Genomic DNA, 57671 nt, shown 5'->3' with positions numbered 1-57671 from the left:
TTTTTTCTTGTTTGAGTTGAAAGACATGACTCCGGCAGCGCTTGGTGCCGATGTGAGCTATAATAGCCTGTACGGTGGTTCAACGGTGTTGGTAGATAAGAAAATCCCTGTTTCCTGGGTTGTTGATGCTGTTGAGGCTTATGAAATTGGAAAAACAAACCAAAAAAGATTTACTGCGGCAGTTGATGCCGGTTATGTTAACTACACTGGCGAATTGGGCTATTCAATTTATCGTAATGTTGACGAGGAAGCAACCAAGGCTATCGCCGGAAATACAGCAAAACTGATTTACAGCTATCAACTTGGCACAACAAACGTAAGTGGTGGTTCTACAGATCCTAGCGGTATCGATGCGGAAGCTTCGATTGCGAACGGTGCACGCATTATCTACAAAGACACCAATAACTCTACCAATGATTTTCACATGCGTAGCAAGGCTTCTTTAAGAACTAACTAAATCTCATGAATGAGTTTTAATAGAATATATCAGGTTATTTTACTTATTGGCGGAGTTTTATGCTCCGCCAATTTGGCTGCACAGCAAATTGATAGCTCATTTTTGGATATCAACTATGTCCGTAAACAAAATGCGTGGATTTCCTCTAAAAATGCGGCTGGTTTAAAATACTTTAAATGGTCAAAGGCATCCAGTGCCGATTTTTTTTTCGACAAGTCAGACGGACAGTTTAAAAACTTTCATCAGTCTGATAACAGCTATGAATACGGTTTAAATGCGTATTCGTTGTATCGATTAAACCCGAAAATGGTATTTGAAGGATCAATATCCTATCATAATTTTAAAGGGAAAAACATGGGCGGCTCGGCTTTTATCGATCCGTATAAAAACCCTTTTGATATTGTGGAACGCGACGACGCAAACAAGGGCACAAAAGTAAAGGAAACCTTTAGCTTAAATGGCGCCCTTAGTGCTCAGCTAAGCTCCAAATTTGCAGTTGGTGGCCGTATCAACTACCAGGCGGCTAACTTTGCAAAAACAAAAGATCTACGGCATATCAATAAACTATTGGATATGGAAGTATCGATGGGGGCTGTGTATCGGGCCAGCAAAGTGGTAGAAATTGGCGCAAATTATAACTATGATAGAAGGATAGAGAGTATTTTATTTAAAACTTATGGTAATGTTGATAAACCCATATCATCACTAATTAGTTTTGGATCATTTTATGGAATGCTGGAAACATTTGGTAGCGATGGTTACACTCGCGATTCGCAAACAAATCCGCTTGTTAACACCAGCCAGGGCTTTTCATTTCAACTAAATCTTTATTTAAGTAAAAAGATGAGCCTACTCAATGAATTTACCTATGGTAGGCCAAAAGGCTATTTTGGTGAAAAGGGAACGATAAGTTTCTTGCTTGCCGAACATGAGGGCGAAAAATATCGCTACAAAGGGGTGATTTCTGTTTTGGGAGATCAAAATGAGCACCAAATTGCCTTTACTGCAAGTTATAACTCCCTATTGAACAATGATAACAGCAGTAAGCGTGAAACCAACCCTGGCGGGGCTTCCTCCGTGTCACGTTTGAGCAAGGAAGTGCTGGATCAACAGAGGCTCCAGGCTGAAATATCTTATATTTTTTTTAAAGATATCAAGAACTTGAACCCGGCATGGGTTTTTGGCGTAGATATGGGTTATTTCCGGCGCCAACAAACTACTAAGTTGTATCCTTTTTATCGTGATCAAACCATCAATAGTTATCAGGTAAAAACCAGCGTAAAACGAAATATTGTTAAAACTGACCAGCTGTATAGCTTGGCCTTAGGCGTAGGTTATGGTGCGGGTAGTGGTTTAGCTAAGGACGATGGTTTTTACATTCCGCCATCTGGCGGCACTGCGCCAATCAACATGGATATGTATTTGAACCAAGAGTTTGAATATTTTACTAAGCCCAGGGCAATGGCTGAGGCAAGTTTGCAGTACACCAAAAAATTAAAACAGCATATTGCTCCTTACGTGAAATTGAACTACAGCTTTACCAAAGCTTTTGATACCCAGGCTTTAGGAAGCAGTTTTGGTGTGGGGGGATTAAGTATAGGCTGTAATTTCTAGGGCCTAAATCAGCAATTTAAACAAAAATATATGACTATTTTAGCAGGGATGAAGAAGATGAAACTTTTTGTGGCAGCTGGGCTATTGGTAGCCTTTAGTTTGCTGCATTTTTCGTTTAGAGAGATAGGCTATACCTCAAGTGGGATTAAGATAGACAGCTTGCGCAATTTGTACGAGCGGCCGGTTGCACAGTGGCCTAAGCCCAATGTGGATAGCGGTGTGAAATGGCAAGAGTTTAAGGCCTTGCCCGATGTAGATAAGAACTATTTTGCGAAGATGGAACAACCAGAAGTGGTGTTGGGCAAAAACCTTTTCTTTGATCCGATTTTATCAGGTTCCAATCAGATTTCATGCAGCAGCTGCCATAATCCACAAACCTCTTGGGCCGATAAATTATCTGTTTCCATTGGGCATGACCACGCATCGGGCAATAGAAATACCCCATCTTTGTTGAACGTAAAAGAACGTAAATCTTTCTTTTGGGATGGTAGGGCAACTACGTTGGAAGACCAAGTGAAAAGCCCTATTGAGGCCCATAACGAAATGGCGATGAACTTGAAGGAATTGCCCAAAAAGTTGAATAGCATTAAAGCCTATAAGGAATTGGTGAAGAAAGCTTACGGAACAGATAACATAACTTTTGATCATGTAGCTAAAGCCTTGGCCAGTTTCCAACGTACCCTAACCAGTAGAAGAAGTCGTTTCGACAGATTTTTGGATGGCGAGTACAAGCAGCTGAATGATCAAGAATTGGAAGGCTTGCATTTGTTCCGTACCAAAGCCAGATGTATCAATTGCCACAACGGGCAGTATTTTACCGACGAAAGTTTTCATAATATTGGCTTAACGTACTATAAGCGCAAATATGAAGATTTGGGTCGCTACAATGTTACCAAGGACCCTAACGATGTAGGGAAGTTCCGTACGCCATCTTTAAGAGACGTGATGAACACCAATCCTTGGATGCACAACGGATTGTTTGACAATATTACAGGCTTGTTGAACCTTTACAACAGTGGGATGCAAATGAATACCGCAACAGCGGCCCAAAAAGCCGCCGACCCCATGCATCCGGTCACAGATCCTTTGATGAAAAAGCTGAACCTTACCAAAGACGAAATACAAGCGGTAATTGCTTTTCTCGAATCAATTACGGCCACGCAATATAAAATGCACAGACCCGAGCAATTGCCTAGGGATCAATAAAAAAGGTCGGGAATTTTCCCGACCTTTTTTATTGATATTTCTCGTCATTTCGACTGAAGCGAGGCAACCCCACAACTAACTATAGAGAGGTATAAAACTCTTTAAGATTGCTTCGTACCTCGCAATGACGTGTGAATTATATCGCTTTCGTCATTTCCTTTAAAAATGCCTTCTCGTCATCATTCAATAAAGGACTTACCTTTTCGTAAACTTCCTGATGGTAGCTGTTCAACCAATTGATATGCGAAGTTTCTAATAACTCTTTCTTTACCAAAGTAGTATCAATAGGAGCAAGGGTTAAGCTTTCAAAAGCATAAAACTCGTTGAACTCATTGGCCGTATCTTTAACGGTTAATACCAAATTCTCAATACGGATACCGTGCTTTCCAATGCGATAGATACCGGGTTCGATAGAAGTAATATTACCTAATTCAATGGCAATTTGCGTTGCTGATGCATTAAAAATATGTGGGCCTTCGTGTACATTTAAATAGTAGCCTACGCCATGGCCCGTTCCGTGTCCGTAGTTTAAGGCATAATCCCACATAGGGCTACGGGTAATGGCATCAATCTGATAACCACAGGTGCCTTTCGGAAAACGGGTTTTGCAACCTTCAATCATTGCTTTAAGTACCAAAGTATAGTCTGTGCTTTCCTCGTCGGTGTTGTTGCCCATTGGAATAACGCGTGTAATGTCGGTAGTTCCATATTGATATTGACCGCCAGAATCCACCAAAAATAAACCGTCTGCTTTAACTTGAACATCGCTTTCTGGAGTAGCAGCATAATGCGGCAAGGCCCCATGGGCTTTGTAACCCGCAATGGTATTGAAACTTTCGCCTACAAAACCCTCTTGTTCTGCTCTAAAACCTCTCAGTTTTTCGGCAGCAGATATTTCAGTGATTTCTACTTTATCCACGTTTTCCTTTACCCATTTAAAGAACTTGGTCATTGCTGCACCGTCTTTAATCATCGTTTTACGGGTGTTTGCAATCTCCACTTCGTTTTTGATGGCTTTTAAGTAGGTAGAAGGATTGGTTTCCAGAACTTTTTGTACTCCTGTAGGAACCTGTTTGTACATGAAAAGACAGTTTCGTTTAGGGTCAATCAAAATAGAACTGTCCGATGGGATTTGTTGTAGGTCGGAAGCTAAAGCGTCATAACTAACTACTTCAACATTTTGTGAAGCTAGCGTATTTAAATCACTTGCCGTTAGTTTATCTTTATCAAGATAGATTTTGACTTGACCCTCACTAATTAAAGCAAAGCTTAATACCACGGGATTAAAGCCAACATCTTGTCCCCGCAAATTAAAAATCCAAGCCATATCATCCAAAGAAGAAACCAAGTGGTAGCTTACACGGTGCTTTTTTAGGGATGCTCTAACGGCTTCGAGTTTGCTCGGTACCGATTGTCCAACCACTTCATCCGCAAGTAAAAAGGCAGGTTCGGCAGGTAGAGCAGGCCTGTCTTTCCATATCTGGCCTACATAATCTTGGTGTTCGAAGTTAATATTATTAAAGGCCAGTTGTTTTTCGAGTTGTAGGCCAAGAAGTACAGAGACAGTTTTTTCATCGAAAGCAATTTTACTTCCCGCAGGCAATTGCTCGCCCAGCCAATCAATGTATTCGGCAGCGCCCTGTGCTTTTAATTTTACCAGTTCAAATCCACTGTTTTTTAATTGTTCCTCTGCCTGAACAAAATACCTGGAATCTGCCCATAAACCGGCAAAGTCTTGAGTAATTACTACCGTACTTACTGAGCCTGTAAAGCCGGTAACGAAAGGAATACTTTTATAAAAATCAGGGAGGTATTCGCTAATATGTGGGTCGGCAGATGGGATGATATAGGCTGCAACACCATCTTTTTTCATCAACTCACGGATAGCGGTTAGTTTTTCTGGATGTGTCATTTTTGCAAATAATATTTAGTTTTCAAAGTAATGGATTATTTAGCAATTAATAGAAGAAACCATCTAAAAAGTAGTACAACCAATGTCAAATGGCAATAAATGAATAAAAAACTGTACATCTTTGGTTCGCTATCCCTAACTTTATTAAAATTAACTATGCCAACATGTATACCGACCATTCGACCACTGAAATAGATACCCTATTAGCAAAATCAGCAGCAGCATTTTTTCAATATAAAAACTTCTCTTTAAAGGAAAGGGCCCATTTCATGCGTGTTATCGCTTCTGAAATAGAAGCGCTCGGAGAAGAGTTGATTGCCACTGCCCATAAGGAAACGCATTTATCGGAAAAACGCTTGTACGCCGAGCGTAAGCGGACTATTTTTCAATGGAATAGCTATGCCGATGCTGCCGAGCAGGGAAATTGGTTGGAGGCCAGAATTGACCTTGGTGACGAGGATAAAACACCAGCTAAACCTGATTTACGTAAAATGCTTGTTCCCCTAGGGCCTGTAGTGGTTTTTGGGGCCAGTAATTTCCCTTTTGCCTATTCAACCGCTGGTGGAGATACCGCTTGTGCATTTGCCGCAGGTTGCCCAGTAATTGTAAAAGCACATCCCGCTCATGTAGAGACTTCAACATTGGTAGCGCAAGCCATTTCAAAAGCTGCCGAAAAATGCAACATGCCTGAGGGGATTTTTACGCACATCTACGGGGCAGATTTTAAAGTGGGAGAATATTTGGTGAAACATGATGAGGTAAAAGCAGTAGGCTTCACTGGGTCGTATGGTGGTGGACGTGCCCTGTTTGATTTGGCAGCCCAGCGTAAAGCACCTATCCCAGTTTTTGCCGAAATGGGAAGTGTTAATCCCGTGTTTTTATTGCCTGATAAGTTACAGCAAAACTATCAATGGGCTGCGGAAAAATTGGCTTATTCTATTACCCAAGATATGGGACAGTTTTGTACCAATCCTGGATTGATGATTGCCATTAAAGGCGATGCGTTGGATAAATATGTTAAGCAACTTTTGATTAACCTGCATGAAGTAATGCCCAGCAAGATGCTTCATAAAGGAATTGCCAGAAATTACATCAACAACATGCAAACGGCCATTACGCAAAGGCATGTAGATGTACTTTATCAAAGCAATAATAAATTGGGGGAGGAAGATGGTATGGTTACCATTGCCAAAGTTCCAGGAAAATATTTTTTAAACAACATTCAATTACATCAAGAAGTATTTGGCCCCTATTCATTATTGGTGGAATGTAGCGATGAGGCTGAAATGTTAAAAATTGCGCAACGTTTGGAAGGACAACTGACCGCAACGTTGATGGCTACAGCTGCGGATATCAACCATAATCCAGCGCTGGTGAACGTGTTGAGGGAAAAATGCGGCCGATTTATCATGAATAGTGTACCTACAGGGGTAGAGGTGGCTTTGGCCATGCAACATGGCGGACCATTTCCTGCCTGTACAGATAGTAGGTTTACGGCCGTAGGAGCAGATGGTATTAAGCGTTTCGCCAGGCCAGTAAGTTATCAAAACTGGACTAACGAGCTTTTGCCTGATGAACTGAAAAACGAAAATCCTTTGGGTATTTGGCGTACTGTAAATAATGAACTTAATCAAGCCGCTATAGATAAAGCTTAACCTTACGCGTCATTGTGAAGCACAGCATTGTTTTGTCTATGCGCCTATGTGATTGAAAATAAATGAGCAAGTAGTGTCAATTATTGCATTCTTACCTCATTTTAACACGTTCATATTGAGTTAATAAATATTTAATCTATAGGAATAGTAGTCTTTTTGAAAAATATTGCTAATTTTGAAGCATTGACGGTTTTTAACCGAAAGCTTTAACATATGCAATTACAAATCAATCAAGCTTTAGCCACTAATCCAACGCATTATCCAACACCGGTTGTGAAAGATGTAGTGCTTTTGCACGGCCTGTTTGGCAATCTTAGCAATTGGCGATTGTTGCATAAGGAACTATCTGCTCAGTACAACGTTTGGACACCAGAACTTCCTCTTTTCAATCATTTTTTAGGAGGTGGGCTTAACAAACTAGTCGACTTTTTGGAAGATTATCTCAATGCTCATCAAATCAATAACCCAATTTTAATTGGTAATTCCCTAGGAGGTCATATAGCCTTGCTATACGTATTAAGGTACCCGCAAAAGGTAACAAGCCTGGTGCTTACGGGCAGCTCAGGTTTATATGAAAACGCTTTTGGGGGTTCTTTTCCCAGGGTGAAGGATTACCAGTACATTAAACAAAAAGTAGAGGATGTATTTGATAGAAAAGAAGTGGTAGATGAAGCAATGGTCAACTATGTATTTGACATTGTACAGCAGAAAACCAAGGCGCTTTCTGTAATTATGCTGGCCAGAGATGCACAAAAACAGAACCTAAAAGAAATGCTCCACTTTATTCAAGTACCCGTACTGTTAATTTGGGGTTTGCAGGATATGGTAACGCCCCCTGCCGTGGCCGAAGAGTTTTATGAGCATTTGCCCAATGCCACATTGCGCTTTATCGACGAATGCGGACATGCCCCGATGATGGAGCAACCTGAATTGTTTAATGAATATGTAAGTCAATTCCTTGCTTCATAACATGGAAAAAATCAATTATTTGGCTTTTGCTATTCCGGCATTTTTCCTTTTTGTGTATTTGGAATATATGTTGGCCGTAAAAAAGAATAAGGCGCATTTGTTTAAATATGAAAGTTCGGTGGCCAATATCAGCATTGGCATTGCGGAGCGCTTGCTGAACTTGTTTATTGCAGCCGGTTTTTATGAGCTTTTTAACTACGTTTACCAACATTATGCCCTATTTGATATTCCAAATACTTGGTGGGTATGGATTTTGTTGATTTTGGCTACCGATTTTGTTTGGTATTGGTACCATAGGCTAGGGCATGAGGTGAATTTTTTATGGGCGGCCCATATTGTGCATCATCAAAGCGAGGAGTTTAATTTAACGGTATCGGCACGTATTACTACACTACAAGCTTTAATAAGAGGTGTTTTTTGGTGTGCCTTACCATTACTGGGCTTTCACCCGCTCATGGTGGTGGTGATTTTAACCGTACATGGAGCGTATTCTTTTTTCACCCATACACAGTTGATTGGCAAATTGGGATGGTTGGAGTATGTGCTGATTACGCCTTCCTTACATGGCGTACATCACGCCAGCGACCAAAAATATCTGGATAAAAACTACGGCGATGTATTTGTGTTTTGGGATAAAATGTTTGGTACTTTTCAAAAGGAAGAGGAACCGCCAACCTACGGGTTAACGCATCCCATTAAGAGCAACAGCTTTTTATGGCAGCATTTTCACTATTATTTGGAAGTGATAGAGGCTTGTAGGAAAACCAACGGGATCTGGAATAAAGTTAAAATCGTTTTTGGTAGTCCTGCATTGCTCGACCAAGAGATTAGGCCACAGCTAGAGCGTCGTTTTTTACAGCATAAATCAACCACTACCGCTAAATTTAAGCTAAAGGGATATATCAATTTGCAATTGGGCTTAAGTGTGGTGATATTAACGTTAACCACTGCTTTTTGGACTTATATCAATGTTGTTGATGCGTTAGCCATTTTGATATTTGTGCTGATTACGCTTATTAATTGTGGTGCCTTGCTGGAGCAGCGCAAGTGGATTTATTACTTGGAGTGCGTAAGATTGATATGGTTGTTTGGCTTTGTGTTTTACCAATTGGATTGGGTGGAGCTGATTTTCCTGCCCACTATTGTGCTCATTATTTTGGAAAGAACTTTTGCTTTGAGTAGTCTTTATAAAAATTACGTATTGCAATACGAAGAAATTTAAAACCTTAACTAACACTAACTAAACTTCTGCCTTGTTTGGTGCCATAGGGTGCTGAACAGGCAGATTTTTCTTTTTGGTGGCAAACCAACCTCACAGGTTTTTAAAACCTGCGAGGTTTAAATATGCACTTTACCCAGTTTGTAAGTATTAAAACGGTATATTGTTAGATTTTTGCAGGCGGTAGAAACGGCGTAGGAAGGGCTACTGCACAGGCTTTGGTAAATTAGCCCCGACAGGAATGGAAAACCCGCAAGCGAGCAAAGCGAGTGCGGATTTGTAATGAATGGCGGGACTATCGGGAGTAACTTGCAGAAATTTGCGCTTCAAAAAATTGGCTTGTTTTAAACTTCGGCTTTATTAGGTACAATCAACACTGGGCAAGCAGATTTTCTGGCCACATGCTCGGCTACACTGCCCATTAAAAAATGGTTGAGCCCTGTACGCCCATGGGTGCCAATCACAATCAAATCGGCATGCCATTCCTCCGATTGTTGTAAGATGCCGTTGGTAGCCGTATCAAGGGCTGAAAGGTAGGTGGTGGCTCGCCCATTGCTGAATTTATCTTCAATCTCCTTCAATAACACATGGCTATTCTCTATGCTGTTATCATAAATATCGATAATGGCAGGAGTAAACCCAAAATCGGGATTGGCAATGGGTGGTGCGGGTTCGACAATGTTCAACAGTGCTACTTCGGCATCGCAAAGAGCCGCCATTTCATAACCAGTTTTTGCAGCTTTTTCAGCACAGGTGCTGTTATCTACCGCAATTAAAATTTTTTTGTAATTCATGGCCTTAAGTTTTTGTTTCTACTAAGTAACAAAAAGTAAAGCATAAAGTTTCCCACAATTGGGCACAAAAATGACTGATATATGTCACTTATTTCCCTTATTTTTAGCGCACTCAGTTTTTATATGATATGGAAATGTACCACGTTTGTCGTGTAGCAGTTGCCCCACTTAGGAAAGAGCCATCAGACCGAAGCGAGATTGTTTCGCAGTTATTATTTGGCGATAGGGTAGTGCTTTTGGAAAAAACCGAAAAATGGTGTTTAGTGAAAACGCATCACGACCAATATGAGGGTTGGATGGACCATAAACAATTACAGCAGCTTACGGCTTTGCAATATCACGATGAGCAGAGCTACCAATATGTAACGGCCGTAAATTTTGATAACCGTTTGGTAGATGATGCTGGAACGGTTTATTACCTAAGTCCGGGAAGCACCTTGCCTTTTTATCAGGATGGTTATTGTTATTTGGGCGAAAATCGGTTTGAGGTAAAAACCGAACCTTTTATTCCAAATGTTGCTGAATTTGCGACCAAGGTTGAGGCTACTGCCAAGTTCTTTTTGAACTCACCTTATTTGTGGGGCGGGCGTAGTTTTTTCGGGATAGACTGCTCGGGATTTGTACAAGCCGTTTATAAATTGCTGGGAATTAGCTTACGCAGAGATGCTTCGCAACAGGTAGAAGAAGGTGAATTGGTAGACTTCCTAGCTTCGGCCAAAATGGGAGATTTAGCTTTTTTTGACAACGAAGAAGGAAAAATTATTCACGTAGGGCTGATGCTGAGCAACGATAAAATTATCCACTCGGCTGGAAAAGTGCGGATTGACCCTATTGATAACCAAGGGATTTATAATTTGGAATTAGATAGGTACAGCCATAAATTAAGAGTGATTAAGAGATTTAGTATTTAGGAATTAGTAGCTAGGAGCTAGGGATTAGTCTTTTTGCTCATTAGTTCACTGGTTCATTAGGAGTTAGTGATTCCGCTACTATTATCTTGTATTGTCCATTCCTACTCCGTCATCTCGACCTTGTGGAGAGATCTTTGGATTGACTAAGGGGATTCATCGCTGCGCTCTGATGACAAATACGGCTTCCTTTTCCGTCATCTCGATCCCGAACTTTCGGGATGGAGACTGCGAAGCAGCTACGAAGTAAATTGAAAATCAACGAAATTAAACCCTTGAACTGGGTTAATAAAGAATAATTGAGATACTTTAAATCATAGCTAATTGCTCCTATTATAGCAATCAAGTTGTTAGATCTCTCCATTCCGTTGCACTCTAGTCGAGATGACGATGTAGGAAAGGAATGAGCTAGCTATCCCCTAATCACTAGGTCACCAATCCCGAAGATTCGGGACTATGCCTAGGCACTAGCCACTAACCACTAATTCCTAACTCCTGGTTCCTAACCCCTAATTCTTACCCCCTAATAAAGCTCCTTCATTAACTTATCAAAGTTTTCCTTAAGCTCAGCGAGTTCTGCTTCTAACTTAGTTACCCTTTCCTCTAATTGTGAATTTGATTTTGTTGCTGGCTCCTCATTACTGTAATCTTCCTCGTTAAACTCAACGTCACCAGCAAAAAGGTGCATATAGCGTTGCTCTTTTTGTCCAGGACGCTTAGGCAATTGTTTCACATAACCTTCGTTGGCAAGCTTTTCTAAGGTTTGTTGAACTTCTTCCAAGGTTTCAAACTCGTATAAACGGCCAGAGTTGGTATTGATTTCTCCAGGTGTTTGTGGTCCACGTAAAAACAACAAACACATTACCGCCACTTCCGAAGGCAATAATGGGTATACGATAGCAAAATTATGTTTGTATTTAATGTTTCGGATAGAACCTCCAGTAGCGGTAGAAATTAAACCCGCGATTTTTAATGAATTTAAAGCTGCGCCAATAGTTTCTTCGTCGTAATTAACCACAGGTTTTCTGGATGTTTTTTGGTTACACGCCGAAACCAAACCATTCATCGTCATCGGGTAATAATCAGGCGTGGTTTTGGCTTTTTCCATCAAGGCGCCCAAAACCCTAATTTGTTCGGCAGTAAGTACAGGTATTTTTATTTCGTTGTCCATATTTTCGTTAATGTTAAAGGTCATAGCCCAAATATAGAAATTGTGCATTAATCGCCTGCAGGTATTTACTAATATAAAAGGCTATCACTTTATGGAATATCAGTATAGAATGTATCTTTAAATAAACCATTTTTATGAAGATACATTTTACGCTTTTCACTTTAGCCTTATTCGCTTGTCTTAATGCAGTTGCACAGCAGAAATTATCTAACAGCAGAACTTCTGGAGATTATACTTACATCTATCAGCTTACCGACAAGGAGATGTTGGATATTGCGCTGGAAGGCAAATACGCCATTAATGACAGTTATCTTCATACCAAAGTAGACAGCTTTAAAATTGCTACTAAATATACACGCAAGCTTCCCTATGGAAATTATCTATATGCAACGCCTATCAAAAACAGATGGGAGCACACCCTAAAAGATCATAAAAATGTAGAAATCGCTTTTGTAAATGATCAAAGGCATTTTCAGTTCTACGTGAAAGATTTAAAGGGAAATTTGATTAAAGATGCCGAAGTATACATAGGAAGAGGCAAAAAGGCAACTTACGATGAGGCAACGGGTTTGTATAAGAGCAGTTATCAAAAGAAAGATGAAGTCATTAAAGTAAAGTATCAAAATATAAGTAACTTTTTCTCTTTCGAAATCAACGAACGATATGACTACAAACAGGATTGGAGCTTGGCCAAACGCATCGTCTACAGTTCTCCCATTCGCTACACTTGGATGCCTTTCAAAAACCTTTACCGAAAAATAAAGTATTCGCATAAGAAACAGAGACAATATAGAGGGTATATGGTTTTTAGCAAACCTAAATACAAACCTCTGGATACCGTTCAGTTTAAAGCCTATGTGGTGGATAAAAGCGGTAAAGAAATTAAGCCTCAAGATTTAGAGGTGGTTTTGTTTAAAGATTACCAAAGTAGAAAGACCTTGACCACGCTTAAACCTTACCGTAATGGCGCTTATGAATACAGTTTTGTATTGGCCGACTCACTTAACATGACTTTAGATCGTAGATACCAGGTTTGGTTGGTGGAAAAAGGTAAGCAGGCGAACGAAGGTGTAGTGCTAAGTGATGGTTTTATCTACGAAGAATATGAACTGAAAAGCATCGACTTTAAGTTGAGGGCCAGCAAATCCACTTTTGCTAAAAACGATTCTGTTACGTTGTTTATGAAAGCCACCGATGAAAACGAATTGGCGGTTCCCGATGGCAGAGTGAAACTATCCGTAATGACTTCCAATGTTAAAAAATATACCAATCAAGTTGTTTTTGTACCTGATACACTTTGGACCAAGGAAATGAAATTGGAGCCTGTTGGAGAAACAAAATTGGTTATTCCAGCACATGTATTTCCCGATGCCGAAATCAATTTTAGGGTGAATGCACATTTTTTAAATTCCAATAACGAAAGTAGAAATGCCAATGTGAGTTTGACCAGAGAAGATGCGGAAGCCGATTTGATTACCGTTAAATTGGAGAAAGATAGCTTGGCTTTTTATAATGGCGAAGGCAAGGCGTTTAACAAAACTTTTCTACTCAAATCATTTTCATTTAGTGATGAACTTTTAGATTCTGTAACCGTCAATAGTCCCAAAATAAAAGCTGATTATAGGGCCGAGTATTATGAGCTACATTATGCAGGTAAACAGCAGGACTATTACCTTACTGACAATAAGCCACAGCTTTCCATTGCTGCCCAACACACCAAAGATTCGGTAAGGATTCAAATCAATAATGAGCACAAAATTCCTTTTTGGTACATTGTGTTTTCGGGGAATGCCATAAAATTTAAGGGATATGCTACAAAATTAGATACCCTGATAAAACATAGTAACACAAAAGCAGTACACATTAGCATCAGTTATTTTTGGGATAACGAAGAAAGGACCCATCAGGCCAGCACCTTTTATAATCCAAATGAACTAAATGTAAAACTCATTGCGCCAGATATGGTCTATCCAGGCCAAAAAGTAAATATGTTGGTAAAGGTGACCGATGTCGATTCGAAACCCGTAGCAGATGTAGACGTTACAGCTTATGCACACACAGCTAAATTTGGCGAAGTTAGACAGCCTAACTTGCCGAGATTTTCGAAAAACTACTACAGTCGTAAACTAAAGGAAACCGTAGAAGCAAATGAATTAACAGCTTCGGGCAATTTTAAGCTGTTGTGGGCTAAATGGGCACAATCGCTCCGATTGGATACCGTAGAATACTACAAATTTACCAACCACAATGACTTGTACATTACTACCGAAAAAGCTAAAAACAACATTACCCAGTTTGCTCCTTTCGTAATTAACGACGGAGAGATAGAACCTGTAAATGTAGTTTATGTTGATGATATACCTGTTTTTTTTGATAAGGCAGACCAACTTACTTCCTATTCATTTGAAATTACGCCAGGTAAACATAAAATAGGACTTAGAACGGCCAGTAAAAAAGTCGTTTTAAAAGAAGTAGAGATGGTTGCGGGTAAAAAGACCATCTTTAGTGTTTCTTCGCAGTCAAATAACGCTAATATTATGGTTGCCGCCGAAAAAAATGTACTTAGTAGTCTGGAAGCACAGCGATTGGACAAGTACATGATTAGGATCACGAACTTTAATCAACCTTATGAAAAGTTGTTGATGGGCTATGATAGCACCACGGTACTTTTAAATGCCCCGCAAAAAAATGTTGGTGCCGAGTTTTTAGTAGGGCCTTTTAAGGATAATTTATTAACCTATAAAACGGAAGATTTTTCGCATCAGTTCATTCGCGAATCGGGCTACACCTATACCTTTTTCCCAGGTTTGATCAAACAGAAATCATTTCGTGGTCCCTTTGCCTTTGATCAAGGACTTTCTTCAACGCCTAGAATGGGCAACGACAGCTATTTACAACATGTAATCAACAAAATAGAAATTGATAGCATTTGGAATGATTATTTGGATTTAAGGAGCTACACCACGGCACTCTTTCAAAATGAACAGCCAAAAGGCGGGCGTATAGGAAAGCTACGTTTTAAATTGGCCGATAGTTTAATCAAAGCTCCTTATTTAAAAAACATCGTGATCTATCAGCCTGAGCGACCAAGTTTCATGCATATTTACCCAGGTAACACGCAATGGGAAATTTCTTTGGAAGAAGGCCCTTATAAAATCATGTTGTTGCTTAAAGACAATTCTTATTACTTGGTTGAAAACGTAAAAGTTAAACCTAACGGCGTAAATTATTACGAATGGACCTCGCTTAAGACCAAAAAAGCAGATCAAAAAAGCTTAGAGCTTGATAAATATATTAAATCGTTAAAACATGGTGGCAATAAAATTGATGCTAAAATGCTAGAAGTCATCAATGATAAAGAAATCGACGATATTCTTTTTAATAATCTCGTTACCGGAAGAGTTTTGGCAAAAAGTGATAAAACGCCATTGCCTGGTGTGGCCATTAAAGTAATAGGAACAAAACAAATCGTAAGCACTAACCAAAACGGGTATTTTAAGATAGATGCACCTAAACGAGGAAAACTAAGTATCATGAGTGTCGGCTATAATACCGTTGAGAAAGACATTGATCAGGGAAATTTGGGAGATATTTATCTGGAAGAAACTACGAACCACCTTCAGGAAGTAGTCGTAACAGGTTATGGCACCATGCTGAAAAGTGCGTTAACAAGTTCCGTTTCTACTGTTAGTTTGGAGAATGCATTGGCGGGAAGAGTCGCTGGGGTGTCGATTAGTGGAGGTGATAAAATTATGATTAGGGGAGCTGCATCCATTAATGCCAACGAACAGCCTTTGGTAATTATCGATAGTGTACCTTTTGCTGGCGATGTGGCAAACCTTAGTAAAGATGATCTGGCAGACATTACCATTCTTAAAGATGCTAGTGCAACAGCCATTTATGGGGCTAGGGCAGCCAATGGGGTGATTATTATTAAAACCAAAAAAGGAAACACTACCATCAATGCATCAGGGCAGCTGGTGGCACAACAACAAACCATGCGTACCAATTTCTCTGATGTAGGTTTTTGGAAACCTAAACTAAATACCAATCAAGATGGTGACGCCACATTTACCGTAAAATTTCCAGATGATATTACCAGTTGGAATGCCAATGTAATTGCCATGAACGGAAAAAAACAATCGGGAACCACTACCTCAAAAATTAAATCTTTTAAATCATTAAGTGCCAATTTAACCGTTCCTCAATTTGCGATTAAAGGCGATAGCATCAACGTTATTGGAAAACTGATGAACTATTCGCCAATGGAGGAAAAAGTACTCAGGAAAATGAGCTACAACCAACAGCTGCGCTTGAACAGCACAGTTACCATCAAAAACTCATTGATCGATACTATTCCGGTAAAAGCTACGGCTGAAAAAGACAGCTTGTATTTTGAGTATACGCTTACGCAGGACAATGGTTATTTTGATGGCGAAATTAGAAAAGTGCCAGTATTCGAAAAAGGGGTGAAAGAAACCAAGGGCTACTTTGATGCCCTGCATAACGATACCACCATCAATTATAACTTCGACAAGCGTTTGGGCAAGGTGACAGTAAGGGCCGAAGCCTCATTGTTCCCTGTGCTGTTAGATGAAATGGAGCAGCTACATCGATACGAGTATTTATGCAATGAACAAATGGCTTCAAAGTTAAAAGGACTTCTCCTTCAAAAACAACTGAAAAGTTATTTAAAGCAAGACTTTAAGTATGAGAAGGAAATTAAAAACCTGATTAGAAAGCTAAGTGCTACCCAGAAAAGCCAGGGAACTTGGGGCTGGTGGCAAGATGGTGATGAAGAAATTTGGATCAGCTTACATGTGGTAGAGGCACTACTATTATCTGAAAAAGAAGGCTATCAGGTAAAGCTTAATAAAGATAAAATTTATAATTACCTGCGTAAACAGGTGGTAAGTCAGCAAGACTACAGCAAGTTGAAAGTAGTGGAGCTGCTGAAATTACTCAATAGTAAAGAGGTCACTAAAGATTGGTTACAAGCCATCGAAAAGAGCAAAACTTTATACTACGTACCCACATTGTATGACAAATTGAGCTTAATGCGCTTGAAACAAGAAGCAGGAGTGAAGGTAAACATCGATAGCTTATTGAAGATCAAAAAGAACACCATGTTTGGCAACAGTTATTGGGGCGAAAACAAGGCAGGCTTTTGGGATAACCACATCCAAAACACACTATTGGCTTACAAAATATTGAAAGCATCAGGTAGCTATCAGCAAGAACAACAAAAAATCATTAACTATTTCTTGGAACAAAGAAGAGATGGTAAATGGCGGAACACTTACGAGTCTTCGTTGATATTGGAAACGATCTTGCCAGAGTTGTTGAAAAGAAATGCAGTTCAAAAACCAGCAGAATTGGTGTTAAACGGTAACGTAGTTAAGCAATTCCCTTATCAGCAGGAGTTGGATAAAAACGATCAGCTATCGCTACAAAAGAAAGGAGAAATGCCTATTTACTTCACCGCCTATCAGCAGTTCCAAAATGTGAATCCAACAAAAGTGGATAAAGAGTTTGTGGTGCGTACTTCTATTGCTCAAAAAGGAAAAACCAGTCAAATATTAAAAGCGGGAGAAGTAGCAACATTGAAAATTGAAGTGGAGGTTAAGGCAGATGCTGATTATGTGATGATAGAAGTGCCTATTCCCGCCGGATGTTCTTATGACAACAAATCTCAGGGATATTGGAGGTTAGAAACCCATCGCGAATATTTTAAGGAAAAGACATCCATCTTCTGTACTAAACTGAAACAAGGTAAATATACTTTCGAAATTACCTTAATGCCTCGCTATAATGGACAATATACTTTAAATCCGGCCAAGGCCGAAATGATGTATTTTCCGGTATTTTTTGGACGTGAAGATTTAAAAAATATCAGCATCAATTAACCTCGACAGCCTATTGCAATAAAAAAATAACATTATACAACGATAAAATCTGGGGAACTAAATGCCTTACGTTCTCGGGAACGATTGCGCAAATATTTGCGTTCAAATAAGGATTTTACTAGCATAAATTATGTAGAATTGTTTCGACCAAATGCTAGTAACGGTACATTATGTCTCTTTGCTAGCTCAAAAAACAAGTTGAAAAGCAGTATATAGAGAGATGATTTTATCCAAAGATAATCTGAAAATGATAGCCGCTGAAAATGTGGTAGTGCCAAGCCCGCAGATCTTTGACTTACCAGAGAAGGTTTTGCAGTTTGGAACCGGCGTATTGTTGCGGGGCTTACCAGATTACTTTATCGATAAAGCAAACCGAGAGGGCATTTTTAACGGTCGTATTGCGGTGGTTAAATCAACCGGTGCAAATACTGCCGAGTTTGATCGTCAGGATGCCTTATATACCCTTTGTGTGCGTGGCATCGAAAACGGAAGCCCTGTTTCAGAAAATATCATTTCATCCGCCATCAGTAGGGTCATTGCGGCCGAAAAAGATTGGCAGTTGATTTTAGAGATTGCCAGATCCAAAGATTTACAAATCGTTATTTCCAATACTACCGAAGTGGGAATCCAATATATAGAGGAAAACATTCAGTTGAATCCACCCGGTTCATTCCCGGCAAAATTATTAGCGGTACTTTACGAGCGCTATCAAACCTTTAATGGCCAGCCTGATAAAGGTTTGGTAATTGTGGCAACGGAGCTTATTCCGGATAATGGAAAAAAACTGGGCGAAATTGTGCTGAAATTGGCTCATTACAACCAATTGGAAGCAAGTTTTATGGCTTGGTTGGTTCAGGCTAACCACTTCTGTAATTCTTTGGTGGATAGGATTGTACCCGGTAAACCAGATGCTGAAACCTATGCGGTTTTGCAAGAAGAACTAGGTTACGAAGATACTTTGCTTTCTATGACGGAACCTTACTGTTTGTGGGCCATTGAAGGTGGCAAGCACGTAGCGGAAATACTTTCTTTTGCTACGGTAGATCAAGGAGTGGTTATTGCCGAAGACATTGAAATATACAGAGAGCTAAAAGTACGCTTACTCAATGGCACGCATACCCTAAGCTCGGGCATTGCCTTTTTGTTGGGGATTGATACCGTTAAAAATGCGATGGGTAACGAGCTGATGACGGCTTATATCGAAACCTTAATGGCCAGTGAAATAGCCCCGGCAATTCCTTATAAAGTGGATAAAAAGCAAACCGATGCCTTTGCCAGCAGTGTTAAAGATCGTTTTGCAAACCCTTCCATTGAGCATTTGTGGACAAGCATTGCATTTCAGTACAGCATGAAGATGAAAATCAGGATACTACCATTGTTACTGAATTACTATAAAATATTTAACCAGGTTCCAACGCATATTGCCCTAGGCTTTGCGGCTTACTTGGCCTTTTCTCGTGCACAGAGAAAAGAGAACGATCTATATTTTGGTTTGGATAATGGTGCGAGTTATCGGTTAAACGATGACTCTGCACCTTATTTATTTGAAAAATACAGCCAAAATCCAAAAAACTTTGTAGAAGAAGTTTTAACAGACCAAGCTTTTTGGGGAGCAAACCTAAGCCAATTATCTGGTTTTATTTCAACCGTGAAAGCACAATACCAAGCGATATTAGAAGAGGGGATAGAAGCCGTGTTGACCAAGCAAATGTCGGCGCAGCTTAAAGCAATATAAATGAAACAACAAGTATTAAAAGTACATCCAAAAGACAACGTTTTGGTAGCCCTTACTAACCTAAAGGCTGGCCAAATTGTTGGTTATAGGGGTGCCAATTACCAATTGGTTGATGATGTGGATGCCAAGCATAAATTCTACATCCAGGATATGCAAGCTGGCGATGAAGTGTACATGTACGGTACTTTGGTAGGTAAAATTCAATTTCCAGTAAAACTGGGTACCCGAATGACGACCGATAACCTTAAGCACGCTGCTGCACCCTACGAGTATAGGCCTTATCACTACCAGTGGCAGGCACCAGATGTTTCAAAATTTGAGGGCAGAACCTTTAATGGTTATCACCGTTCAGATGGCAAAGTGGGAACGGCCAACTATTGGTTGTTTATTCCAACCGTTTTTTGCGAAAACAGAAACTTGGATGTTATCAAAGAAGCTTTGCACAACGAGTTAGGCTATGCCATCACGGCAAAGTATAAAAACTACACCCGTCATTTAGTGGAAGCCTATCAAAATGGCACCGCTATTTCATCGCTAGATGCGCCACTTTCTTTTGGAGAAGCCCAACATAACCGGCTTTTCAAAAATATTGATGGCATTAAGTTCCTGAACCATCAAGGTGGATGTGGAGGTATCAGACAGGACGCCGAGGTGCTAAGTAAGCTTTTGGCGGCTTACGCCGATCATCCGAACGTGGCAGGGATAACCGTATTGAGCCTGGGATGCCAAAATTTGCAGCTTAGTGATTTTACCGCCGATTTAAAAGAGCGCAATCCAAATTTTGATAAGCCACTTTTTATTTTCGAACAACAGCAATCGCAAAGCGAAGAAAACATGATTGCCCTGGCCATCAAAAAAACGTTTGAAGGCTTAGTGGAAGCCAATAAAATAGAAAGAAAGCCAGCTCCTTTAAACAAAATGAATTTAGGGGTAAAATGTGGCGGTAGCGATGGCTTCAGTGGTATTTCCGCCAATCCAGCGGTAGGCTACTGTGCCGATTTGCTAGTGGCCTTGGGCGGTACGGTACTGCTGGCTGAATTTCCAGAACTGTGCGGTGCCGAGCAAAATATAATTGACAGGACCATGGAAGAAGCCTCGGCCAGAAAGTTCATGAAGCTGATGAGCGCTTATAGCCAAGCCGCTGAAAATGCAGGCTCTGGTTTTCACATGAATCCGTCTCCAGGCAACATTAAAGACGGTTTAATTACTGATGCCATTAAAAGCAATGGTGCAGCCAAAAAAGGCGGAACATCGCCCATTGTGGATGTACTTGATTATACAGAACCCGTTACCAAACCAGGTTTAAACTTGGTTTGTACCCCAGGTAACGATGTAGAAGCTACTACGGGAAAGGCCGCAAGCGGTGCTACCCTAATTTTGTTTACCACAGGCTTGGGAACACCTACAGGTAACCCCATTTGTCCAGTAATCAAAGTAGCCTCCAACAATGCCTTAACCCAACGCATGGGCGATATTATTGACATCAATACAGGGCCGGTGATTGAAGGCGAAAAAACCATTGAAGAAATGGGCGAAGACATTTTGGAATATTGTATTAAAGCTGCCAGTGGCGAAGTAATTCCCAAAGCAGTATTGCTTAACCAAGATGATTTTATTCCATGGAAAAGAGGGGTATCTTTATAAGCGAAAGGCGTATGCCGTTTAGCGGTGATAGGAGAGGCGCTTATCGCCATACGCCAAACTAAAAAAAGCCAAAAACCATCTGTCATTAAAATGAGGACCAAACCAAAACCTCTAATGATGGAACAAAATATAGAAAATGAAACAAATACAAGCAGTACACTCAGAAGATTTCAAGAGTTACGACACCGAAAAAATCAGAGAAAGATTTTTGTTGGACGACTTGAAAGCGACAGACAAAGCGAATTTTGTCTATTCACACTACGACCGAATGATTACTGGACTAATTACACCAGTAAACAGCGTGGTCGATTTAGGTAACTATGATATTTTACGTGCCGAGTATTTTTTGGAAAGAAGAGAATTGGGCGTAATTAACGTAGGTGGCGAAGGAACTATTATTGCCGATGGAACAAGCTATGATTTAGGGAAGAAAGATTGTTTATATCTAGGTAAAGGCGTTAAAGAAGTGAAGTTTAGCAGTAAAGATGGCAGCAATCCTGCTGTTTTTTATGCCCTTTCGGCGCCTGCCCATACGAGCTATCCTACCACTTTTGCAAGCCATGCAGATGTTTTCTCGGCTGATTTAGGTGCTGTAGAAACCGCTAACGAGCGTCGCATTTCTCGTTATATCCATAAAGATGGAATCCAAAGCTGTCAATTGGTCATGGGCTTAACTTCGTTATCAACAGGCTCTATCTGGAATACCATCCCTCCGCATACACACGACAGAAGAATGGAAGTTTACTTTTATTTCGATGTAGAGCCAGATCAGAGGGTCATCCATTTTATGGGCCAGCCGCAACAAACCCGTCACATTGTAATGGCTAACCACGAAGCAGTATTATCACCGTCATGGAGCATCCACTCTGGTGCGGGAACCAAAAACTACAGCTTCATTTGGGGCATGGCAGGTGAAAATTTGGACTATGCGGATATGGACACCTTTGCAGTAGGAGAACTAAGATAGAAGGAACTTGCCTAATTCGTCATTGCGAGCTTTGCAAAGCAATCTTAAAGCGAATAGGATAATTAAATAATTAACCATCAAGGTACAAAGTGCACTAAGAGACTTACGAAGTTTAGAAAACTTCGTAAGTCTGTAACATGAAATATAAAATGGAACAATCATTTTCATTAAAAGATAAAGTTATCGTTGTAACAGGCGGTACAGGAATATTAGGACTTTCTTTCATCAACGCCACTGTTGAGGCAGGAGGTACCGTAGGTATTTTAGGCAGGAACGAAAAAGTAGCCAACGAACGTGCCGACGAAATCAATAAGAACGGCGGTAAAGCCATTGCTTTAATTGCTGATGCCATGAACGAAGAACAGCTGATTGCTGCTCGCGAAAAGGTATTGGCCGCTTACGGTAAAATTGATGGTTTGGTGAATGCCGCAGGTGGTAACATGCCTGATGGCGTATTGCAGCCAGATGAAAACATTTTCGAAATGAAAATGGACGGTATGAAAACCGTGTTGGACCTGAACCTTTGGGGAACGTTAATTCCTACGCAGGTTTTTGGAAAGGCCATTGCCGAAACTGGCAGAGGAAGCATTGTGAACATTTCTTCCATGAACTCAAAAAGAGCCATTACCAAAGTATTAGGTTACAACATGGGCAAAGCAGCGGTAGATTGTTATACCCAGTGGTTTGCGGTTGAATTGGCCAACCGTTATGGCGATAAAATCAGAATGAATGCCCTGGCGCCAGGCTTCTTTTTAACCGAGCAAAATCGCAATTTATTAACCACGCCTGATGGCGGTTATACCCCACGAGGCGGTGCCGTAATCAATCAAACACCGTTTAAACGTTTTGGTAACCCTGATGAATTAAAAGGAGCTTTGGTTTGGTTGCTAAGCGATGCATCACAATTTGTAACCGGCGCCATGATTTGCGTAGACGGAGGCTTCTCTATTTTCGGAGGAGTATAGAAGTTGTAAGTTTTAAGTAATAGGTTGTAGGTTGCACATAGGCTAAATAACAAACCAACCGAACAACAAACCAACTAAAAAGTATAAATGAAACAGTTTTTAGACGAGAATTTTTTATTGCAGACGGAAACCGCAAAAACTTTGTATCATCAGCATGCAAAGCATATGCCCATTATTGATTACCACAATCACTTAATTCCGGAGCAAATTGCGGTAGATAAACAGTTCGAGAATATTACCCAGGTTTGGTTATATGGCGACCACTATAAATGGCGTGCCATGCGTACCTTCGGGATTGACGAGTACTACATCACTGGTGGCGCTTCCGACTGGGAAAAATTCGAAAAGTGGGCTGAAACCGTTCCTTATACTTTAAGAAATCCATTATACCACTGGACACACTTGGAGCTGCAACGTTATTTTGACGTTTACGATTTGCTTTCGCCGGCAACGGCCAAGAAAATTTGGGACGAATGTAATGCCAAGCTGCAAACCAAAGAGTATAGCGTATTAGGTTTGTTGAACAAGATGAACGTAAAAACGTTGTGTACTACTGATGATCCTTTGGATAACCTGCAATTTCATCAGCAAATTAAAGCCAGCGGAATTGATTTAGTGGTATTGCCAGCTTTCAGGCCTGATAAGGCCATGAATGCTGATGATACCGTGGCACTGAACCAGTACATCGATAAGCTGGCAACCATCGTTGAAGAGCCAATAACCAACTATCAGGAATATTTGGCGGCCTTAAAATCTCGTCACGATTTCTTTGTAGAAAACGGTGCTTCAGTGTCTGACCACGGTTTAGAGCAAATTTATGCCGAAGACTACACCGAAGAAGAAGTTGCTCAAATTTTCCTGAAGATAAGAAACGGCGCAAGCATCACTGCAGAAGAAAACCTGAAGTTCAAATCGGCCATGCTGTTCACCTTTGCGCTTTGGGATCACGAAAGGGGATGGGTACAACAATACCACTTGGGCGCTATCCGAAATAACAATGATCGTTTACTGTCTAGTTTAGGCCCAGATACAGGTTTTGATTCCATCGGTGACTTCTCCCAAGGCAAACAATTGGCTAAATTTTTAAATAAGCTCGATGCCAATAACCAATTGGCTAAAACCATTTTGTATAACTTAAACCCGGCAGATAACGAGTTAATGGCCACCATGATTGGTAATTATCAGGATGGTACCGTAGCTGGCAAAGTGCAATGGGGTTCGGGTTGGTGGTTTTTGGACCAAAAAGATGGCATGATCAAACAAATCAATGCTTTATCAAATATGGGACTATTAAGCCAATTTGTAGGCATGCTAACCGATTCAAGGAGTTTCTTGTCCTTTCCACGTCACGAATATTTCCGTCGTATCCTATGTGATCTGTTCGGTACTGATATAGAAAACGGTGAAATTCCGAATGATATGAAATTGGTTAGCCAATTAGTGGAAAATATTTGTTATCACAATGCAAAAGCCTATTTTAGCTTTTAATTGAAGAAATCATGGTCAAAATTCGTCCGAGAACTCACCGCGACCATGACATTTTACACCGTTAAAAAACAAATTACTAGCTAAATGAAAGTTTTAAGTTTTGGGGAATTACTGTTGCGCATTTGTCCTGATGTGGATGGACAATGGTTGGCAGATAATGAACTACCTTTTTATGTTGGTGGCGCAGAATTGAACGTGGCCACCGCATTGGCACTTTGGGAAGTCCCATCTGCCTATTTTTCGGCACTGCCAGACAATTTCATGTCCGAGCAAATCCTCAACTACGTGAACAAGTGCAACATCGATTCGTCGAGAATGCAATTGAGTGGCGACCGCTTGGGACTGTATTATTTGCCAAAAGGGAAGGACCTCAAAAATGCAGGTGTCATTTACGACAGAGCAAATTCTTCTTTCGCTAGTATCAAACCCAATACGCTAAACTGGGACGAAATTTTTAAGGACGTGTCTTGGTTCCATTTCAGCACCATTTGCCCAGCCTTAAATCAAGATGCAGCAGATATTTGCTTAGAGGCAGTTAAAGCTGCTGATGAGCGAGGCATCACCATTTCCATCGACTTGAACTATCGAGCTAAACTTTGGAAATTTGGCAAAGAGCCTATTGATATCGTTCCTGAATTGGCTCAATATGCCGATTTGATCATGGGCAATATTTGGGCGGCCGAAAGAATGCTAGGCATTACTTTGCCAACTGATATTGTAGCCATTGATACCAAAGAGAACTACCTTAAACAGGCAGAAATTACTTCCAGGGAAATCATCAACAAATTTCCAAAATGTAAGCACGTGGCCAACACCTTTAGGTTTGATTATATGCAAGGCATCAGATATTACACCACACTGTTTACCAACGACCAATTGTATGTATCTAAAGAATATCTTTCAGAAAAGATTTTAGACCGCGTGGGTAGTGGCGATTGCTATATGGGTGGTTTAATTTATGGATTTTACAACCAACATGAACCACAGCAGATTTTAGAATTTGCTACTGCCGCCGCTTACAACAAACTGTACATCCCTAGCGACTGTACTACTGCAACCGTTCCAGACATTCACCAAACCATTGCCCAACATGACTAAGAATAAAGAAACCGCTATACAAGCCATTAAACAACAAGGTTTATTGCCATTGTTTTATTATGAAGATGCCCAAATCAGTTTAGAAATCATCAGGGCTCTTTATAAGGGAGGTGTTCGTGTTTTTGAATATACCAACAGGGGAGAAGCTGCTTTAAGCAATTTCAAATTCATTAAAGAAGCTTTAAAAACTGAAATGCAGGATTTGTTTTTGGGCATTGGTACCATTAAAACAGCGGCGCAGGCACAAGATTTTATCCAAGCAGGTGCTGATTTTATCGTTTGTCCAATTGTAAACCCTGAAGTTGCCAAAGTAGCGCATGAAGCAGGTTTGCTTTGGATCCCCGGTTGTATGACCCCAACAGAAATCCATTTGGCACAACAGCACCAAGCAGGAATTATCAAGTTGTTTCCAGCTAATGTATTGGGGCCAGATTTCCTTTCTTCCATCAGGGAACTTTTCCAAGGTCAGTTATTTGTGCCAACAGGCGGAGTTGAGATTGAGGAGAACAATATTGCCAGCTGGTTTAAAGCAGGCGTTTGTGCCGTAGGCATGGGCAGTAAATTGGTGAGCAAAACCATCATCGAAAAACGTGATTACGAAACCTTACAATCATTAACCATCAAAACCTTTGAAATTATTAATAAAGTGAGAGCCTAAATTTTCAGTGAACAGTTTTCACTTTGCAGTTAACCAAATTATACATTAACCAAAAACCAAAATGAACCAAACCAAAATCGGCAATTACAGATGGACCATTTGTGCCTTGCTATTTTTCGCAACAACTGTTAACTATTTAGATCGGCAGGTGTTAAGCTTGCTTAAGCCAACCTTAGAGGAACTCTTTGGATGGTCTAATAGCGATTATGCTGATATTGCAGCAGTATTTCAATTTACCTATGCGATTTCTATGTTGTTTGCAGGACGTTTTGTCGATAAACTGGGAACAAAATGGGGATATGCTATCGCGATTATTGTTTGGTCTATTGGTGCCATTATACATGCCTACGCCATTACCATTGGTGAAAGTATGGCCACTATATTAACTACATTCGGATTAACAGCATTGCCGGTTTCTATTTTGGGCTTCATGTTTTCGAGGGCCGTACTGGCTATTGGAGAATCAGGAAACTTTCCAGCCGCGATTAAAGCCACCGCCGAATATCATCCTAAAAAAGAAAGATCTTTGGCAACGGGAATTTTTAACTCCGGAGCCAACGTAGGGGCTATTTTGGCACCCATTACAGTGCCTTGGATTGCCAAGAACTGGGGCTGGGAAAAAGCTTTTGAGTTGGTAGGTGCTGCTGGATTTTTATGGCTAATTTTTTGGTTGATTTTTTATGAATCGCCAGAAAAGCAAAAGAGAATAAAACAAGCAGAATTAGACTATATCAATAGTGATGAAGAAGAAGTTGTGGTGGCTACAGAAACCAAGGCCGAGAAAGTGTCTTGGTTTAAATTATTAGGTTTCAAACAAACTTGGTCATTTACTGTGGGTAAATTTTTAACCGATGGTGTGTGGTGGTTCTTTTTGTTCTGGTTGCCAGGCTTCCTCAAAGATCAATACGCCATGAGTAGCGATCAAATTATGCTTCCTCTAGCGGTGTTGTACAGTATGACCATGATTGGTAGCATTGGCGGTGGTTGGTTCCCTAAATATTTTATCAATAAAGGTTATGCCATTTATGATGGAAGAATGAAGGCTATGTTTGCCATCGCATTGTTTCCTTTAGTGGTGTTATTAGCACAGCCATTGGGCCATTATTCTTTCTGGATTCCAGTAGTTTTAATTGGAATAGGAGCTTCTGCGCATCAAGCTTGGTCGGCCAATATTTTTACCACGGTGTCAGACATGTTTCCGAAAAAAGCAGTAGGTTCTGTAGTGGGTATCGGCGGAATGGCTGGAGGGATTGGTGGCGTACTCATTACCAAAATTGGCGGCTGGATTTTCGATAGCTATACCCACAAAGGTATCGAACAGTCATTTGCCAAATTTAAGGAGTTGGGCAATACCGATTTCATTAACCAAATCAGTGCTTTAAAGTTATTCAGTAAATACGGCGATAAGGTTGATTTAAATGTAATGGCTTTAAGCAAACTTCCAGCAGAAGCAGCTTCAAAGTTGCAAAATATCGACCCCGCTTTATATCAACAACTTTTAGATATCCAAAAGCCTTTGGTACAAGCTAATTTAACCACGGGCTATACCATCATGTTCGGTTTTTGTGCAGTAGCGTATCTTTTGGCTTGGGCTATCATGAAATCCCTAGTGCCTAAAATGAAAGTTGTTAAGCTTTAAAAAAGATATATCCTCTCCCTAACCACGAGGGGATATATTATTGAAACTAAAATCTAGTAAATCTATAAACTAAGTAATAAATAAAAACAACCATGTCCCTAAACTTAGAAAATCTGTTTCCCACCGAAGCAGATGTTCCTGCCGAGTATGCACTCGAAGGACCTTTAGACCAGCGTAGCTATCTCTCCAACGGAGATATGTTAACCTGGTCGGGAGATGTGCACACCGTACTATCTCCAATTTGTATCAAAACCGCAAAAGGCTTGGAACGAAAGCTTATCGGTACTTATCCACTTTGTGGCGAAAAAGAGGCGCAGATTGCCTTAGATGCTGCCGTTCATGCTTATAATAACGGAAGAGGCGAGTGGCCTACCATGAGCGTAGCCCAGCGTATTGAATGCGTAGAAAAGTTCACCCGCGACATTATGGAGAAAAAGCAGGAGGTTGTGAAGCTGATCATGTGGGAAATAGGCAAAACCTATGGCGACTCGGTTAAGGAGTTCGACAGAACCATCGAGTATATTAATGCTACCATAGATGCGCTGAAGGACATTGACCGTAAATCTGCTGGTTTTACCATTGAGCAGGGCATTGTGGCGCAAATCCGTCGTTCTCCATTAGGCGTGGTGCTTTGCATGGGGCCGTTTAACTATCCGTTGAATGAAACTTTTACTACGTTGATCCCTGCTTTGATTATGGGGAATACTATCTTATTTAAACCGCCTAAACACGGTACCTTATTGTTTTACCCTTTGTTGAAAGCGTTTAGGGATAATTTCCCGAAAGGCGTGGTGAACACCATTTACGGGCGTGGCAATAAAATTATTCCAGGTTTAATGGAGTCGGGTAAAATTAATGTGCTTACCCTCATTGGCTCCAGCAAGGTCGCTAACGAACTCAAAAAAATGCACCCGAAAGTAAACCGTTTGCGTGCTATTTTAGGCTTGGATGCGAAGAATGCGGCCATTATTACGGCCAATGCCGATCTGAAACTAGCTGTACAAGAAACCGTACTGGGTTCATTGTCGTTTAACGGCCAGCGTTGTACCGCATTAAAAATCATTTTTGTACATAAAAAACATGTCGATCAGTTTGTGAAGGAACTTTCTGCCGAAATTGCCAAACTCAAATTTGGCATGCCTTGGCAAGCGGGCGTGTCGCTAACACCATTGCCTGAGCCTCAAAAGCCAGCCTATTTGCAGGAACTGATTGACGATGCCATAGCCAAAGGCGCACAGGTGGTGAACGAAAATGGGGGACAGGCCAAAGAGTCCTTTGTTTACCCAGCGGTGGTTTATCCGGTAACCAAAGAAATGAAACTGTACACCGAGGAACAGTTTGGTCCCGTAATTCCAGTGGTTACTTTTGATGATATCGAAGAGCCCATCAATTACCTGATCGAATCTACCCATGGACAGCAGGTGAGTATCTTCAGTAATGCCAACGAAGAGGTCGCGGCGTTAATTGATCCGATTGTGAACCAAGTGAGCAGGGTGAACATCAATTGCCAATGTCAGCGAGGACCCGATGTGTTTCCGTTTACGGGCAGAAAGGATAGTGCCGAGGGAACACTTTCGGTAGTAGATGCCTTGAGAGCTTTCTCGATCCGGTCGCTGGTAGCTACCAAATTAAATGATAATAATAAGCAGTTGTTGAACGAAATCATCGACGGTCATAGCTCCAACTTCCTCAGCACAAAGTATCTGTTTTAGAATCAAACAGGCGATAAACACGGTTTTTGTAACAAACATGTGTCAATTGAAATATTATTTAATTTTTTTTGAGAAATATTATAGAATTCAAAAAAATGTTTTTACATTTGGGCTTACCCTTTCGGGGGTATGTTTTTCATAGGTAGATGTAGGGTCAGGAACTAGTTTCTTGGCCCTTTTTTTATTTCCTTATTTTTTGCGGTTTTTAGATGGAAAAATGGCTGTTTTAAACTGTATACCCGTTTTGGTTTTTCGACCGTTTTTGGTTCGTAAAAATATTTTATACTTTTTTAATAAATAGTTTGAAGCATTGATTAATATTTCTATATTTGCACCTCCTTAGAACAAAGGAAGATTCCGTAGCTCAGCTGGTAGAGCATTACACTTTTAATGTAGTGGTCCTGGGTTCGAATCCCAGCGGAATCACAGAAATGACTAACAAAACGTATAAAACCCTGCAATCGCACGATTAGCAGGGTTTTTGCTTTTAGGGCTTTACCAAAACTTACACGAATTCCCATAAAAAAAGTTCGTCATTCGGTGAGTCATCCTGAAAGTCTGTACGACTCACCGAATAAGCTGTATCCATTTAGTGTACAGGTTGTTACAGACTGAACATCTTGTGTCCTTTAGTTGCCAATGCTAAATTTGTTAACCTTTAATCGTTAGATTATGAAAACTAATTTTAGCCTACTTTTCTTCATGAAAAGGCAAAAGAACTATTCAGGGGGCGAAGTCCCAATTTACCTTCGCATTACGGTAAACGGCAAACGGGCGGAAATCGCCACGGGAAGATCATGTGAGCCAGATCGTTGGCATTCCAAATCAGGGAGAGCAATCGGCACAAAAGAAAAATATAGGTTGTTCAACACCTGCCTAGACCAGTTGCACAATAAAGTCTATGATGCGTACCTAAAGGTGGTACAGTCAGGCAATGAGATAACTGCGCAATCCATAAGGGATATGATGATGGGCAGGGAAACGATTTCTGCAACGCTCCTACAGGCTGTAGCCGAGCATAATGAAAGAATGGAAGTCTTGGTCGGAAAGGATTACGTAAGGGGAACGCTCAACAGATACAAAGTGCTCAAAAAACACTTGGAAACCTTTATTCTCCTACAGTATAACACTAGCGATATAGAAGTTGGAAAGGTCGATGTCGCTTTTTTCAATAATTTCGATTATTACCTAAGGTCTAGATCATGCGCAAACAACTATACCGTAAAAATGATCAAGAACCTTGGCAAGATCATCAATATCTGCTGCGAAAACGGAACTGCGGAAAGCAATCCGATAACTTTCTACAAGGGGCGCACAAAAACTGTAGACAGAAATTTTCTTTCGCAGGAGGAAATCCAGATCATACTACAGAAGCGGTTCATCTCTGCGAGGTTGGAGGTTATCAGGGATGTTTTCCTTTTCTGCTGCTTCACTGGGCTAGCCTATGCCGATGTGCAGAAGCTAAAGATAACCGACATACAAAAGGGTATCGATGGAGAGCTTTGGATCATCAAGAACCGTCAGAAGACCAACGTGAGGGCATCCATCCCCTTACTTCAAAACGCAGTGGATCTGATCAATAAATACGAAGGTCATCCCATATGTGGCAATATTGGAACTGTGTTTCCCGTACCAAGCAACCAAAAGATGAACGAATATTTAAAAGAAATAGCCGAGCTGTGCGGTATCGAAAAGAAACTGACCTCACATATCGCCCGCCATACCTTTGCAACTACTGTAACACTATTGAATGGTGTTCCGATTGAAAGTGTATCAAAAATGCTCGGGCATACCAATATCAGGACTACACAGCACTATGCAAAGATATTGGATATGAAACTCAGCGAGGATATGGCAAACCTCAAGGTCAGGTTAGCCGACCAATTTGCATAAATCTTTCAAACTTTTGGAATTCGATAACTTATATCGTACCTTTAACTTGAGAGCGTTAATTTAGATGGGCGGCAGTAATCTTCGGATTGTTGCCGCTTTCTTATTATTAACGCTTCCTGAAGCTTAAAAGATCTATCCAAGTCACATCTCATTTGAATGCTTTGATATTAGATGTTATTTAGGATGATATAATGCCGATACACCCTGTTTGTCAATCTTTAAACTGAAAATTTCTCCACCGATAGTGTCGTCAATGCGGTTTACTTCCTCCATTGACATCCTAAAAATTTCGTATAGCTGCTGATCAGTTGGCTCTCCCGTGTTTACATTCTGTAGTTCACGATAGTTTCTATCCACTATTTCCCTTGCCTTATCTACATAACAGACAGTATGAAGTGACAGTTCAGACAACATCGATACCTGATCTACTCTAAAACTGTGGTCTTCTTGTTTGTGTATCGAAAAAATACCACAATCTCCTTCTTTATTAACACCTGCAACGATAATAAATATTGCCGCTTCTTTTAAGTTGGCAGCTCCATGTACCATAACTTTAAAATTCCATAGTTCTACAACTGCCTGTCTAGCATCTAAGATTACATCTTCTATGTACCAATGATTATGTTGTCTGGCGAGCTGTTGAATTCTCTTTTCTAAATCATGTAGTTTGAAACCTGAGCATGCAATAGCTACCATTGAAGTAATCTCATACAGTTTGGTAACATTATCAAATTTTATTGCGTGTGTTTCAAAATCTGTTATACGGCCATCACAAAACAATAATATTCTTTCTCTCTGGAAAGCAACGGTAATCATTGTCCCTCTATCTAACGTTAATTCCTTATTCATTTTGAAAGCTTTTATTGGTAAATATAAATAATTGGAGATTAATCAAAAACCTCCTAGAAAACTTCCTTCATGTTCAGTAGCTGTAAATTTTTAAGTTGTTATCGAAACAATGTTACTCCCAAAATTGCAAAAGCCCCAAGTCCCCAAGCGAATTTCCCACCGTAGATGCAAAAAGCGGGAACTGGTGCGGGCAAGAGCGTTGGCGTTCCGCAGGCCGAAAATGAGCGTAGGGAAATTCCATTAACCATCGCCACCTAGTCCATCCAGTAGATATTTTGCACGATTGGCTATAACAACTTTATGCCATTCAGCAACTACCTTTCTAGCACTTTCTTCCGCCAATTGCTTGTCATCGGCATTCCTGTTTAGAATAGCTGCAATAGTACTGCTCAGTTTTTCCATATAAGGTTCATGTAGGATCATTTCAGTATCGGCAATATCTAAGGTGTCAAGGTAGTCGAGAAATAGTAGGGTTGCCCAGCGTCCCTTTTCGTTGAGGTGGCTGTAATAATATGGTAATGAGATGTCACTCAACCATATGATTAAATAAATAACAAATAATTATTTGAAAATTAAATAGCTATTCGTTTGAGTTTAGATAACTCCATAAAACCTTCCAATCATCGGCTTGATTAGTTAACAGAGAAAGGGATGCTTATTCCTAAATATATCTAAAATGAACCTGGTAAATTAAATAGGTATCGAAAGTAGCGGTACCTGAAGCCCTGCAGCCATCAGTCGTGTCTTACTCCTATGAACAATAGACTCCCAGAACCCGTATTTTTTTGGGGACATAATTAAAATATCTGCACCAAAGACGGCTACTTCCTTCGCAATTTCAGAGATGACATTATTCGACAGCACACCTTTATATAGGTAAACAATACCGGGATGCTCGCCTTTACGCGTAATTTCTGAAAAAGATTTCTCGTCCATCTCCTTCATCTTTTCAAGATGCTTTTCGACATGAAAAACTTCCACTTGGGCCCCCATGCCCTGGGCGACTTCATTGATTCTGTCAAAAACAGTCTTTGGAACCAATGACAGGTCGTCACATGCGAACAAAACCTTCTTTATCCCAAAATAGCTTAACCCTGCAGGAACCGCCATGATCGGAAAATCAAGGTTCTTTATTGCAGCGGTAGTCGTATTTCCCATATATGATTGTTCTACCGATTTTTCTGACATCCCAAATACCAAAAGAGCTGTATTATATTTTGCGATAAGTCTGGGCAGCTCGTCTTGCATACCGTAAAATATTTGTTCGGCAAAAACAGTTATCCCATGTTTTTCGGAAAGATCGTGAGCCCTCTTCTGTAACCTTTTCAGATTTTGGTCAATAATCTCCTCGATGGACGAAGCTGGGAGAAGCGAATTGGAAGCATGCAACGGAAGGGTAAAGGAGTTGAAAAGCACAAGCTCCAATTGACGTTCTTCTGCAATGGCAGCTGCATAATTAACAGCATTTTCTGCCAACGGCGAAAAATTCGTGGCAACGATAATTGATCTCATTTAAATATTGTTTAAGTGAACGATGGGGAAAGGCACAGCATGCCCCGGTTTTTTTAGGTAATTGTTGAACTGCAGCGTTAGCGTTTATGACCTGCTCTTCAGAGTTAAAGAGCAGTATAAGGCATCAGTTTAAATTTAAAAAACTTATTATCTGTATTTATTTTACGTGCTTTACAAGCTATATTTTTCATTTATTGGATATTCATCCCGCCATCAATCAACTGTTCGGTACCTGTCATATAAGATGATTCGTCTGAAGCAAGAAATATGACCAAATTGTTTACTTCGAATGTTTCTGCTAATCCACCTAAAGGAATATTCTGAGTTGCGCTTCCGCAACCTTCATTTTTTGCGGCTGCCGTCATAGGCGTTTTGATGAATCCCGGATGCACGAAATTAGCACGGATATTTTTCTGGACTAGTCCTCTTTTTTTGAAAGCGATTTTATTTTGTCCTTGGCTTTTGCTAACCAATTTTTGTAGGCGTTTTTTTGCAATTCCACACGTGCTTTCAGCTCAGCTTCCTTGCTTTGTCTTTTTGTTTTCAACTCGGTAAGTTTTGCTTGTAAGGTTTCCCTTTGCTCCTTAATTGTATTTTTAATATCACTTTCAATTTTATCAATGTCTGCTTTAAAGCTATCAATTTCCGTTTCAATAGCTTTGTTTACTTCTTCAGAAACATCGATCCGGGTAATTTCGGCGATTTCAGTTAAAGAAGAATCAATTGGTGTTGTCCAATCTTCAAAAACGTGTGCCACTACCAAAGATTTACCAGCAGGAATTTTTTCAGCAACTTTATCTAAATATTCATTTTGTCTTTCGGCCATACCCAAATCTGCCAGGGAACCGAACAAGGCACCAAATGAACTGCCTAAAAGAAAACCAACCGGACCGCCAAAAAATCCAATTAACCCACCGGCAAAAAGACCAAACAATGTATTGTCTGCAATATCCCCATTGCTGTCTTTTAAGCTTACCTTTCCATTTTCATCTTTTACCAATACAAATATTTTATCTGTAGAAATATCTGATTTAGTGTCTAAATCCTTTAATTTTTCAACTACTTTATAAGCGTTTACTTGATCACTTACCAAAAATTGGATTACTTTTTCCATTGTTTATTTTATCTTTAAATTTTAATTCTTATTGTTAAAAACCTTGCGTGTGTTTGGAAAGTAAATTATACTTAAAAAAAATTTTTCTATTGAATACTCATCCCGCCGTCAATGCCAATTGTTTGACCATCAATATTAAAACGTGCCGAATATTTGTGATTCGCCCCCATCGATGGCAATCGTTTGCCCATTGATATATGAGTTTTCTTCAGCTATTAAAAACGCAACAAATTTTGCTACCTCCTCCGGCAACCCTAATCTTTTTGTTGGATTGTTTGCGGACTGTGCTTTCTCCGCCGCCTTAGGGTCAACGGGATTTATTTTCTTGAGCACATCCGCAAGCATAGGTGTTAATATCGCTCCCGGGGCAATTGCATTGGTAAGTATATTAAATTGCCCGTATTCAATTCCGGCACTTTTCGTTATCCCGGAAACAGCGTGCTTGCTTGAAACGTAAGGTGCCATATTGAAGACCCCACGAATACCTGCAGTAGATGCAACATTTACAATACGGCCAAAGTTTCTTTTCTTCATTTCGGGGATAGTGTACCGCATCCCATAGTAAACGCCCATCAAATTTATTTCTATTACCTTCTTGAATAAATCCATATCATATTCTGTCATTTCGGATGGTCCGCCCGCAATACCGGCATTGTTGTAAAGACCATCTATTTTTCCAAAGGTTTTTACGGTTTGGTCTACATAATTCTTCACCTCTAATTCCTTGGAAACATCTGCCTTTACGCTTATGAATGTTGAAGATGGATAAAGTGCTGATAGTTCTTTTTTAACAGTATCCAATAATACGTCACTGTTGAAATCTACCAAAGTTAAATTTGCTCCTCTTGATGCTAATTCTTTGGCTGTTGCATATCCTAATCCCATTGCAGCTCCTGTAATAATGATTGCTTTGTCTTTCATAATTTCTAACATTTTTTATTTGTTAAATTTGTTAATGAATATTTATAGATTGAAATGTATTAACTTATACAGGTCTTAGTGAATTGATTTTCCACCATCGACAACGTAATCGGCACCTGTCACAAAAGAAGAGTCATCCGAAGCTAAAAACAAGACGACCTGCGAAATTTCCCGCGGTTTACCAAGACGATTTTGCAGTGGTTGTCCTGATGCCAGTTCGTCAAGCTCTGCCTTACTAAAATGACCTAACAACAATGGTGTAGTTACACCTCCCGGATGAACTGCGTTTACCCGAATGTTTTTGTCCCCATATTGATAAGCTGCTGCTTGCGTAAGGCCTCTTATCGCAAATTTCGCTGTACTATATGCAGCATTAGGTGTGCCATCCTCAAACCTCAAACCGGCAACCGAGCCGATGTTAATGATTGAACCACCGCCATTTCTCATCATTTCCGGGATAACCGCTTTCATACCATAAAATGTACCGTGCTGGTCAACAGATACAACGCCAAGATAATCCTCATCCTTCATATCTGCCAAAAGGACTATTGGACCGGCATAACCAGCGTTATTAACTAAAATATTTATGGTTCCAAATTCATTAATCACACTTTTTACAACTTCTGCCCAACTTTTAGGGTCAGCTACATCGTGTTTCAAAAAAATAGCGTTTTCGCCAACTTCCTTGGCCAATTCATTCCTGCTTCCTCCACAATATCTGTGATAACAACCTTCGCACCCTCTTCAATAAAAAGGCGTACGTGTGCTTCTCCCATTCCACTTGCACCACCGGTAATGATGGCGACTTTTCCCTCTAATCTGTTCATAATTTATATTTAATGATTTTAAAAAATAATTCTGATGTGTTTGTATAGTCAAAGTACTTGAAACTATTTAATCATACATTTCCAAACTTCAACACATTGATTTTAAGGTTAATTGATAAAAGTTAATTGCTAACAGCTACTACTTATTAAAAAGAAGTGATGACCGTACGCCCAACAATTTTGCCGGAAGCCAGCTCCTGATAGGCTTCTTCAACCTGATCTATATTAATGGTTTTATAGACTAAATCGTCCAGGTTCATTCTTCCTTCAAGGTATAGTTTGGCATACATCGGGATATCTCTTTTTAAGTTGCTGGAACCCATCATCACCCCAATCAATTTCTTTCCATCAGCAACCATTTCCTCAAAAGACTTAACAGAAATTAAAGTATTTGGCTTAGACATCCCAATCAAGTAAGCTCCACCGCCACGTTTTATCATTTGCACAGCTTGTTCTGATGTAGATTGTAATCCGATCACTTCAAAAGCAGAATTAACTCCTCCTTCGCTTATTTGTTTTACACGGGCAACAACATCTTCGTTCTTTGAATTAATGATATGCGTGGCTCCGAACTTTTTAGAAAATTCTAATTTTTCATCATCAATATCGATGGCAATAATAATAGTCGCTCCCGCAATTTTAGCTCCGGATATGGCGTTTAATCCAACGCCGCCAACTCCTATTATTGCAACACTATCGCCAGCTTTAGTTTTAGCGGTATTAATGATGGCTCCTGCACCAGTAACGGTTCCACAACCTAGAAGACAAGCCTTGTCAAAAGGCATTTCCTTTGGTACTTTTGCCAACTGGTTTTGATGAGTAAGTATTTTTTCAGCAAACCCACCCAATCCAAACCCTTGATTTAGAAGATTATTCTCTTTGTTTTTTAGTCGAGACGATTCTCCTGCTTTCCTTAGTGTAAATTCAGGATGTTTACAAAAATAAGTCTGACCAGACAAGCATTCTTCACAGGCCCCACAATATTGTATCAGGCAGCCAACCACGTGGTCGCCCACTTCAAATTCGGATACAAGTTCGCCCACGGCTTCTACAATTCCAGCCGGCTCGTGTCCCAATACTGCAGGAAACGGAAATCCGTAATTGGCATCACGGATATGCAGATCTGAATGACATAGTCCCGATGCTTTAATATTAACCAATACTTCATAACCTTTCGGTTGGTCTATCTGAACATCTTCTGTTTGGAAGACACCGCCTACGCTTTTTACTACTGATGCTTTCATTTTTATCCTGATTATAGTAATTATTGTTTACAGGGTAATTACTTATTAATGACGGTATATTTGTTTGTGTTGCTTAATTTATCGAAATTATCAAAACGATTCCTGTACTTTCAAGGTAACGTAACCCTGTTGTCTATCATTCGATGATGCTACTTCAAAAGTACCAAATCCAGCGTGTTCTAAATGTTCCAAACAGCTCCATAAACGTTCAATAATTCGCTTTCATTCTGTTGTAGGCGATCATACGGTTATAACTTACTTTTCTCTGTACTGCAACGGCGTGATTCCAACTCTTCTCTTGAAATAGGTCCCAAAGAAAGAAGAATTAGCAAATTCCAGTTCAAATGAAATTTGCGCCACAGTCATATCCGAGCTTTTGAGCAATGCCTTTGCCGCCATAATAACCATTTCGTCTATCCACTCAAGGACGGGCTTGCCGCTTATATCTTTGACAACTTTGGCGAAATATTTCGGTGTCAGGTACAACTTATCAGCATAGAACTTAACACTGCGCTCGATTTTGTAATGTTCAAAAAGCAAGGCCATAAACTTCATGTGAATATCCTCTTTTCTATTCTGGCCTTTAGCGGTGCTACTGGTTATACTGGTAGCGTACAATTGCAATATTTGGTAGATTAACGCATACAGAAAATTTTTGATCACATCTTCCCTGTAAGCAATATGCTTTTGATACTGCTTTACAATAAGTTTGTGCACGGCCAGCAAATCCCCGAAGGTTTCATCGGTCAGGTACAGGCAGGTTTGTTTTTCAACCGCCTTAGCTATATAGCCCAATTGGGTAGACAGCTTGATATTAGAAATAAAATCGAACGTAAAAAACAGGAACTCTATTTTCAGGTCGTCACTCTGTTCCAATATTTGTACAATACTGTTCGGGACAGCAATAAGCATCGTATTTTGATACACATCGTGTTCCGTAAGGTTTATTTTAACCTTTGCCTTTCCTTTTACACAAAACACAAAAGCAATTCCGTCCAGAATATGCGGATGGTCTAAATCAAACGAATGCTCCCGAAAGGTGTTCGGGCTTTTGGAAACGATAAAATCGTTAGTTTCCGCAATAACATTTACGTGTAGCTGTCTGGCAAAGTGTGCTATGGAAATTTTGACAAAATCTTCTTTTTTCATTTTCAATTTCTCTTAATAATCAATACAAATATACAAAAAGCGACCTTTTGAACATTATCGAAGAATAATCGGTTTTACGCGGGGCACTCCTCGTCCATAACTTTGACGCAGTAAACATTAAATAACAAAGAGATATGAACAAAACAGCGTTTCCCCTGGCAAAGCACGTCGGCATTTTATCCTGCATGCTCATCCTTTTTTCCTGCTCTTCCAAAGAAGAAAAAACCGAAGCCAAAACCGTCCTGGTAGGTGTACAACAAATTCAGTCTGACAACAATGCATACCAACAGGAATACATCGGAACCGTTGAAAGTGAAAATGCGGTAGACGTGAGCTTTTTGGGAGTTGGAATGATCGAACAGCTTTATGCAAACGAAGGGCAGAAAGTTTCTAAAGGACAGCTTTTAGGGCGGTTAAACACAGCATCATTGAAAAATGCGCACGAATCGACATTGGCCACACTGAAACAAGCAGAAGATGCCTACAAAAGAATGTCGGCAATGTACGAAAGCAAGAGCTTACCGGAAATCAAGTTTATTGAGATAAAAACACAGGTGGAACAGGCAAAGGCAAACGAAGCCATTGCCCGTAAAAATTTGCAGGACGGTAACCTCTACTCGCCACAATCGGGCGTAGTAGGCAGACGTTATCTGGAACCCGGAGCCAATGTGATGCCCGGAACACCAGTTTATAATATTATGGATGTTAAAAGCGTAAAAGTTAAAGCCGCCATACCCGAAGGCGAGATATCCGCTATCCATACCGGAACCAAATGCCAGGTTAAAATCTCTGCGCTAAATGATGAAAGTTTTGAAGGGCAGGTTATTGAAAAAAGCGTTGCCGCAAATCCAGTTTCACATACCTACGATATTAAGATAAAAATCAACAATACCACAGGGAAAATTCTGCCCGGCATGGTATGCCGTACCTATTTGGGTAATTCAGGCAGTTCCGATAAAGCGAATATCATTGTTCCGATAAAAGCAGTAATGGTAGACTATTCCGGCAAACGCTTCGTATGGCTGAAAGACAGACAGAACAAGGCGGTATACAAAGAAGTAACGCTGGGAAGTCTTGCAGAAAACGGTGTACAAATCACAAGCGGTTTGCAGGAAGGCGACGAACTGATCACCGCTGGGTATCAGAATATCAGCAACGGAACATTGGTAACTGTAAAAAAATAATCCCGACAAATGGAAAACAAGAAAGAACATACCGGACTCATAGCACTTGCTATGAAGTATAATAAAATTGTGCTGTTACTGATTACCACACTGGTAATTTTCGGGGTTTTTGCATTATTTAAGATGCCCAAACAGGAGTTCCCTTTATTTACCATCCGTCAGGGCGTGGTAGTGGGTGTCTATCCGGGAGCTACTTCGGCAGAGGTGGAAGAGCAATTGACCAAACCGCTTGAAAAATTCCTGTTTACTTACAAAGAAGTAAAGAAATCCAAAACCTATTCACAGTCGCGTGACGGTATTGTGTATGTGTTTGTAGAATTGAACGACGAAGTGCAAAACAAGGATGAAGTCTGGTCGAAAATCAAACACGGATTGTCAACCTTTAAGGCGCAATTGCCATCGGGAGTACTGGCTTTGATAGCCAATGACGATTTCGGAGACACTTCGGCACTTTTGATTGCATTGGAATCTGATACCAAAACCTACCGCCAGCTGAAAGACTATGTAGAAGTGTTGGAAAACAAACTCCGCACAGTTGAATCAGTATCAAATCTGCGCCGTTACGGTGTACAAAACGAGCAGTTAAGCATTTATATCGATAAGGAAAAAATAGCAAGCTACGGTATCAACATTTACAGCCTATATCAAACGCTGCTAACTAAAGGAATGATTGGACCATCGGGCAAGATTGATAATAACGAAATGGTCGTGCCCATTCACATTACCCGTCCTTTTGCCTCCGAACGCGATTTGGAAGAACAAATCGTTTATTCTGACCCGCAGGGCAACCATATCCGCCTGAAAGATGTAGCAAAGGTAGCCCGTGAGTATCCGGAAGCTACGAACTATACTGTCAGCAACGGGAAAAAATGTCTTATCCTTTCCACCGAAATGCGGGAGGGCTATAATATTGTACAATACGGAAAGGAGGTGGAAGCGATAATGAAGGATTTTGAAAAGAACTTACCAGACGATGTGAAAATATTCCGCATTGCCGATCAGCCACAGGTAGTAGATGCCTCAATCAACACCTTTTTGGAAGAGTTGGCGATCGCCATTGCCGCGGTAGTTTTGGTGGTAATGCTTTTACTACCCATACGTGTGGCCGGCGTTGCCGCTTCCACCATTCCCATTTCAATTTTTATATCGTTGGGATTGATGTACGCTTTCGGACTAGAACTGAACACAGTTACGTTGGCAGCATTGGTGGTAGTTCTGGGTATGATCGTGGATAATTCTATTGTAATTGTGGACAGTTACCTTGAAAAATTAGACGAGGGAATCCCACGCAAGGATGCCGCCATAGAAAGCGCACAGGAATATTTCAAAGCCATATTTTCGGCCACGCTGGCTATCGGCATTACCTTCTTTCCGTTTCTGGTCACTTTTACGGGCATGTTTTATGACTTCTTACGTTCTTTCCCCTGGACAACACTTATCACGCTGGGTGTTTCGCTGGCCGTTGCCGTTCTGTTTGTACCTTACCTGCAATACATCATTATTACCAAAGGTCTGCATTCGGAAAATGTAAAAAAGAACAAATCTTTCCTTGACTATGTGCAGTCGTCATACGATAAAATTTTGGGAAAGGTGTTTCAGTTTCCCAAAACCACATTTGCCATTGGTATATTATCAGTAGTTATAGGGATTGCTCTATTCCTGCAAACGCCATTAAAATTAATGCCTGTCGCCGAACGTAACCAGTTTGCAGTAGAAATCTTCCTGCCACAGGCAAGCGCTTTGGAACAAACCGAAAGAGTGGCAAATGATATGGGGCAAATCCTTGACAAAGACCCGCGTGTCAAATCCATTACCACTTTTATGGGAACAGGTTCACCCCGTTTTCAGACTACTTATGCTCCGAAAATCGGTGGTTCAAATTTTGCCCAGTTTATTGTCAATACCGAATCGAGCAAAGCAACAGTGGAAATCCTCGATGAATATGCAACGAAATATGCACATCATTATCCCAATGCTTTTGTGAAATTCAAACAGTTGGATTACCAGGCAGGGGTCGATTCGGATATAGAAGTTCGCCTGAGTGGCGATAATATCGCCGATTTGAAGGAATCGGCCGAAAAAATCCAATCGGAAGTGAAAAAACTAGACGAGCCGATACGGGTTTATACCAATTATGAAGAAATCCTGCCCGATATTCAGGTGGCATTAAATCCCGTAGAAGCCAATAGATTGGGCATCAGTGAAGGTGTTTTAGGCATAGGTCTAGCTTCACGTTTTGGAGGCTTACCCATTACTACGATATGGGAAAACGATTACCAGATACCTGTAGTGCTCAAATCGAAATGGGAACATAAGGATGCTGAAGCAGGCGACGTGGAAAACGAATACATTTCGGGCTTGTTTACGCCTGCCGTTCCGCTCAGACAGATTGCCAAAGTAACCACAGGATGGCAGGAAGGGCAAATTGTCCGCCGAAACGGCGTACGTACCTTATCGGTATACATTGATATGAAACGAGGTAATCGCCCTGAATCTGTTCAGACCAAAGTTGAAACTATCGTTGATAAATTCTCAGAGCAAATAAAAGCCAAAAATATTACGGTTTCTTATGGTGGATTAAAAGAAAACACAGCGGAAATGTTGCCAAAAATCGTAGGCGGGCTGATGATTTCCATCGCCATTATCTTTTTCATTTTGGTATTCCATTTCAAAAAAGTGGGTTTGGCCTCGTTGGTATTTGCATCAACTACATTTAGTTTTTTGGGTGCTGCAGTCGGATTGAAGATTATGGATATGGAATTTAGTATGACTTCTGTATTGGGCGTAGTCAGTTTGATTGGCATCATTGTAAGAAATGGTATTATTATGTACGACTATATCGAAGAACTGCGGCACAAGCACAATATGCCGGTTTTGGAAGCCTGTATAGAAGCAGGGAAGCGTAGAATGCGTCCGATATTGCTTACTTCTCTGGCAGCTTCGATGGGCGTTATTCCGATGATTATCAGTAAAAGCCCGCTCTGGGCACCGATGGGAACGGTCATCTGTTTCGGAACGCTCATATCTATGGTTTTTATCCTTACGATGCTTCCATTGATTTATTGGATGGCATATAAAAATGAAGACAATAAAATTGCAGCAGTATGATTTTGAACGATAAGATAGGCGTCACACTTTCAGGTGGCGGTTTCAGGGGCGTGGCCCATCTTGGCATATTACAATATATGCGGGAGCTGGGTATAGAACCTGATGCCGTTTCCGGGGCAAGTGCCGGGGCATTAATCGGGGCGTTTATAGCAGCAGGTTATTCGCCGGAAGAAATTTTTTATTTTGCCAAAAAGGAACAGTTTTTCAACTATTCGGGCATATTAAAAGGAGGAGGATTGAGTACGGACAGTTTTGAAAAAATTATCCGCACCTATATTCCGCACGATAGCTTTCAAGGTTTGAAAATACCACTTTATGTATCAGTTACCGACCTCACGAATGCGCAATCCCTGATTTTTAGTCAGGGTAGTTTGTCTTTTGCGGTTAAAGCTTCCTGCTGCTTCCCCTTGGTATTTCAGCCGGTGCTGTATGGCGAAGATACTTATCTGTGCGACGGTGGTTTGCTCAATAATTTCCCTGTGCAGCAAATAAGGGCTACCTGTAATAAAACCATCGGCATCAATGTTAATCCGCTCAATAAACATCAGGGAAAATTCAGTTACACAGGGATAGTGACCAGGATTATCCGCATTGCCACATCCGGTATTACAGCAGATGGAAGAGCTGATTGCGATGTGTACATACAACCCGATGAAGTAAATGGCTACAGCACGTTTGATGGAAGAAAGATTGATGAATTATATCAATTGGGATACGCCCATGCCCAAAGATTTGAAAAAGAGTTTTTAAAACTTAAAGAAATTAAGTAAGAATGAAAAAGGTAATCATAACAGCATTTATACTGGGTTTTTCGGTTAGCGGATACGCCCAAACATATCTCACACTAAAACAAAGCAAATCGCTGGCTTTGCAGAACAACAGCAAGGTAAAAAACAGCGCACTGGAAGTAAGTGCCGCTCAGGAAATGAAGAAAGAGGCATACACCAATTACTTTCCGAAAGTGAGTGCCACGGCAATGGGAATGCAGGCGCTTGACCCGCTTCTGGAAATGAAAATGCAGGGTGGCAATCTGCCCGTTTACGACGGAAACCCTGCCAACCTTGGCAGCGCTACGCAATTTGCCTATATGCCCGATGTGAACATCGGTTTGTTTAACCAGATGGCATTGGGTTATGTCAATATTTTACAGCCAGTTTATGCGGGCGGCAAAATCAAAACTGCCAATAAACTTACCAACCTGAATATTGAAGTGAGGCAAAAACTCCAAAAATTGTCTGAGAACGATGTCCTGCTCAAAACAGAGCAACAATACTGGCAGGTCATAACCATTCAGGAAAAACAGAAAACACTGGATAACTATATTAAATTTTTAGACACGCTCTACAATCAGGCTAATACGGCCTACAAAAACGGGGTTATCATTAAAAATGATGTGCTCAAAGTAAGTATTAAGCAAAGCGAACTGCGGGTCAACAAAACCCAGTTGGAAAACGGAAAGAAATTATCCCTGATGCAGTTATGCCAAACGATAGGAATGGAGTACAGTCCGGAAATAATCCTTAATGATAACCTCGATGACCTTTCCTTTCCCCAGACCTATTTTGTTTCCAATAGCGAGGTATTGCCCAACCGTGCCGAATACCAGCTTTTGGAAAAAGCGGTAACGGCATCAAAGATGGAAACACAAATGAAAAGAGGTGATTATTTGCCAACCTTCGGCGTAGGTGCGAGTGGTTATTACCTCAACCAGCTTGAAAGTAACCAAAAGGGCATTTTTAATGGAATGGCTTATGCTTCATTGTCCATCCCTATTTCGGACTGGTGGGGCGGCAAGCACAAGCTGAACGAATTGAGGTTTAAGGAAAAAATGGCTCAAAACACACTGAACGACAATAAGGGATTGCTAAACCTACAAATGGAAAAAGCGTGGACAGACCTGACGGAAGCCGATAAAAAAGTACACTTGATTGAAGAAACCTTGACCCAAACCATTGAAAACCTAAAAGTAAACCAGGACAGCTACAAAAACGGTTTAATCCAGCTTTCGGATTTGCTGGAAGCACGGGCTCTGAGAGCAGAAACCGAGGATAAACTCATTGAAGCAAAAAGCCAGTACAAAACAGCGATAACGAATTACTTACTTGTAACAGGAAGATAGCAATGAAATTCATCATACTACTTACACTTTCGGCCATCGTCTACCACATTGGTTATGCTCAGGAAAATTACCCAGTTCCTGAGCGGTCAGACAGTCGCCTTTTTTATATACAGCACAGTGATAACCATAACACTTATGTATATGATGCTCATATAATAAACAAAAACATATCAGATAAGAATCCTGTTGAGGTGTACCGGATTTTGTACGAAGAAAAGGGACAGAAACTACCGCTTACTAAAATTCAGCAAAAACTGGCATACGGAATCGATTTTAAAAGAAAGGATATGAATTCTTTTGAATTGAATTTGGTATCGTTCAAGAAGCTTAAATTTTCTCTTGCATTAGAACAGCAGAAGCCAGTTGTCTATACGACTGTAAACAACCGGGAAATGTATTTGGATAAAATATTCATTCATATTAAAGAAGGGAAAGGATTAAATGTTAAACCAGATTATGTCATTTTAACAGGCAGGGACTACGCTACTAAAAAAGCTGTTGAAGAGAGATATTATCTATCAAATCAATTAGCGCATCGTAATAATCACAAATAAATTTTAAAACAATGGAAAATTCAAAAGAAAACCAGAAACCAGTTTTGGTAAAAATCGCCAATCAGTTACTTAAAGACCAACAGGAACTGGATTCGTTAGCAGTACAATTATCGCTTGGTAAAGCCGAAGCAAAAGATAAATTTAATGAGGCGAAATTAGAGTTTAAGAAAAAATTGCAGAATTTAAAAATCACGCTTTCGGCTGAATATGAAGATAGCAAAGAATGGGTTAAGGACATTAACGCAACAATAGATGAATTCGAAAAAAACTTTGAGGAAAGTGCCGAAGAAGTTTTTGAGAAAAGTAAAGCAAATATCCTGAAGGCAGCAGAAATTGTAAAAAAGAAAATAACGGATAATCCGGCATCTGTAAAAGTGTCACTTCTATTCACAGCCTATTACGAAAAACTGAGATTGCAATTGGATGTTTTGGAACACAAAGCACAGGATAAAAAGATAGAATTGACCGATACTTATAAGGACAGTATTAGCGAAGCGGAAAAAACAACTCAAGCCATCATTAACAAATTGAATAACCAGAAAGAAGAAGCTGAGGTAAGGGTAGAAATATTCAAAGAAGAACTGGATCTGGTTTATCAGCATCTGAAAAAAGCAGTCAGTGCCTTTAAGTAGCAATAGATAGTTTGTATTCAGTGCAAAAGTTATTCTGGAAACAATGAGTGGCTTTTGCACTGCTTTTAAGATACGGGGGTAAAAATATGATTGATGGAAAAGATACGGGCTAAAAATTGGAGCTACAACAAGAAAATTTACAATTTAAAAGAATTGTTGCTGATTATGTTCCTGTGGATCGGAGCGGCTTTATTATATGTCTTCATAAAGATAAACGAGCTGTCTGAAACGCAACTCACAGAGGTATATCAATTGCAACATTGGGTGTCCGGTGTTCGGATTTATGTGATTGCGTTTCTGATGTCCTGGCTGATTAGCATCCCAATAGGCATTATGCACCTGTTTGCTTATCCCGCCATCACAAGGAGAAGTTTCGGTTTTATATTAGCCATCAGATTGTTGAATTTATTACTGCTGATAGGGTTTGCATTATTTTTTTACTATTTTTTTATTTTTGATGGCAATATTCACTCTTTTAATTTCTCCCTGATAATATCTGCAAGTGTATACGCACTATTGACAGAAAGTTTCATCACCATCATTCTGCTGTTAAAAAGGAATCTGGGCGTAGGCTTCTTCTCAGATTTTTTTACAAGCAATTACCTGGATCCAAGTAAAGAAGAACGGGTTTTCCTGTTTCTTGATATGATAGATTCTACGCCGTTAGTACAACATTTAGGCTCCTATGAGTTCAGTAACTTAATGCAGGATTGCTTTGCAGACCTTTCGGATGCAGTACTGGAATACAATGGTACAATATACCAGTTTGTAGGCGATGAAGCGGTAATAATCTGGAAAACAAAAGACGGTTTCAGGTTTAGCAACAGCCTTGATTTTTATTATGCTTATCTACGGATACTGGAATCGAGAAAGGATTATTATATCCAAAAGTATGGCATTTTGCCCAAGTTTCGTGCTGCCGTTAATAGTGGTAAAGTAACCATTGCCTTAGTTGGGGATATTAAAAGAGAAATAGCCTATTACGGAAGCGTGTTGAATATCTGCTCCCGGATTCAGAAATTATCGCATAGCGACCAAAACCAAATTATCGTATCTGAGAGTTTTTTTGAGCAAGTACAATATAGCAAAAGCTATTCATTTTATGCCTTAACCGGTTTGGAACTAAAGGGCATTCCCGATATTAAAACAGCATATGTAGTACAACCTGCTGGTTTCAGCAACCCTTTGGTATTACAATAAAAAATTAAAAAGATGGAAAAACTGATCATTATCATCTTTTACTCTGAGGAGACTGCCATAGAAGCATCAAGGGCGATCGAACAATTAGCCCTAAACAAGGACATTGCCATTGCGGAATTGTACATACTTAGTAAAAATGAGCAGGGCAACGTTACGGTGAGAGACGCCAAGAATCAAGAAATATTCCATTCTGAAATAAATAATAGCCTTGCCGGTAATGTCATCAGTATATTGGGTGATCCTTTGAATGCCCTGGCCGGTCTGACCACAGGCACATCTACCAAAGGGATAAGCAACCTGCTTGGTTACAATAAAACGTCCAAAATGCTAAAAAAAGCATCCAGGATTATTACAGCAGGGAAAATAGCTATCGTTGCCCATATTGATGAATACTGGGAAATCCCCCTGAATATGGCACTAGAACCATTTGATGTAAATATCACAAGATTGAATATCAACGACAAGTAAATTCACTACGAGTCAATGATAATGAAATCCAACAAAAGGAAACAGCCACTATATCTTACTTTAAGGTGAGTTGGAGTAGAGAAGTCAATACTCTGCTCTAGATCCTTGGGCTACCCTGTTAATCAAAAGCAGCTGAGAAGATAAGTCTTTAGAGGTAGTCAGCCTGCTTCGTGCTAACATTATCATTCGAAATCCTTATAGTTTTGTTGACTTGTAGAGGTTGGACCCCGTGTGCGAACAAGGATGGAAAGCAACATTGCTTACGCCTATGATTTTAGCGCACTAGGTTGGATAATATTGAACCTTTGGCGCTGCATTTTGGAATTCCTAATTATTGGTAGGGTCTAATATAGAATTTCAATATTAAGAAATCTAATGCCTGTTTTAGGATGGCTGACTTATATCTACGTGAATTAATATGAAATCAATTTAACATAGTTGTCAATTACTTAAATGTAGATTGTTTTTAATGCAATATTCTCCACTATCATAAGATAGGAAATAAATTCTCTTCCTAACCGTTCTTAAAAAATACTAATGTACTAATCTGTAACAGAAATGAAGAAACTAGACAACCCGTCAAATGATCAAATTTTACAGCAACTACTCAAAATAAACGTGGAAATGATTGAAAGATAAATGCAATGAGCAGAGAATTTAAACGTCAAGGAAATTTTCCGACTCATAAACGAAATTTACAAGCTTCATTTTCCAAAAGATGAATTAGAAAGGGATATCAATTTGAGAGATAGATTTCTGGCCGAAATCATATTTGGTATTCCAAGAGAGAGGAAAAAAATCTTTTCTATAAAATCCTTCATAATAGCCTAAGTGAGCTTTAATTATTAATATTATATTAAAATTTTTTAACAAAGAAATAATCACTATCTTCAATTGCAAATCAAATTGTTCTTTCAAATCTAGTCAAATCATATCAGAATAACCGGTGCCCAATATGGTGCCCATATTGAAATGATGATTATATAAATTTCACAACTTGCTCATTTATTGCCAATTGGATTAATAAGTCATTATCCCAGCGGGATCACAGAAATGACTAACAAAACGTATAAAACCCTGCAATCGCACGATTAGCAGGGTTTTTGCTTTTAGGACTTTACCAAAACTTACACGAATTCTCATAAAAAAAGTTCGTCATTCGGTGAGTCGCAACAAAAGCCTTTACGACTCACCGAATAAGTCATATCCACTTACTGTACAGGCTGTTACAATCTATACATCTTGTGCGTTTTAGTCCGCAATGCTAAATTTGTTAACCTTTAATCGTTAGATTATGAAAACTAATTTTAGCCTACTTTTCTTCGTGAAAAGACAAAAGAACTATTCAGGGGGCGAAGTACCAATCTACCTTCGTATTACGGTAAATGGCAAACGGGCGGAAATTGCCACGGGAAGATCATGCGAGCCAGACCGTTGGCATTCCAAATCAGGAAGGGCAATCGGCACAAAAGAAAAATATAGGTTGTTCAATACCTGTCTAGACCAACTGCAAAATCAGGCCTATGATGCGTACCTCAAGGTGGTACAGTCTGGCAATGAGATAACTGCTCAATCAATAAGGGATATGATGATGGGCAGAGAAACGATTTCTGCCACGCTCGTACAGGCGGTAGCAGAGCATAACGAAAGAATGGAAGTCTTGGTAGGAAAAGATTACGTAAGGGGAACGCTCAACAGATACAAAGTGCTCAAAAAACACTTGGAAACCTTTATTCTTTTACAGTATAAAACTAACGATATAGAAGTTGGAAAGGTAGACGTTGCTTTCTTCAATAATTTCGATTATTACCTGAGGTCTAGATCATGCGCCAACAACTACACCGTAAAGATGATCAAGAACCTTGGCAAGATCATCAATATCTGCTGCGAAAACGGAACTGCGGAAAGTAACCCGATTGCTTTCTACAAAGGGCGCACAAAAACTGTAGACAGAAACTTTCTTTCACAGGAGGAAATCCAGATCATACTACAGAAGCGGTTTGTTTCTGCAAGATTGGATGCTATCAGGGACGTTTTCCTTTTCTGCTGCTTTACTGGTCTTGCCTATGCCGATGTGCAGAAGCTAAAAATAACTGATATACAAAAGGGTATCGATGGCGAGCTTTGGATCATCAAAAATCGTCAGAAGACCAATGTGAGGGCATCCATCCCGTTACTTTCAAACGCAGTTGAGCTAATCAATAAATACGAAGGCCATCCCATATGTGGCAATCTTGGAACCGTGTTTCCCGTTCCGAGCAATCAAAAGATGAACGAATACCTAAAAGAGATAGCTGAGCTGTGCGGTATCGAAAAGAAACTGACCTCACACATCGCCCGCCATACCTTTGCAACTACCGTAACATTATTGAACGGTGTTCCCATTGAAAGCGTATCAAAGATGCTCGGGCATACGAATATCAGGACTACACAGCACTACGCAAAGATATTGGACATGAAACTCAGCGAGGATATGGCAAACCTCAAGGTCAGGTTAGCTGAACAATTTGTATAGGTATTAAGGATACTTGTGAATAAGATTAGGTTTTTCTTATTTCAATTTTAAGAGTCAATTTAGATAGCGGCAGTAAACTTTGGATTGTTGCCGCTATCTTCTTAATTCGTAGTAAACCAACTCTAAATAACGTAAGGGATTCGTAAATAATCTATCTTAAAAATTATATAATTTAGATGAATGTACATCTCAAAGCTCTTTCTTAAAAATTTCAGAAGTTTTAAAGAATCAACAATTGAATTTTCAAAAGGAAAAAACGTCATTGTTGGTAAAAACAATTGTGGTAAGTCCAATATAGTGAAAGCATTAGATATGCTAATTGGTGAGAAATTCCCGACCTATTTGAATATTACGGAAAATGATTTTTATTGTCATGAAGAACCAAATCCCGATACCGGTGAGATACAGGATGTTGTCGAGGACAATTTCTATATCGAAGTAACTATAGAAGAGAGAGATATAAACAAAGACCTAATAGCTACTATCATAAAGAATATTGCTTTTTCAAAAGTCGACAACATATCGTCAATTTATTCTTATGACGGTTACCAAATCAAAGTGAACTATAATTTATTACAGAATTTAGATGTTATAGCTGAGAATCCCGCAATTGTCGCCAATGAACGCAATCACAAAACTACATGGATGAAGGGTGATGCATTGATTTCCTTTATTGAGCAGAGCACAGTCATAAAGATTTTTTTCACTAAATCGTTAAGGACAGAAGATGCATCGGGATATGGTCTAATACTTAAAAACAATAATGAGTATTGGTTGTCTCATTTTGTGCCGAAAAAGCTACGTGATGCCTTAATAACCTCAACGGTTATAAATTCCCTTAGAAGCCCCAAAGAAGATTTGAGGGTTGTTAACTATACATGGTTTGGAAAACTAATATCAAAAATTTGGAATGATAATAAAAATACTGAACTAGTTACTAATAAGGGTAGTTATATTGAATTGATTTTAGGTCATTCAGAAGAAATTAAGATGCAGGTTGACAAACTTTTCTTTGATAACACAGAAGAAATTAGAAAAGTCATAAGCCAAGCAATTGCTCATCAAAAAGTTTCGTTTAAATTATACAATGATAACCCATCAGATATCTACAAAAATGTTCAAATTTTTATAAATGATGGTATTGATAGAGCTATTACAGAAAAAGGCACAGGTATTCAAAGTGCAGTTATAATTGCATTATTTTCACTTTATTGCAATAAGTTCCACGCCACCAGTTCTCTTTTAATCACCGAAGAACCTGAAGTTTTTTTACACCCACAGGCAAGGCGAATAATTTCAGCAGAGTTAAATAACTACTTAAATGACAAAACTCAAAGGCAGCTAATAATTAGTACTCATTCGATAGAGTTTTTGAAAGGTGTTGACCCATCGAATATTATACGGGTTTTTAAATCCTCCGAAAATAATTACTCACAAGTTTCTCAAATAAAGAGAAGTGAGGATTTAGGCATATCACAGGAAATAAAAAGATTTCTTTGGAGCAATAACACAGAGATATTTTTCTCTGACATGGTAATACTAGTTGAAGGAGGAGAAAACTATTTGCTACCATCGGCGATTGATAAATTAAAGAAAACTAAACAATATCTAGATTATAAAAATATATCTGTTGCTCGAGTAAATGGAAAGGGTAATTTTTTAAGCTATATAAAGATGTTGAACGCTTTTAAAATCAAATGGATTTTAATTGGTGATCTGGACTGCTACAAAGATGTTCTTCAAAAAATACTCTCATTTCTAAATCTGCCAGAACTAACTTCAGAACTGGAAAAGATAAAGGGATTGATTAATGTCGATAAAATTGATCCCATAGCTTTAAAAGAAAGATTAAAGGGCGTGCAATCAAATCTTGATGCTCAACAGTTACTGAACATCTTCGAGAAATTCCAGAACGGTACTATCGAGAAAACAGATGATGAGCTCGCATCTTTGATTACGTATATGCAAGAAAGATATATTAAAAGTGATTTAAAACAAGAACTATTAACCAAAGTGGGAGAAAACCGCTTTAACAAATTTCAAAAAGAGCTCAATACACATAATATTTTTATCTGGTCGAACGGAGATTTGGAAAAATACTATACTAAAGCTGCAAAAGCGAAGAAGGGAAGTAAGGACATTATCGCATTAGAATTATCGTATGCAATAGCAGATGATGGTTGTCAATTGACTGATTATATACAACCTTTAGATGAATGGCAAGAGATTAGCGATAAAATTTAATTGCTACTCGCTATTCTAAGTGGACCCCACATCCCTATACAATAAACGGGACTATTATATAATAGTCCCGTCAAACAATCAAAAAATTAAAGCCTGCACCACTCAGTCCATTAAAAATTTCTTACGATAATCTAATATACGATTAAATCATTAAATATCAGCAAAATACCGTTGGTGTTCCCACTGCAATTACAACCTCCAAGCGAATTTCCCACCGTAGATGCCAAAAGCGGGAACTGGTGCGGGCAAGCGCGTGGGCGTTCCGCAGGCCGAAAATGAGCGTGGGGAGATATCAATTAGACATCATCGGCCAGACCATCCAAAAGATATTTGGAGCGGTATGCCAGTGTTGCCTTGTGCCATTCGGCCATGAGGTTTCTCGCTTCTGTTTCCGTCAGCTCAACCTCTTCTTCGTTGGCAGAAGGCTTCTGAGAAACGATATTGTGCAATTTTTCCATATAGGGTTCGTGTAAGGCAAGTCTCTCCTCGCTAAAATCAATAGTGTCCAAATGCTCCAACATGATCAGTGTCGACCAAGTTTCCTTTCCGTTCTGGCCACTGTAATAACGTGGAAGTGATATCTCATCCAGTATCTTTTGTATGAATTCCTGCGGTCTGATCTCGAATATTTCACATATCATGATGAAGTCTTCGGGCAGTTCAAGCTTAATTGGTGTTTCCATAATGATCTCCTTTCTCTTTTAGTATATTGTAGTAATGCGATAAAAAGAACTCCCGATAGCATTCGGTTCTTTTCTTTAGGTCTCGGACAATAAAGTGCCTTGCGTTTAGCTTTTGTAATTCGGTAATGTACAAATCGATTGCCTCGGTCAAGGGTATGATCTTCGATTGCTCATCCCTGTTCCTGCTGATATAATCAAAGACGAAAAGTTGGGGCATACTCTCGAACTGTCTCTTCAATGCGACCTGCGCCCTAAATTCCGCAAGGGAGATACACGACATAAAATACTGTAGATAGCTGAGGCCATCCACCGCATATAGTTCGCAGATGATCCTAAAGTCCTTTCCGAAGACCAGACAAGCCCCATCTTCCAAAAACAGCCGGTCGGGGCTGCTCTGATAATCCTTCCTATAACCATAGAGCTTTTCCACAAGCGCTATACTACGCTGATGCCTCTGCTGCTCACTACCAACATTACTTGTTCCAAGTGCTACCAACTGCCGCAATACCTTTAGGGCGGGCAGGCTGAATGCCGTATTGATAGCTCCCATTTCGGCCGACTTGCCGTTACCGTTTTCGGTTGGTAGCTGTTCAAGGTTCAGGTCGGTTATGAAACTGGTAGCCTCGCTGTAGCCGTCAAGCGGGCCTCCTCCTAAAAAACAGTAGACTGAAACATGGTCAATAAAACTCTGTAGTACCCCACTTATTTCTAGGTTCAGCAGCGTGCAGGCAACCCTGAACTCTAATGGTATTTCAATAGGGACTTCTTTTCCTTTTTTCATATCATTCGGGATTTTCAGCGGTAACTAAACTATTCTTTGAAAACAGATTTGCATCTCCAACAAACGCTTCAGTTTTTCTGTAAAGCCCCCACGCATCACTCCAGTCATCGATCTCATCTATGCCATATCTTGCGTTAGACTGCCCATCTGAGAGCCTGCGGTACATACTTTTATCATTATTCAATCCCCTCGGAAAATACAACCTTGCCTGAGGCCAGAACATCCCACAGATATTCAGCAGATGACCTACACGGCACAAATTCGGTTTATACCCAAGATACTTTAAGATAAGCCCGAGGCAGGCCTGTTCCACCGCTTGGGACATCAGGGAAATTGAAAGCACCATGTGTCCCTCGTCTATCATCTCGCCCGAGCACCTTAAAAATTCCTCAGCCCTTGTATTCCTGTTCAGCGTGCTGCGATCCAGCTTTTCTGCGCTGTATCTCCGTGCATCTGTTGCGATCATATTCGGAGGGGTTTTGCTGCCCAGCAACAATTTTCCAGATTTGGCTATCGCATGGAAAAAACTACTTCCCCTTTGTACAGCCTTAGAGAATTCATTCTGTCCATGTATCAACAACAATACCGATACGCCCTCGCCACATCTATGGGTAATATGCTGTTGAATGTTCAGTCCATAGGGATAGGCCACTTCACTGATGACCAATAGGTCATAGTGCACACCGCTTCGTGCAATACTCGCGCTGCTATCAAAGATGCCATCTTGCTTATCGCTATCTGTGCGCATCCCAAGCTGATAGACCGCCTGCGGCTCAAGATAATGTGTGATGATCTCCAATATGCCTGTAATTTCCTCCCCACAGGTTTGTTGTTCTGTAAACTCCGATAATTGCAAAGGTATTTTAGTATCGCTTGGTATATATGTAGCAATGCTATCCGCCTTGGCAAGTAGAATTTCCATCTCTGCTTCTACAGCATTACGGAATTCCTCCGCTAATAGATACACCGCCTTTATATCTATTCCCTCGGCAGAAAATCCGCTCTCGTACCTTACAGCCGAATAGGCCTTGTCCAACTGTTCAAGCAATCCACGGTCGAATAGGCCATCTTTGGGTATGATCCTGATCTCAGGCATCATGGAGCGCAGGAACTTTAGATGCTGGCTAATGTTGTGCGTTCGTTTCTCCCGTCCACACATACCGATCTCCAAAGCCCTACAGCTCAATTCGCATACCTGATGCAACATAAAGAGTGCTACAGCGGTATCGGCATTTTCCATAAAGAACTTTGCTCCATTATCGAACGAAGCTATGCGTGACATTGCAGCCCTAAAATTTGCCTCGGCCTCGACAGACCATTTTTTGATCATTTCTTTTGTAAAGGTTGGCATTTCATCAGCTCCGCTAGCCTCATATAAAAGATTGGAAACATCGCAACAGACCAGATGGTAGATACTGCCCTCCCTCTGCAGTTTTCTGATTTCGCTCCTGTCATAGATCTCAAAGGTCAATTTATCATTCTGTTTTATCGCCATCCTAACGAAAGGCTCGAGTTCTCCTATTTTGATGCCGTCTGGAGATAGTGCCACAATTATCAGGTGGAAACAATTTTTACCACCGTATAGAAATTCCATTCCGTAGATGCGCTCTACAGCTATCGCATCAGCAATGTGCCCTGCGATAATAATCTTTTGTTCCTTTTCCATAATTCCTATTTTTCTATCTTTTCGTATGTGATTTTTCTTCCCTCGTTAGCCTTATTGGGCAACAGCTTTGGATAGCTGCGCCTTGAGGCCATCTCCCCGAGAACCTTCATGACGTGGCGGGGCATTACGTCCTGATCGGCCAACAGACAGCAATGCTGATAGATCTCGATCGGTGTCTTAGGGCTAGACCAATTATCGTTCAGCTCGGCATCGAGGATTTCTCTTACCGCTTCCAATTTTTGCTCTTCGCTATTTGGAAACTCTATATAACTTGGATTTTGTTCAAAGAGCTTGAAGGCCAATCTTTCAGTTCCAATACTATCCATCACGTATAGCGCATGCTCTATAATCTTCTTGTGCTTAGTTCGAACCATGTGGCAGGGAAAGTAGCCTCCCTTGAGGTCTGAACTGAAAATTATAAGACCTGCAAAGGATTGTTCTCCCAGACCAGCGACCATCCCCAAGAGTATGCCCGCTGTCATCCTCTTTCGGGCGAGCTTTTCTAACCTCCCAATAATGTCGCTGCCCATTCCCATAAGGAATGATGTTTCCTCTGAGAGATATCCCTTTGAAATCCTGAGCAGCATCATACTGTATAGGATGTTAATGTCAGGTCGGGACAAATCGGCCGTGTAGTGGCCTGTACGGATCACTTTTCCGCCGAGTAGGATGTCGTCTTGATTTTCCATTGTCTTTAGGTTTAGGTTATAATCCTAAAGTTCCGCAGGCCATTTACCGTATCCTACCAATTATATTGGTAACTTACCACAGAACCGTAGTTCTGTACTATTTCAGAATTTATTATATTTGCTTTATGGAAACGCCTACAAAATCTAACAAAGTGCATCTCGGCAGAAAGATCAGCCGCATCAGGGAAATACGTGGTATCAAGCAGGATCATCTTGCCATCGAACTAGGCGTAAGCCAGCAGACCATATCGAAGATTGAGCAAAGCGAAGATGTGGAAGACGCAATGTTAGATAAAATTGCGGGTGTGCTTGGTGTTAGTGCAGAGGCAATTAAAAATTTCAGTGAAGAAGTGCTTATCTTCCATATTCAAAATATGCACGATAATGCTTCTGCTTATCAGTATAACTATCAATGTCATTATAATCCGCTTGATAAAGTTGTTGAGCTGTACGAAAGACTGCTTGCTAGTGAGCGAGAGAAAATAGAATTATTGAAAAAAGGAAATCAATAAACTAACAGTTTAGACAAAATGAAAAGAGACAGCTTATACTGTGTATTTCGGAAATACTATCCATCCCTGTACGTTCCAAACTGTTCAGTA

Annotated in this window: 44 protein-coding genes, 1 tRNA gene and 1 pseudogene (1 of these 46 running past the window's edge); 30 read left to right on the top strand and 16 right to left on the bottom strand. The window is 40.1% G+C overall.

All coding sequences use genetic code 11. The features are described 5' to 3' along the window. The 3 genes in view from DUT71_RS14630 to DUT71_RS14620 are tightly spaced (at most 30 nt apart) and all read left to right on the top strand, a layout consistent with a single transcriptional unit that may run on beyond the window. Nucleotides 1–457, top strand: partial view of a DUF4876 domain-containing protein gene (locus DUT71_RS14630; RefSeq protein WP_113663292.1) — the final stretch only. 872 nt of this gene lie to the left of the window's left edge; 457 of the gene's 1329 nt are visible here — the last part of the coding sequence; its start codon lies beyond the left edge, outside the window; it ends in the stop codon at nucleotides 455–457. A 9-nt stretch (nucleotides 458–466) separates the two neighbouring features. Then, nucleotides 467–2071, top strand: a complete 1605-nt coding sequence (locus tag DUT71_RS14625) for a DUF6850 family outer membrane beta-barrel protein (RefSeq protein WP_113663291.1) — start codon at nucleotides 467–469, stop codon at nucleotides 2069–2071. A 30-nt stretch (nucleotides 2072–2101) separates the two neighbouring features. Next, on the top strand, nucleotides 2102–3277 hold the full coding sequence (locus DUT71_RS14620) for a cytochrome-c peroxidase (RefSeq protein ID WP_240186943.1): 1176 nt from the start codon (nucleotides 2102–2104) through the stop codon (nucleotides 3275–3277). A 136-nt stretch (nucleotides 3278–3413) separates the two neighbouring features. On the opposite strand, the gene DUT71_RS14615 is transcribed toward DUT71_RS14620, so the two are convergent. Next, complete coding sequence (locus DUT71_RS14615; protein ID WP_113663289.1) at nucleotides 3414–5189, bottom strand: aminopeptidase P family protein; 1776 nt, start codon at nucleotides 5187–5189, stop codon at nucleotides 3414–3416. A gap of 164 nt (nucleotides 5190–5353) precedes the next feature. Here DUT71_RS14615 and DUT71_RS14610 point away from each other — a divergent pair, with 164 nt between their 5' ends. The 3 genes from DUT71_RS14610 to DUT71_RS14600 all read left to right on the top strand — a co-directional run bounded on the left by DUT71_RS14610 (nucleotide 5354) and on the right by DUT71_RS14600 (nucleotide 9035). Further along, the gene (locus tag DUT71_RS14610) at nucleotides 5354–6844 is read left to right on the top strand and encodes an aldehyde dehydrogenase (NADP(+)) (protein ID WP_113663288.1); all 1491 of its coding nucleotides are present in this window, start codon (nucleotides 5354–5356) and stop codon (nucleotides 6842–6844) included. A 213-nt stretch (nucleotides 6845–7057) separates the two neighbouring features. Next, nucleotides 7058–7813, top strand: a complete 756-nt coding sequence (locus DUT71_RS14605) for an alpha/beta fold hydrolase (protein WP_113663287.1) — start codon at nucleotides 7058–7060, stop codon at nucleotides 7811–7813. A gap of 1 nt (nucleotide 7814) precedes the next feature. Beyond that, a complete protein-coding gene (locus DUT71_RS14600) occupies nucleotides 7815–9035 on the top strand; it encodes a sterol desaturase family protein (protein ID WP_113663286.1) in 1221 nt (406 codons plus the stop codon). 341 nt (nucleotides 9036–9376) lie between these two features. On the opposite strand, the gene DUT71_RS14595 is transcribed toward DUT71_RS14600, so the two are convergent. Further along, nucleotides 9377–9826 carry a universal stress protein gene (locus DUT71_RS14595; RefSeq protein WP_113663285.1) on the bottom strand — a complete coding sequence of 150 codons (450 nt, stop codon included), beginning with the start codon at nucleotides 9824–9826 and terminating at the stop codon, nucleotides 9377–9379. Nucleotides 9827–9954: 128 nt separating this feature from the next. On the opposite strand from DUT71_RS14595, the gene DUT71_RS14590 reads away from it, so the two are divergent. After that, nucleotides 9955–10737 (top strand): C40 family peptidase, encoded by a 783-nt coding sequence (locus tag DUT71_RS14590; protein ID WP_113663284.1) that lies wholly within the window; start codon nucleotides 9955–9957, stop codon nucleotides 10735–10737. A 520-nt stretch (nucleotides 10738–11257) separates the two neighbouring features. On the opposite strand, the gene DUT71_RS14585 is transcribed toward DUT71_RS14590, so the two are convergent. Then, nucleotides 11258–11905, bottom strand: a complete 648-nt coding sequence (locus DUT71_RS14585; RefSeq protein WP_113663356.1) for a YceH family protein — start codon at nucleotides 11903–11905, stop codon at nucleotides 11258–11260. Between the two features lie 134 nt (nucleotides 11906–12039). On the opposite strand from DUT71_RS14585, the gene DUT71_RS14580 reads away from it, so the two are divergent. From DUT71_RS14580 to DUT71_RS14525, 12 genes are all read left to right on the top strand, one after another. After that, nucleotides 12040–17811, top strand: coding sequence for an alpha-2-macroglobulin family protein (locus DUT71_RS14580; protein WP_113663283.1), 5772 nt, complete (start codon nucleotides 12040–12042; stop codon nucleotides 17809–17811). A 247-nt stretch (nucleotides 17812–18058) separates the two neighbouring features. Continuing rightward, a complete protein-coding gene (locus DUT71_RS14575) occupies nucleotides 18059–19546 on the top strand; it encodes a tagaturonate reductase (protein WP_240186942.1) in 1488 nt (495 codons plus the stop codon). Further along, nucleotides 19547–21190 (top strand): UxaA family hydrolase, encoded by a 1644-nt coding sequence (locus DUT71_RS14570; protein ID WP_113663281.1) that lies wholly within the window; start codon nucleotides 19547–19549, stop codon nucleotides 21188–21190. A gap of 136 nt (nucleotides 21191–21326) precedes the next feature. Further along, nucleotides 21327–22157 carry a 5-dehydro-4-deoxy-D-glucuronate isomerase gene (gene kduI, locus DUT71_RS14565; protein ID WP_113663280.1) on the top strand — a complete coding sequence of 277 codons (831 nt, stop codon included), beginning with the start codon at nucleotides 21327–21329 and terminating at the stop codon, nucleotides 22155–22157. Between the two features lie 149 nt (nucleotides 22158–22306). Next, nucleotides 22307–23122, top strand: a complete 816-nt coding sequence (locus DUT71_RS14560; protein WP_113663355.1) for an SDR family oxidoreductase — start codon at nucleotides 22307–22309, stop codon at nucleotides 23120–23122. Nucleotides 23123–23209: 87 nt separating this feature from the next. Next, nucleotides 23210–24610, top strand: coding sequence for a glucuronate isomerase (gene uxaC / locus DUT71_RS14555; protein WP_113663279.1), 1401 nt, complete (start codon nucleotides 23210–23212; stop codon nucleotides 24608–24610). Between the two features lie 84 nt (nucleotides 24611–24694). After that, nucleotides 24695–25708, top strand: coding sequence for a sugar kinase (locus DUT71_RS14550; protein WP_113663278.1), 1014 nt, complete (start codon nucleotides 24695–24697; stop codon nucleotides 25706–25708). Continuing rightward, nucleotides 25701–26366 (top strand): beta/alpha barrel domain-containing protein, encoded by a 666-nt coding sequence (locus DUT71_RS14545; protein ID WP_113663277.1) that lies wholly within the window; start codon nucleotides 25701–25703, stop codon nucleotides 26364–26366. Before DUT71_RS14550 ends, DUT71_RS14545 begins: the two co-directional genes overlap by 8 nt. A gap of 61 nt (nucleotides 26367–26427) precedes the next feature. Beyond that, complete coding sequence (locus DUT71_RS14540) at nucleotides 26428–28005, top strand: MFS transporter (protein WP_113663276.1); 1578 nt, start codon at nucleotides 26428–26430, stop codon at nucleotides 28003–28005. Nucleotides 28006–28097: 92 nt separating this feature from the next. Further along, on the top strand, nucleotides 28098–29717 hold the full coding sequence (locus tag DUT71_RS14535; RefSeq protein WP_113663275.1) for an NADP-dependent glyceraldehyde-3-phosphate dehydrogenase: 1620 nt from the start codon (nucleotides 28098–28100) through the stop codon (nucleotides 29715–29717). 353 nt (nucleotides 29718–30070) lie between these two features. Beyond that, nucleotides 30071–30143: transfer RNA gene (locus tag DUT71_RS14530), tRNA-Lys, on the top strand. A 246-nt stretch (nucleotides 30144–30389) separates the two neighbouring features. After that, nucleotides 30390–31610, top strand: a complete 1221-nt coding sequence (locus tag DUT71_RS14525; RefSeq protein ID WP_113663274.1) for a site-specific integrase — start codon at nucleotides 30390–30392, stop codon at nucleotides 31608–31610. Nucleotides 31611–31784: 174 nt separating this feature from the next. Here DUT71_RS14525 and DUT71_RS14520 read toward each other — a convergent pair whose 3' ends face one another. From DUT71_RS14520 to DUT71_RS14480, 9 genes and pseudogenes are all read right to left on the bottom strand, one after another. Continuing rightward, nucleotides 31785–32459 carry a hypothetical protein gene (locus DUT71_RS14520; protein WP_113663273.1) on the bottom strand — a complete coding sequence of 225 codons (675 nt, stop codon included), beginning with the start codon at nucleotides 32457–32459 and terminating at the stop codon, nucleotides 31785–31787. Nucleotides 32460–32699: 240 nt separating this feature from the next. Then, nucleotides 32700–32993 carry a hypothetical protein gene (locus DUT71_RS14515; RefSeq protein WP_113663272.1) on the bottom strand — a complete coding sequence of 98 codons (294 nt, stop codon included), beginning with the start codon at nucleotides 32991–32993 and terminating at the stop codon, nucleotides 32700–32702. Nucleotides 32994–33149: 156 nt separating this feature from the next. Beyond that, complete coding sequence (locus tag DUT71_RS14510) at nucleotides 33150–33971, bottom strand: universal stress protein (protein ID WP_113663271.1); 822 nt, start codon at nucleotides 33969–33971, stop codon at nucleotides 33150–33152. A 191-nt stretch (nucleotides 33972–34162) separates the two neighbouring features. Further along, nucleotides 34163–34336 (bottom strand): SDR family oxidoreductase, encoded by a 174-nt coding sequence (locus DUT71_RS20475; protein WP_240186941.1) that lies wholly within the window; start codon nucleotides 34334–34336, stop codon nucleotides 34163–34165. Nucleotides 34337–34389: 53 nt separating this feature from the next. Next, on the bottom strand, nucleotides 34390–35085 hold the full coding sequence (locus DUT71_RS14500; protein WP_113663269.1) for a DUF1269 domain-containing protein: 696 nt from the start codon (nucleotides 35083–35085) through the stop codon (nucleotides 34390–34392). Between the two features lie 135 nt (nucleotides 35086–35220). Continuing rightward, complete coding sequence (locus DUT71_RS14495; RefSeq protein WP_113663354.1) at nucleotides 35221–36006, bottom strand: SDR family oxidoreductase; 786 nt, start codon at nucleotides 36004–36006, stop codon at nucleotides 35221–35223. A 75-nt stretch (nucleotides 36007–36081) separates the two neighbouring features. Further along, a pseudogene (locus tag DUT71_RS14490) lies at nucleotides 36082–36782 on the bottom strand (SDR family NAD(P)-dependent oxidoreductase). Between the two features lie 197 nt (nucleotides 36783–36979). Then, nucleotides 36980–38077, bottom strand: a complete 1098-nt coding sequence (locus DUT71_RS14485) for a zinc-binding dehydrogenase (protein ID WP_113663268.1) — start codon at nucleotides 38075–38077, stop codon at nucleotides 36980–36982. A gap of 255 nt (nucleotides 38078–38332) precedes the next feature. Beyond that, nucleotides 38333–39226, bottom strand: coding sequence for a helix-turn-helix domain-containing protein (locus tag DUT71_RS14480; protein WP_113663267.1), 894 nt, complete (start codon nucleotides 39224–39226; stop codon nucleotides 38333–38335). Nucleotides 39227–39360: 134 nt separating this feature from the next. Here DUT71_RS14480 and DUT71_RS14475 point away from each other — a divergent pair, with 134 nt between their 5' ends. The 10 genes from DUT71_RS14475 to DUT71_RS14425 all read left to right on the top strand — a co-directional run bounded on the left by DUT71_RS14475 (nucleotide 39361) and on the right by DUT71_RS14425 (nucleotide 53250). After that, the gene (locus DUT71_RS14475; protein WP_113663266.1) at nucleotides 39361–40410 is read left to right on the top strand and encodes an efflux RND transporter periplasmic adaptor subunit; all 1050 of its coding nucleotides are present in this window, start codon (nucleotides 39361–39363) and stop codon (nucleotides 40408–40410) included. Nucleotides 40411–40419: 9 nt separating this feature from the next. Continuing rightward, nucleotides 40420–43518, top strand: a complete 3099-nt coding sequence (locus DUT71_RS14470; RefSeq protein ID WP_113663265.1) for an efflux RND transporter permease subunit — start codon at nucleotides 40420–40422, stop codon at nucleotides 43516–43518. Further along, nucleotides 43515–44288 carry a patatin-like phospholipase family protein gene (locus tag DUT71_RS14465; protein WP_113663264.1) on the top strand — a complete coding sequence of 258 codons (774 nt, stop codon included), beginning with the start codon at nucleotides 43515–43517 and terminating at the stop codon, nucleotides 44286–44288. Before DUT71_RS14470 ends, DUT71_RS14465 begins: the two co-directional genes overlap by 4 nt. 2 nt (nucleotides 44289–44290) lie before the next feature. Continuing rightward, nucleotides 44291–45637: a TolC family protein gene (locus tag DUT71_RS14460; RefSeq protein WP_113663263.1), complete on the top strand. Its 1347-nt coding sequence runs from the start codon at nucleotides 44291–44293 to the stop codon at nucleotides 45635–45637. A 2-nt stretch (nucleotides 45638–45639) separates the two neighbouring features. Continuing rightward, nucleotides 45640–46191: a DUF4833 domain-containing protein gene (locus tag DUT71_RS14455; RefSeq protein WP_113663262.1), complete on the top strand. Its 552-nt coding sequence runs from the start codon at nucleotides 45640–45642 to the stop codon at nucleotides 46189–46191. Nucleotides 46192–46202: 11 nt separating this feature from the next. Continuing rightward, complete coding sequence (locus DUT71_RS14450) at nucleotides 46203–46823, top strand: hypothetical protein (protein WP_113663261.1); 621 nt, start codon at nucleotides 46203–46205, stop codon at nucleotides 46821–46823. A 93-nt stretch (nucleotides 46824–46916) separates the two neighbouring features. Beyond that, nucleotides 46917–48023, top strand: coding sequence for an adenylate/guanylate cyclase domain-containing protein (locus DUT71_RS14445; RefSeq protein WP_113663260.1), 1107 nt, complete (start codon nucleotides 46917–46919; stop codon nucleotides 48021–48023). Between the two features lie 12 nt (nucleotides 48024–48035). Beyond that, on the top strand, nucleotides 48036–48491 hold the full coding sequence (locus DUT71_RS14440; RefSeq protein WP_113663259.1) for a hypothetical protein: 456 nt from the start codon (nucleotides 48036–48038) through the stop codon (nucleotides 48489–48491). Nucleotides 48492–49785: 1294 nt separating this feature from the next. Then, nucleotides 49786–51006, top strand: a complete 1221-nt coding sequence (locus DUT71_RS14430) for a site-specific integrase (RefSeq protein WP_113663257.1) — start codon at nucleotides 49786–49788, stop codon at nucleotides 51004–51006. A 180-nt stretch (nucleotides 51007–51186) separates the two neighbouring features. Then, entirely contained in the window at nucleotides 51187–53250 is a 2064-nt protein-coding gene (locus DUT71_RS14425; protein ID WP_113663256.1) for an ATP-dependent nuclease, read from the top strand. A gap of 296 nt (nucleotides 53251–53546) precedes the next feature. Here DUT71_RS14425 and DUT71_RS14420 read toward each other — a convergent pair whose 3' ends face one another. Genes DUT71_RS14420 through DUT71_RS14405 form a run of 4 tightly spaced genes read right to left on the bottom strand, consistent with a single transcriptional unit; the run spans nucleotide 53547 to nucleotide 57069 of the window. Next, entirely contained in the window at nucleotides 53547–53891 is a 345-nt protein-coding gene (locus DUT71_RS14420) for a hypothetical protein (RefSeq protein WP_162796059.1), read from the bottom strand. A gap of 25 nt (nucleotides 53892–53916) precedes the next feature. Beyond that, on the bottom strand, nucleotides 53917–54714 hold the full coding sequence (locus DUT71_RS14415; RefSeq protein ID WP_113663254.1) for a hypothetical protein: 798 nt from the start codon (nucleotides 54712–54714) through the stop codon (nucleotides 53917–53919). Nucleotide 54715: 1 nt separating this feature from the next. Next, nucleotides 54716–56380, bottom strand: coding sequence for a HEPN domain-containing protein (locus tag DUT71_RS14410; protein ID WP_113663253.1), 1665 nt, complete (start codon nucleotides 56378–56380; stop codon nucleotides 54716–54718). A 5-nt stretch (nucleotides 56381–56385) separates the two neighbouring features. Further along, on the bottom strand, nucleotides 56386–57069 hold the full coding sequence (locus DUT71_RS14405) for a hypothetical protein (protein WP_113663252.1): 684 nt from the start codon (nucleotides 57067–57069) through the stop codon (nucleotides 56386–56388). A gap of 125 nt (nucleotides 57070–57194) precedes the next feature. On the opposite strand from DUT71_RS14405, the gene DUT71_RS14400 reads away from it, so the two are divergent. Further along, on the top strand, nucleotides 57195–57581 hold the full coding sequence (locus tag DUT71_RS14400; protein WP_097128435.1) for a helix-turn-helix domain-containing protein: 387 nt from the start codon (nucleotides 57195–57197) through the stop codon (nucleotides 57579–57581). Nucleotides 57582–57671: the final 90 nt, after the last annotated feature.

Source organism: Pedobacter nanyangensis (assembly GCF_003313505.1).
GTDB classification, from domain to species: domain Bacteria; phylum Bacteroidota; class Bacteroidia; order Sphingobacteriales; family Sphingobacteriaceae; genus Pedobacter; species Pedobacter nanyangensis.
Note: the sequence above shows the minus strand (reverse complement) of the source record. Positions and strands in the feature narration are given on the sequence as shown.

Excerpts from the sequence above, each read along its gene's own strand:
- DUT71_RS14425 (WP_113663256.1), top strand. The coding sequence starts at position 51,187 with ATGTACATCTCAAAGCTCTTTCTTAAAAATTTCAGAAGTTTTAAAGAA.
- DUT71_RS14545 (WP_113663277.1), top strand. The coding sequence starts at position 25,701 with ATGACTAAGAATAAAGAAACCGCTATACAAGCCATTAAACAACAAGGT.
- DUT71_RS14570 (WP_113663281.1), top strand. The coding sequence starts at position 19,547 with ATGAAACAACAAGTATTAAAAGTACATCCAAAAGACAACGTTTTGGTA.
- DUT71_RS14420 (WP_162796059.1), bottom strand. The coding sequence starts at position 53,891 with ATGATATGTGAAATATTCGAGATCAGACCGCAGGAATTCATACAAAAG.
- DUT71_RS14620 (WP_240186943.1), top strand. The coding sequence starts at position 2,102 with ATGACTATTTTAGCAGGGATGAAGAAGATGAAACTTTTTGTGGCAGCT.
- DUT71_RS14510 (WP_113663271.1), bottom strand. The coding sequence starts at position 33,971 with ATGAGATCAATTATCGTTGCCACGAATTTTTCGCCGTTGGCAGAAAAT.
- DUT71_RS14540 (WP_113663276.1), top strand. The coding sequence starts at position 26,428 with ATGAACCAAACCAAAATCGGCAATTACAGATGGACCATTTGTGCCTTG.
- kduI (WP_113663280.1), top strand. The coding sequence starts at position 21,327 with ATGAAACAAATACAAGCAGTACACTCAGAAGATTTCAAGAGTTACGAC.
- DUT71_RS14525 (WP_113663274.1), top strand. The coding sequence starts at position 30,390 with ATGAAAACTAATTTTAGCCTACTTTTCTTCATGAAAAGGCAAAAGAAC.
- DUT71_RS14600 (WP_113663286.1), top strand. The coding sequence starts at position 7,815 with ATGGAAAAAATCAATTATTTGGCTTTTGCTATTCCGGCATTTTTCCTT.
- DUT71_RS14535 (WP_113663275.1), top strand. The coding sequence starts at position 28,098 with ATGTCCCTAAACTTAGAAAATCTGTTTCCCACCGAAGCAGATGTTCCT.
- DUT71_RS14560 (WP_113663355.1), top strand. The coding sequence starts at position 22,307 with ATGGAACAATCATTTTCATTAAAAGATAAAGTTATCGTTGTAACAGGC.
- DUT71_RS14615 (WP_113663289.1), bottom strand. The coding sequence starts at position 5,189 with ATGACACATCCAGAAAAACTAACCGCTATCCGTGAGTTGATGAAAAAA.
- DUT71_RS14450 (WP_113663261.1), top strand. The coding sequence starts at position 46,203 with ATGGAAAATTCAAAAGAAAACCAGAAACCAGTTTTGGTAAAAATCGCC.
- DUT71_RS14430 (WP_113663257.1), top strand. The coding sequence starts at position 49,786 with ATGAAAACTAATTTTAGCCTACTTTTCTTCGTGAAAAGACAAAAGAAC.
- DUT71_RS14445 (WP_113663260.1), top strand. The coding sequence starts at position 46,917 with ATGGAAAAGATACGGGCTAAAAATTGGAGCTACAACAAGAAAATTTAC.
- DUT71_RS14580 (WP_113663283.1), top strand. The coding sequence starts at position 12,040 with ATGAAGATACATTTTACGCTTTTCACTTTAGCCTTATTCGCTTGTCTT.
- DUT71_RS14575 (WP_240186942.1), top strand. The coding sequence starts at position 18,059 with ATGATAGCCGCTGAAAATGTGGTAGTGCCAAGCCCGCAGATCTTTGAC.
- DUT71_RS14495 (WP_113663354.1), bottom strand. The coding sequence starts at position 36,006 with ATGAAAGACAAAGCAATCATTATTACAGGAGCTGCAATGGGATTAGGA.
- DUT71_RS14460 (WP_113663263.1), top strand. The coding sequence starts at position 44,291 with ATGAAAAAGGTAATCATAACAGCATTTATACTGGGTTTTTCGGTTAGC.
- DUT71_RS14410 (WP_113663253.1), bottom strand. The coding sequence starts at position 56,380 with ATGGAAAAGGAACAAAAGATTATTATCGCAGGGCACATTGCTGATGCG.
- DUT71_RS14405 (WP_113663252.1), bottom strand. The coding sequence starts at position 57,069 with ATGGAAAATCAAGACGACATCCTACTCGGCGGAAAAGTGATCCGTACA.
- DUT71_RS14440 (WP_113663259.1), top strand. The coding sequence starts at position 48,036 with ATGGAAAAACTGATCATTATCATCTTTTACTCTGAGGAGACTGCCATA.
- DUT71_RS14585 (WP_113663356.1), bottom strand. The coding sequence starts at position 11,905 with ATGGACAACGAAATAAAAATACCTGTACTTACTGCCGAACAAATTAGG.
- DUT71_RS14550 (WP_113663278.1), top strand. The coding sequence starts at position 24,695 with ATGAAAGTTTTAAGTTTTGGGGAATTACTGTTGCGCATTTGTCCTGAT.
- DUT71_RS14470 (WP_113663265.1), top strand. The coding sequence starts at position 40,420 with ATGGAAAACAAGAAAGAACATACCGGACTCATAGCACTTGCTATGAAG.
- DUT71_RS14590 (WP_113663284.1), top strand. The coding sequence starts at position 9,955 with ATGGAAATGTACCACGTTTGTCGTGTAGCAGTTGCCCCACTTAGGAAA.
- DUT71_RS14520 (WP_113663273.1), bottom strand. The coding sequence starts at position 32,459 with ATGAATAAGGAATTAACGTTAGATAGAGGGACAATGATTACCGTTGCT.
- DUT71_RS14415 (WP_113663254.1), bottom strand. The coding sequence starts at position 54,714 with ATGAAAAAAGGAAAAGAAGTCCCTATTGAAATACCATTAGAGTTCAGG.
- DUT71_RS14455 (WP_113663262.1), top strand. The coding sequence starts at position 45,640 with ATGAAATTCATCATACTACTTACACTTTCGGCCATCGTCTACCACATT.
- DUT71_RS14500 (WP_113663269.1), bottom strand. The coding sequence starts at position 35,085 with ATGGAAAAAGTAATCCAATTTTTGGTAAGTGATCAAGTAAACGCTTAT.
- DUT71_RS14610 (WP_113663288.1), top strand. The coding sequence starts at position 5,354 with ATGTATACCGACCATTCGACCACTGAAATAGATACCCTATTAGCAAAA.
- DUT71_RS14485 (WP_113663268.1), bottom strand. The coding sequence starts at position 38,077 with ATGAAAGCATCAGTAGTAAAAAGCGTAGGCGGTGTCTTCCAAACAGAA.
- uxaC (WP_113663279.1), top strand. The coding sequence starts at position 23,210 with ATGAAACAGTTTTTAGACGAGAATTTTTTATTGCAGACGGAAACCGCA.
- DUT71_RS14480 (WP_113663267.1), bottom strand. The coding sequence starts at position 39,226 with ATGAAAAAAGAAGATTTTGTCAAAATTTCCATAGCACACTTTGCCAGA.
- DUT71_RS14605 (WP_113663287.1), top strand. The coding sequence starts at position 7,058 with ATGCAATTACAAATCAATCAAGCTTTAGCCACTAATCCAACGCATTAT.
- DUT71_RS14400 (WP_097128435.1), top strand. The coding sequence starts at position 57,195 with ATGGAAACGCCTACAAAATCTAACAAAGTGCATCTCGGCAGAAAGATC.
- DUT71_RS14465 (WP_113663264.1), top strand. The coding sequence starts at position 43,515 with ATGATTTTGAACGATAAGATAGGCGTCACACTTTCAGGTGGCGGTTTC.
- DUT71_RS14625 (WP_113663291.1), top strand. The coding sequence starts at position 467 with ATGAGTTTTAATAGAATATATCAGGTTATTTTACTTATTGGCGGAGTT.
- DUT71_RS20475 (WP_240186941.1), bottom strand. The coding sequence starts at position 34,336 with ATGACGGCAGCCGCAAAAAATGAAGGTTGCGGAAGCGCAACTCAGAAT.
- DUT71_RS14595 (WP_113663285.1), bottom strand. The coding sequence starts at position 9,826 with ATGAATTACAAAAAAATTTTAATTGCGGTAGATAACAGCACCTGTGCT.
- DUT71_RS14475 (WP_113663266.1), top strand. The coding sequence starts at position 39,361 with ATGAACAAAACAGCGTTTCCCCTGGCAAAGCACGTCGGCATTTTATCC.